Raw genomic sequence first — 57,671 nt, 5'->3', positions numbered from 1 at the left:
ATAATTCACAAACCAAAAAACTTTATACTGCATCGGTTGATAAACCTAAACCGACTGTCACAGTTCCTGATGGACAATCAGGAAGACTTTATACAGTTAGATCTGGAGATTCACTTTGGAGCATAAGCAAGAGTAATAATACCAGCATTGAAAAACTGAAGCAAGCCAATAAGCTCACTTCCAATACAATTAAACCTGGCCAGTCTTTAGTTATACCTAACTAGCAGAACCTAGATTTATATTAATTAATCTAAGTTTGAGTGACAGGAATAGTTTTTGCTGTGAATTGCTATTATAAACCGAAAGAAGTCAATGCATAAATATTTGTTTCTCTTAATTGCAATCATTTTTGGGTGCAGTGAAAGTGCCAAAGAAAACAGAAGAAAAGATTTATTGCCCACTGCTCGTGGTGAGGCAGATGAGATTATTCTTGTTGTAGATTCTACTCAGTGGGCAGACACTTTGGGTCTTGGTGCAGAGTTGAGAAAAACTTTCCTTGCCCCTATGCTGGGATTACCCCAGGATGAATCATTATTCAATGTTAGTAAAGTAAGTCCTCAAAGGTTGAATTCTGTTCTTAAGAAGGCCAAAAACCTGGTATTTGTAATGACCCTTGATAGTAAGACAACAGATAGTCGGGTGTTACAACAATACTTTACAGACCAATCATTAAATCAAATAAAACGTGACACCTCCATCTTCATGAGGCCTCAGCGAGATGTTTTTGCGAAAGGGCAAACAGTGATGTTTTTATTCTCCTCAACCGAGGAACGTCTTGCAAAAAAAATCAATTATAACCGATCTCAAATCCGGGAATTTTTTGAAACATCAGCAAGAGAAACCATAAAAAGTAAAATTTTCAATAGCCCCAAAAAGGAACTTGCAAAACGAATTAAAGAAAATCACAATGTAGAGCTGGTAATTCCTTATGGATGGGAGAAAGCCAGAGATTTAAAAAACTTTGTTTGGCTTAGGAAAATGGATGCCGCAACCGAGCAGAGTTTATTCATCTATTATGAGCCATACACAGACCAAGGGGTCTTTAATGAAATGGGTCGATTTAGAGATAAGATCACCAAAAGGAATCTTTATGATGGTGAAAATCCGGACGTACATATCAAACGTCAGGAAATAATTCCAGTTTTTACTGAAAGAGTAAATTTCAATAATCACTTTGCTGTTGAAGCTCGGGGGCTATGGAAGATTAGCGATAATTCCAGAGGAGGACCATTCATCGGTTATGCAATCGTAGATGAGGAAGAAGGCCTGATATACTACATTGAAGGTTACGTGGATTCACCAGGGACGAGGAAAAAAAATCTAGTACGTGAGCTTGAAGCGATACTCTCCACATTCAAAACCAAAGGAGATTTGACTACAGCAAATAAAGCTTCCTCTTAATCATTTTATTTATTGCTTATTCCTTTTTAGTTGGGCACCTTTGAAGATCAGATAAAAATCTGAGAAACTTTAACCAACGAAGGATGAGTACTACGAAGATTAGGCCTAAGGAGGCATTAGAATATCATTCAAATAAACCTGCTGGAAAAATTGAAGTGAACGCCACCAAATCGGTAAGTTCACAACACGATTTAGCACTTGCATATTCACCCGGCGTAGCAGAGCCTTGTAAGAAAATCGCTGATGATCCTGATGATGTATATAAGTATACCGCAAAAGGAAATTTGGTAGGTGTCATCTCTAATGGAACCGCTGTTCTTGGACTTGGAAACATTGGTCCTGAGGCTTCAAAGCCAGTAATGGAAGGAAAAGGTGTACTCTTCAAAAAATTTGCGGGTATCGATGTGTTTGACATAGAAATTAGTGAAGAAGATCCTGACAAATTCATTCAAATTGTAAAGTCTTTGGAGCCTACGTTCGGAGGCATCAATTTAGAAGATATTAAAGCACCGGAAAGCTTTAAGATCGAACAGACTTTACGTGAGCAGATGAACATCCCGATCATGCATGATGATCAACATGGGACTGCAATCATTTCCAGCGCCGCACTCCTGAATGCATTGGAAGTAGTTGATAAAAAAATTGGTGACATTAAGATCGTGGTTAGTGGAGCTGGGGCAGCAGCCATTGCATGTACGGATCTCTATGTAGCTCTTGGTGCGAATAAGGCAAACATCCTGATGGCAGATAGTAAAGGGATTCTTAATGAGAGCCGTAAAGGGCTTGATGAAATCAAATCAAAGTACGTCACTAAACAAAAGATTGATACGTTGGAGGATGCTTTGAAAGGGGCCGATATGTTTTTAGGCCTTTCCATCGCCGATGTGGTAACTGCTAAAATGCTAAAGTCAATGGCCAATGATCCCATTGTGTTTGCATTGGCAAATCCCGATCCTGAAATTGCCTATGATCTTGCCGTAAAGACACGTAATGATGTTGTTATGGCTACTGGCAGATCCGACCACCCTAATCAGGTAAACAATGTACTGGGATTTCCTTACATATTTAGAGGTGCATTAGATGTAAGATCTACTGCTATCAATGAAGAAATGAAGCTTGCTGCGGTCAAAGCGATTGCAGAGCTTGCTAAAGAACAAGTTCCTGATATTGTATTGAAAGCATATGGAAAATCAACCATAAAATTTGGAAGTGAATACCTCATTCCTAAGCCAATGGATCCTCGTTTGATTACCACCATTTCTCCGGCAGTTGCAAAAGCAGCAATGGATTCAGGTGTTGCAAGAATTCAAATAAAAGACTGGAAGAAATATGAAGATGAGCTTCTGGAACGTGTAGGAATAGATCAACGCTTGATTTCAAGGTTTGTTTATCGTGCCCGCCAGAATCCGAAGAAAGTTGTATTCGCTGAAGCAGATCACGTGAATATTCTCAAGGCTGCTCAGATGACGCTTGATACAGGCATTGGTATACCAATTTTGATGGGGAAACAAAAAATCATCAAGCAGCTAATTGAAGAACATGAATTAGAGGCAATCAAAGATTGTGATATCATCGATCCTAATGAGCAAATGGATCGGGTGGAAGAGTATGCAAAGGAGTATACTTTAATTCGCCAGCGTAAAGGAATGACCATGCACCTTGCCAGAAAAGCAATGACTAGTCGTACCTATTTTGGAATGATGATGGTTGAGAAAGGAGATGCTGATGTTTTGATTTCAGGCCTGTCCAATGATTATCCCAAAACTGTTCTTCCAGCGCTTCAAATTGTTGGAATGGAAGAAGGTGTTAGCCGAGTCGCCGGAATGTATATAATGAATACGCCAAAGGGTAATTTTTTCTTTGCAGATACCACAGTCAATATGAATCCAACGGAGGAAGAGCTGGTTGAAATCATTGGGTTGACGCATCGGGCAGTGAAATTTTTCGATTACGAACCTAAAATTGCAGGCCTTTCATTTTCCAACTTTGGATCGGCTAAAGGAGATGTACCTACCAAGATGGCTAAAGCAGTTAAAATGGCTAAAGAACGTTGGCCAAATATGATCATCGATGGCGAACTTCAGGCAAATGTGGCATTGAATAAGAATCTTCGAGATGATATGTATCCTTTCAGTTCATTAAGGGGCCATAATGTCAACACACTAGTCTTCCCAGATCTACAATCTGGAAATATTGCCTATAAAACACTCATGGAGATCGGTGGTGCAGAAGTAATTGGGCCGATCTTAATGGGAATGAAAAAATCTGTTCAGGTTCTTCAGCTTGGAAGCTCAGTAAAAGAAATTTATAATATGGTTGCCATCGCAGTTGTAGATGCAGGTGTCGATAATAGAGAAGGACTATGATTACCTATTTGAAAGGGCGGCTTGCCTTTAAAGATCCGACACATCTTGTTATTGATGTAGGCGGGGTTGGATATGAAGTAAAAATTAGTCTGATCACCTATTCACAGGTGAAAGACAAAGAAGATATCTTAATTCAAACCTATCTGCATGTTAAAGAAGATTCACATACATTATTTGGATTTTATGAACAATCGGAGAAAAAGAGGTTTTTAGACTTACTTTCAATAAATGGAGTTGGCCCAAGCACTGCTTTGATGATTTTATCATCGCTTGATGCAAAAGAACTACAAACAGCCATCGTTCAAGAGGATGTAAAAACCATTCAATCGGTAAAAGGGATTGGTGGTAAAACTGCCCAGCGAATTATCCTCGAATTGAAGGATAAAATGAAAAAAGAAGGATTACTGGATAAATCTGTGCAAATTCAGCCTCGTTTTGATAATACACTGCGATCTGAGGCGTTATCAGCCTTGACAACTTTAGGAATAAATAAGTCGATAGCTGAAAAAACTGTCGATAAGATTTTGAAAGAATACGGAGAGGAGATTAAACTTGAAGAATTGATCAAACACGCACTGAAGCGGTCATAAACCTAATCTAACTACTAAGGGCTCTTTTTTGAAAGAATTTCGGCATATACGATTCCTTCTAGCATTTCTAATTTTGAGCAGTTGGTCGCATGCAAATGCACTTTACTTTCAGGAGCAGGATACCGTCCAATCAGATACGGTTGGTCCTTATGAGCCAAGTAATAAACCTACGTTTCAACCAAGCTATCGCTTTGGTGACCCCTTCTCTTTTAGAAGTTCTCGATCACCTTTATTCCTAAGGGATCCTTCACAACTTGATATGCAGGTTCAATTTAACCCGGACACGACAGCAGATGATTCGGGTGTTACATATTCTGTTTATGAGAATATTGGAGCTCTTGATTTTAGGCCTGCTTCATTCATGACCTTTAGCGAATTCAATCAATACAATAATTCACAACTAAATCGAGAATATTTTAAAGAACGATCCGCTGGGCTTGATGGTGAAAGCGCAGTTAGTGGTAGAAGTCTAATTCCTCGTCTATATATAAGCCCTGTATTTGATCGGATCTTTGGCGGTAGTTATGTAGACATTCAACCAAATGGATTTGTAAATCTGGATTTCGGTGCTCGATTCCAGCGAATAGATAATCCAGCGATCCCTTTGCGTCAACAAAGGAATGGAGCTTTTAACTTCAACCAGCAGATAAGCATGAGTGTGGTCGGAAAAGTTGGAGAAAAACTTGCCATCACTGCCAATTTCGATAATAACAACACATTTGATTTTCAGAACAACCTGAAAGTAGAATATACTGGCTATGAAGAAGACATCATCAAGCGAATTGAGATTGGTAATGTAAGTATGCCAGTATCGAACTCGCTCATGAGTGGTGCTCAATCACTCTTCGGTATTAAAACAGAGCTGCAGTTTGGTAAACTTTATGTCACCACTGTTTTATCACAGCAACGAGGAAGAAATGAAACACTCACCATTGAAAGTGGATTTCAGGGGCGAGAATTTGAAGTTCAGGCTTCTGACTATCAGGAAAACAGACATTTCTTTTTAGGACATTTCTTCAGAGATAATTATGAAAGTTGGTTATCAAGTCTACCCCAGATTACCTCAGGCGTAAATGTCACACGAGCTGAAGTTTATGTGCTCAATAGAAATAATGACACAGAGACCACACGAAACATTGTTGGATTTATGGATCTTGGAGAGGGAACAGTAATCTATAGTGATGAAAGCAATGTAACCCCAGGTCGTGGTGGTCCCACTAGAAATAACGCCAATGGCTTATTCACAAATTTAAATGTTCAATCAGCCGATGGTGTAGATCAATACTTAAGTTCCACATTCCCATCATTTGAGAGCTCAGTAGATTATGTTAAGGTGACTACCGCCAGGAAACTGGATGAGTCAGAATACAAGATCAACCGCGAGTTGGGATATGTAACACTGACAAGAAGCTTACAGAGTGATGAAGTATTAGCGGTCGCTTATGAGTATACATTCAATGGTGCTGCTTATAAAGTGGGTGAACTAACCGAGGACTATCAAAGTAGGTCTGACGATAAGGTCATTTACCTAAAGCTTTTAAGGCCCAACAAAATCAACACGGATGTTCCTACTTGGGATCTAATGATGAAAAACATCTATACCCTCAATGCTGCTCAAGTAGGTAAAGAGGGTTTTCAGCTAAGAATCATATACCGGGATGATGCCACCGGACAGGATAACCCATCGTTGCATGAAGGAAGACTGTTAAAAGACATACCTCTAGTTGAGGTCTTCAGTCTGGACAGACTCAATCCCCAAGGTGATAGACAGCCAGACGGAAATTTTGACTTCATTGAAGGTGTAACCATAGATCCACAAAACGGCAACATCATATTTCCGGTATTACAACCTTTCGGTAATACGCTGGAACAACAATTTCAATCTGATGAAGGAAATCTGATTGAAAAATATGTCTATGATGAGCTATATACAGAGCCTAAGGCTACAGCAGAACTAAATGCCACACAAAATAAATTTGTAATATCTGGGCGATTGACAGCTGGTTCTTCCAGTGAGATCACACTACCAGGAATTAATATCGCTGAGGGATCCGTTATTGTCACTGCTGGTAATACACCATTGACCGAAGGTTTGGATTATACGGTTGATTATAATTTGGGTCGTGTAAGGATTCTAAACGAAGGAATCCTCAGTTCTGGTAAAACAATCCAGGTTTCATACGAAAAGGCAGATCTCTTCAATTTCCAGACACGAACATTAACTGGCGCCAGGTTTGATTATCGATTCAATGAAAATTTTAATATTGGAGCAACGGTCCTTCATTTGAACGAACGTCCTGGTGGTATATCCAGATATGCCGTTGGCAATGAGCCAACCAGAAATACTAAGTATGGTCTAGATATCAACTATCAAAATGAATCGCGGTTTTTAACCAAAATGGTGGACGCTCTGCCTTTGGTAAATACCAAGGCACCATCTTCAATTACCATCAATGCAGAATTTGCTCAGCTGATACCCGGTACGAGTAACATCGTTAATGGTGAAGGAACTTCGTATATCGATGATTTTGAAAATGCGATTACCCCAATAAATATAATGGGATGGCAGGCTTGGAAGCTATCATCTACTCCAAGGGTTTTTCCTGAAGCTCAAAGCGGAAACCAGGGGCTGAGTTATAATTATAGAAAGGCTAAGATAGCTTGGTACACTGTTGACAATAGTATCTTCTACAGATCCGGTGGAAATGCTCGACCTTCGAATATATCCGATGCGGACCTTAACAATCATTATGAGAGAGCAGTCTTACCACAAGAGATATTCAGACAAAGAGACCAAACAATTGTAAACTTCAATGAGCCAATTTTTGATGTAGCATTTTTCCCAAACGAAAGGGGGCAGTATAATTACAATCCAGCAACAAATCCAGATAACACTTTGCCAAATCCAGAACAGAATTGGGGAGGGATCACTAGAGCAATTACCAATGAGGTCAATTTCAATAAAACCAATATTGAGTATCTGGAATTCTGGCTAATGGATCCATTTATAGAAGGTGAAAATGGAACAGTTAAAGACGGGTTGATCAATGGAAATGCTCGTGAGGATTCAGATGGTGGAAAATTAATTTTCAACCTTGGAAGTGTCTCAGAGGATATAGCACCGGATGATAAACATGCATTTGAAAATGGACTTCCTGCTAATGGAGAAATTGGAACGGTTACAACCTGGGGTCAGATTACAGAAGATCAATATTTGACAAATTTCTTTGAGAATTCACCGGGTGCAAGAGATAACCAAGATGTAGGAATAGATGGTTTGACAGATGAAAATGAGGCGTTGATTCTTCAACAGAATAATGTGATTCTAAATCTGAATCCAGATGATACAGATATCTCTGCAGATAATTTTAAATACATATTGGACGCATCATATGATCAGGTCAATGCGACAATCGTTCAGAGATATAAAGATTGGAATGGGATGGAGAATAATTCTCCAATTGCGGCATCAGGAGGAAATTTTATACCAGCATCTACTACACTACCGGATAATGAAGATCTTAATCAAGACAACACAATTTCGGATTTGGAGGAATACTTTGAATACGAAATTAACCTGAGACCAAAAGCAGGTGGCTCTAATCCTGATAACCTTGAGCTTAATGATTATATCGTAGATCAAATTGAAAGCAGTAATGGAGAATCAACCTGGTATTTGTTCAGAATTCCTATCAAGAATGTAGGAATACCTAGAGGTTCCCCATCCTTCGAAAACATTAAATATGTAAGGATGTACTTGACTGGATGGAGTCAGCCCGTTGTGCTACGATTTGCTCAAATGAGGTTAGTAGGGAGTCAGTGGCGAAAATTTGAGCGAGCATTGAATGAACCTGGACTAGATGTCTTACCAAATATTGAAACTTCTGACTTTTCAATATCTGTGGTTAGCATCGAGGAAAATAGTACTTCTACCACAGGAGGAGTGCGCTATGTGCTTCCTCCAGGACTTGAAAGAGATATAGATAACACGACTCCTCAAAATCAACGCTTTAACGAGCAGTCATTACAAGTCTGCGTTGAAGATTTAGATGATAAGGACGCAAGGGCAGTATATAAGAATGTATCATATGATCTGATCAATTATGGCAGAATGAAGATGTTCTTCCATGCAGAAGCTTATAAAAATGATATGGTTTTGGATGATGAGGTTACTGCTTTTTTAAGGATTGGAACTGATTTTGATGAAAACTATTATGAGATTGAGGTCCCGCTTCAAGTTACCAGGCCTGAAGACCTTATGGGATCACAAGCTGACATAAGGAGAGCAGTATGGCCTCTCCAAAACGAATTGGATATATCAATCAAAGAACTTCTTGGAATAAAGTCAGAGCGAAACAGGGCAAACCTGGACGAGAATAGATTGTACTCAGTACCATCAAATGATGAGAAATATATTTTCACCATAAAAGGGCGTCCTGATATTAGTGCGATTAAAGTAATGATGATTGGTATCAAAAATCCAGGCGATGAATCAAATTCTCCAAAGTCGGTGTGTATATGGGCAAACGAACTAAGAGTAACGGATTTTGATAGCAATGCAGGATGGGCGGCAAATGCCAGAGTGAGTACGAAACTTGCAGATTTAGGAACTATTTCGGCATCTACCAGGTACACATCGATTGGTTTCGGAGGCATACAGCAACGTATTTCGGAAAGATCCCGAGCAGAAACTACGCAATATGATGTTTCCGCAAACTTGAATCTTGAGAAATTTTTGATCCCGGATAAGACCGGGTTGGTAGTGCCAATGTTTGTTAGCTATGAAAAGACCACAGTTACACCACAATTTGATCCGCTAGATCCCGATGTACCTCTTGAAGCTTCATTAGAGGCGTTTAACAATGTGTCTGAGCGAGAAAATTACAGAAGAATAGTTCAGGACAGGACAACTCGACGAAGTATCAACTTTACAAACGTCAGAAAAGAAAAGGTAAATCCAGATGCCAGGAGTCATGTTTACGACATTGAAAATTTTTCATTCAGTTATGCCTATAGTGACAGGATTTCCAGTAATGTGAATACAGCTTCTCTTATTAATAAGACCGTTAGCGGAGGGGTGAACTACAATTTTTCACCTGCATCATTGAGTGTAGAGCCCTTTAGCGGCTCTGAAAGATTATCATCTCCATATTTTGCTTTGATAAAAGACTTTAATTTTTCACCTGTCCCATCCAATTTTTCTTTTTCAACCAATCTAAGAAGAGACTTTAGATCAACAATATATTATGACAATGATTTGAATCCTTTAGATGATCTTAATGAGATCAATTTTGAGCGATCATTTAGTTTTTCGCGTAACTATGGGTTCAGGTGGGACTTCACAAGAAGTTTAGGGTTGACGTATAGTGCAACAGCTAATGCGGTCATAGACGAACCGAATGGCATTATAGAAGGTGATATAGATACCAGTTTTGAACGTGAATACATCTGGGATCAGATTTTCACACTTGGTCGAATGAAAAATTTCAACCAGAGTATTCAGCTAAACTATTCGCTTCCTTTTGATAAGCTACCATTTACAGATTGGTTTTCATCAGATGCACGATATTCTGTAGGATATGGATGGATTGCCGGTGCTATCAATCGTACGGCTAGCGATACAGTGAGTCTTGAAGATGATAATCTCTTTTTTGGAAATTTCATAAGCAATCAAAGAACCATTGGATTGACTGGTAGGGTAGATATGAATAAACTCTATGATAAGGTCACTTTCCTCAAAAATGCCAATACACCTCCCGGAAGAGGGGAATCTGTAAGTCCGGTAAATAGCGTTCTCAAGTTTTTTATGATGCTTAAATCAGTAAATGGGACCTATAGTATCAATGAAAGCACCTCGTTATCAGGATTTGCACCCACTCCATTCTTGTTGGGGCTTGATAGTGGTTTTAATGCACCAGGTTTTGAGTTTATTCTTGGAAGTCAGGATCCTGGAATTAAGGAAAAAGCCGCTCGAAAAGGATGGCTCGTTGAAAATGAGAACTTAAACTCCCCATTTCAGCAAACCTTCGGTACGGATATAGATGTAAAGGCTGATTTAGAACCCTTCAAGGACATGCGAATGCAATTAACATGGAATAGGGGATTAAACAATCAATACCAGGAAATATTCAGATTTGATGGAGAAGGAGGATTTGAAACGTTGACGCCATCAAGAAGTGGTAGCTACTCACTTTCATTTTTATCGATTAATACAGCATTTCAAAAGGACGGCCCCAATAACACTTCCGATGCATTCACTCAATTTGAACAAAATCTATTAGATATAAGAGAGCGTTTAAACAGGCTAAATCCGAATGGAGAATATGACACTTTATCTCAGGATGTATTAATCCCTTCGTTTATCGCTGCTTATTCCGGCAAAGATGTAAATAGTGTCGAGTTATCACCATTTCCTAAAACACCACTTCCCAACTGGAGGGTAGATTATACCGGATTGGCGAATATTCCGGCTATTTCTGAGTTGTTTTCATCATTTACGATTTCGCATGGGTATAACTCTTCTTACAGTGTTTCAAGCTTTACAAACTCTTTGAACTACGGGGAGGATATTATAGGACTTCAAAATGATATTCTTGATTATCCCCAAGCACAAGATGACAGCACAGGCAGATTGGTTCCGGTTTATATCATCAATCAGGTGATGATTTCTGAACAATTTGTTCCACTTATTGGCTTTAATATCAGAACGAAAAACAATATTTCAACCAGGCTGGAATTTAGGAAAAGCAGAAATCTTGCCCTTAATATGTCAAACGCTCAGATCACAGAGACCGTGAATAATGATGTCACATTGGATATAGGTTATTCGAAGGTTGGCTTTAAGCTTCCTTGGAAATTTCAAGGCAGAACAATAACACTTGAGAATGACCTGACCATGAGAATGGCTGCATCTATTAGGGACAGTAAAACGGTACAACGAAAGATTTTTGATAGCAGCACTGTCACTAATGGAAATCTTACCTGGCAGTTGAGACCTACCATCACCTATAAAATCAACAATCAATTGGATTTTACTTTCTACATGGAAAGGAATGTGACGGACCCTAAAGTCCTAAGCTCATATAAGCGTGCCACTACAGCTTTTGGTGTTCAACTAAGATTTGGTCTCGCACAGTAGCTCAGTTCAATTCAAAATGGTATTTTTGACGCCCGTTATTAAATCCATTATAAAAATGAATATTCCTTCAGATTTACATTATACCAAAGATCACGAGTGGGTAAAGATAGATGGAGATGTTGCTACAGTAGGAGTAACTGATTTTGCTCAAGGTGAATTAGGTGATATCGTTTATGTTGAAATTGAAACCGAGGGAGAATCTCTGAATACGGGAGATGTTTTCGGTACGGTCGAGGCAGTTAAAACAGTCTCAGATCTATTTATGCCGGTCTCGGGTGAAGTGATTGAGGTAAACGAAGCGCTTGAGTCTAATCCGGAAGTGGTAAATTCAGATCCATATGGAGATGGGTGGATGATAAAGATCAAAATTTCTGACAAAGGAGATCACCTGATTTCTGCCGAAGATTATAAGGCAGAAGTAGGAGGTTAGGAAATATTGGAATGTTTTTTGCTTGATTTGATGAAATACCATCGTCCTTTTGGTATATAAAAATTGAAGGGCATATATTTGATGTTCAACTTCACAAAAGAAGGAATATGGAACCGAAAAAAAATCCAAAAATTGACCTTTCCAGACAGTCAGGCTTGTTCCTGAATATTGGAATGGCAGCTAGTTTATTTTTAATAATTGTCGCTTTCGAGTGGAGGACATACGATGATACCGGTCTTATGGACTTAGGTAATGTTGACGATGATTTTGAAGACATTATCGATATTCCACCAACCGAGCAACCACCTCCCCCACCTCCAAAAGTTCAAGTACCAGAGATCATTGAGGTTCCTGATGAAGAGGAAATCGAGGAAGAGATCGAAGTTGAATTGGACGTTGAGGTAACTGAGGAGACGGTTGTAGAAGAAATTGTATTCGAAGAAGCTCCAGAGGATGAAAACGTAGATGAGATTTTCACAATTGTTGAAGAGTCTGCATCATTCCCTGGTGGTATTACCGCCTTCTACGAGTATCTACAGAAGGAGCTTAAGTATCCAAGACAAGCACAGCGAATGGGCATTGAAGGCCGAGTATTCGTTCAGTTTGTTGTGGAACGAGATGGAAGATTAACTGACATTCACGTGGTAAAAGGAATTGGAGCTGGATGCGATGAAGAAGCAGTGAGAGTACTTAAGAACTCTCCGAAATGGAAGCCAGGTAAACAACGAGGTAAGCCAGTTCGTCAAAAGATGATTCAGAATATTCTATTCAAGTTTGCAAACTAAGATAGAATTAGGATATAAAATGAAAGCCTCTTGTTAACAAGAGGCTTTTTTTATGGTCAAGACTTTTTTCATCAAAGTGAAAAGATTACCACGTTTCAGCTTCTATTTCTTTTTTCCTTAATTCATACTTCGCTTTGAAGGCTGCAAAATCTTCATCACCTAATAAATCGATAAGTTTTTCTAATGCCTGATCTGAATACTCAACTAAGTTCCAGTCCAAAGCTACCATTGCATATTTTTTTAATAATGCACTGCTGAAAGGATTGATTTCAGTAGCATCAACTAATAGTTCATAGCCACCAGAAGCTTCTCTCTTATCCAATTCATCAACTACGGCAATTACTTGATCTTCATGGAAAGCATTTTTTCTTCCCAGTTGCACCAGTTGCACCTCTGATAGAGTATCAAGAGTTGGAATGGCTGATTTCTCAAGCTCTGGAATCTTGTAATAATCTAATCGGTCCAGTAATGTATTTACTTCATTGGTGAGCTCAGGATTCTTTTTAAGTTGTGCTAACAGTAGGTTAGGTACTTCGCTTTCTCTTCCAAGTCTTCCAAGCGCTTCAATTTTCCCGTAAATGGCTTCTTTAAACTTTAATTCCAGTGCCCTGTCAAAATATTCAAGTGCTAGTTGATTGGCGTTTTGATGTAAGGCCAGTTTGCCCAAAGCGTCTAGGTATTCACCTTTATAAAACTGATGAGCGTTAGCTTGCAAATAATCAAGAACCAAAAAGGCATCATTCACATCGCCTTTGTTGTAATAATGAATTGCCAAGGCTTTCCTGAGTCTGGAGTTAGCCGTAGCATCGGTAGATTGTTCGATCTCTCTTTTTACAAATGACGCTAATGAATCATGGTCAAATAGGTAAAGTGAATTTAGGAGGTATGCTTGTCTGTGTAGCAGCCCTGCAGATGCAATTTGATCATACTGAAATGCTAATTCTTCGCTGGTATTTTGGATAGAAAGGATGTTACTCATCACACCAAGATTTCCTTTGGAATAATCATTTTGAATGCTTGTAGAATCAATGGCGTTTAGTTTATAAAGAACGTTCCATTTGTTGATCAATGGAGCATCATTCCAGTCATCAGCTTGAGTCGCATTGTCAAAATAGTTTAGTGCCTTTTCAATTTCATCTTTTTCAAGATGAATAACACCCAAATTATTCTCGATCTCACCACTTGAAATCTTTCTTAATGCTTCTTCATAGATCGCTTGTACTTTGTTTGGATTTATTTCAGAATCTAAGTTCCCATAGTTAATTAGTGCAAATGGCGATGGGAATCTCTGAGATGCATTGTAGAAATATGTTTTTGAAGGAAATTCAGCTCCTTTTTTCAATTCCTGCCAGCCAAGGGAGTAATTTGAATAATGTGTGTTATAACCTAAATAACTTGCCTGAAGCATGTATTCCTTTGACAGCAGAGAGTTTCCCTCCGTTTTTGCTTCTTGTGCGAGGTAAACATAATATCCGGATCTAAGCAAGTTGTATGGTTCCTGTCCAGCAAGAAAATAGAATGCTAAAACAGTAAAAATTCCTCCGAGTCGTGCGCTTGAGTATGGAAAATTCCTCTCCTTGTAAACAATTTTATGAATCTCGAATCCCTTAATCAGCGGGTCAATGAAATTGCCTACGATGTAGAAGAAGAACATTACCCCAAATCCGATGTGGAAGTACAGGATGAAATAATGAAAGGCCTGATAAACGGCATCATTGCCTCGAATCATTTGATGTGCGAGGAAAAGTAGGGTCACAATAGACAAACTGAATGTCAATAAAAAAAGGATGTCACCATTCAAGTGCTTGCTTATAAGACTTGACTTGTATTTAATGCTCCACAATGAAATCAGACATGAGATTGTAAGAAGAATAAATGGATCAAAGAAAAAGAAACTGTTATCATACAGTCCGGATTTGTTAAGATAGTAAAGGATCAAGTTGCCTAGATAAATGAGCGAAAGCATCAGGAAATGAATGTGGTTACTCCTACCACCTTTACCTGATGAGACCACATAGAGGATTGAAAAAATGATCTCTTCAGAGATGATAAATAGGAAGATTAATCCGCAAATGGTAAATCCAAATAGAGAATGAGCAATGACATGATCTGAGAAGAGGGCCATTTGCTCAACACCTAAAAGCATCAATCCACTTACAGCTGCAAATACAATGATCCTCCAAAAAAGAGGTACTGACTTTTTGTATTCGTGAAAGATGATCATAGGAGCCAGGAAAGCAACGAATGGAATAAGGACAACCATTTTGGACTGGATACCGAAAAGCCCAATTTCAAATAGGTTAAGTCTATTAAGAAATAAAGCAAACAATGCAGCAACTACAAAAAACGCATATCTTTTCAAGTATGTACTGGCTGCCAGAGTTATGCAAAGCCCTAACCACATCAGTCCTAAAAATGCCTGGTCAACGTTTAAATTTCTTTTGATCTCACTTCCGGAATAATTTTCACTTAACAGGTATTTCTCTCCGGATATTTCATGAGTGATTAGATCGGATTCAAATGACCAGGCAGGAAACTCAATCACCTCACCAGTGGTAGTTACTTCCCAGTTAATACTCGTGCTATAACCTGCTTGGTAAGACCATAGCATGGTTAGTAAACAGGAAATGAATAAACCTGTTAAGATTTTTCTCATCGAATTACTCAAGATTATTTAATCACTTTAGGAACTCTAAAATAGGTTGAATCGTGTTTTGGAGCATTTTTGAATACACGAGCATTTGAAAGATGCTCTTGTATTTTATCCTCCCGTAGTTGGTCCTTCTCAAAAGACATACCTGTAAGTGGCTCAACCCCCTCTGTATCTACTTCTTTTAATTTATCAACCCAGTCAACCATTTTCTGTAGGTCATTAACCATTTGATCTTGTTTACTTTCATCAACATTCAAACGTGCCAGATGAGCAGTCTTATATAAGATTTCTTTTGTGATCTTCATGTATGGGTAAAATTAGTGCATGGCTGATGACTTGTCTAGCTCTGATTGAATGACACGAAAAACTTCCTCTCGGAGTTGCTTTGCATGAGCATCCTCAGTGCCATTTGGCCAAATGGGTTTATGATATACAATCCGACACTTTCTTCGATGGATATTAAACATATCATCGTCGGGGAGAATCAGGTAATTATCAGGAAGTGTTACCGGAACAATGGGAATATTGTTTTCCACTGCCAGCTTAAATGCTCCATCTTTAAAGTCTACCATTTTTGGATATTCTTTAAGACGTATTCCTCCCTCTGGGAAAAAACCAAGATTGAATCCTTTATCAACAGCTTCACGAGCTTTAATTAAACTTTTTGCCCTGCTACGGTAACTTGATCTGTTGACAGTAATATGCAAGGTCCGATACATATATCCGAACATTGGTATTCTGGTCAAAGAACTTTTACCCACAAATTTGAATGGTAATGGAAAGAGGCCAAGTATTGGGATGTCCAAATATGAGAAATGATTAGCGCAAAGAATATATTGTTGAGACTTATCAATTTTAAATTGAAACTCCTGTTCCACAGGTATAAAAGCCATTTTCAGGAAACATCGTGCCCATATGTAATTGATCTTCAGTGCCACCTTGTGAAGAGAGCGAATCGGGACCATCAATAGTAATGGTATGATTAAAAGAGCAAAGAAGAAGACCATAGAAAAAATGGCCCATAATGAATACAAACGCCTTAGAAACATACTGCCGGTTAGGTGCACAAATGAGCCACTAAATTAGCCCCAAAATCCAGTCAGTAGAAAAAAAATGATGACTGTGTAATTTTTTGATACTTTCGTGCACTAATGATCATAAAACCGAAATCACTGTGAGTCTATTAAAAGTAGAAAACGTAAGTAAAACCTATAGCGCGCATCAGGCATTGTCCAACGTTAGCATGGAAATTCCAGAGAAAACAATTTTTGGGTTACTTGGACCCAATGGCGCTGGAAAAACCACACTAATACGAATTATCAATCAGATTATTGAAGCAGATCAAGGCTCCATTTTATTTGATGGCTCCCCTCTTAATCTTGAGCATATTCGAAACATCGGATATCTACCAGAGGAGCGAGGGCTATACAAAAAAATGAAGGTTGGCGAACAACTGGTTTATCTGGGTCAGTTAAGAGGGCTTTCAATGAAGGAATCTTCAAAACGAGCGAAAGCTTGGTGTCAAAAACTAAATATCATTGATTGGTGGGGTAAGAAAGTAGAAGATCTTTCTAAGGGAATGGCGCAGAAAATACAATTTGTTGCCACTGTCATGCATGAGCCTCAGTTAATCATTTTGGATGAGCCATTTTCTGGATTTGATCCTGTCAATGCAAACCTTATCAAGGATGAGATACTTGAGCTACGAGAAAAGGGGGCAACCATCATTTTCTCCACTCACAGAATGGAGTCAGTGGAGCAGCTTTGTGATCATGTTGCCATGATCAACAAGTCTGAAAAAATTCTAGATGGGCCTAAAATTGAAATTAAGGAGCAATTCAGAGATGGGACGTACTATGTTGAATACAAGGAAGGAATGTTGAAAAATGGGGATGGCTTTGAAGTTGTGGATACAGAAGATATTGGAAGAGGTTTGAAACGTTCTCTTATCCAGTTTAAAGCGGATGGCAATCCCAATGAGTTATTAAAGTCATTGATTGGTCAGGTGGAGATTCACTCTTTTGTTGAGCGCATTCCAAGTATGAATGACATTTTCATCTCTTTAGTTAAAGAGAACCCAGACCTAGTTGAAGCCTAATCACCTATAAAAAATCAAGTAATGAATAAGATATTTTTAGTAATACAGCGTGAATTCATGAGCAGAGTAAAGAAGAAATCCTTCTTGCTCGCTACAATTCTAGTTCCGATATTATTCCCTGCTATTATTGGTGGAATGGTGTATTTAGCCATCCAAAATGAGAAGAATAAGGAGCTCGAAGTAGTACATGTTCTGGATGAGAGTTCTATTTTGAGTTTCGAGGATACGGAAAGTTACGATTATCGACTGGTTGAAGGACCTCTTGATTCCGCTAAAGCAAGATTTAGTAAGTCAGAGGACTTTGCCTTAATCTATATCCCAAAGTTTGATATCGATAAGCCTGAAGGAATAAAATTTTATGCACACACCTCTCCAGGCGTCAATTTGGTTGATGGATTTGAGAATAAGATTGAAGCGCAAATAAGAGATGTAAAGTTGACTAGGTCCGGTCTTAATGAAGAGCAGTTGGAGGAACTTAAAACTTACGTTCAAATTGAGTCTTTTAATCTCAGCGAAACTGGAGATGAGAAAAAGAGTGATTCGGGTGTGACCTTTGGAATAGGGTATGTAATGGGGTTCCTCATCTATATCTTCTTGTTTGCGTATGGTGCTCAGGTCATGCAAGGAGTTATCGAAGAAAAGAATAGTAAAATTGTTGAAGTCATCGTGTCTACGGTACGGCCATTTCATATGATGATTGGTAAGGTGGTCGGTGTAGCTTCGGTTGGCGTTTTTCAGTTCCTTATCTGGATGGTTTTGATTAGCGTTATCTCATTTACAGCAATGGCTGCATTCGGGTTAAGCATGGATCCGGTAGAGACCGCTCAAATGATGCAAGGCGTAGACAATGCAGACGCTCTTCAAAGCAACCAAAAGGTACAGGAGATGATGACAATTGTCAATGACATTCCCATCACTAAAATTGTGCTATTATTTGTGTTCTACTTCCTGGGCGGATATCTCCTATACGGAGCTTTATTCGCAGCGGTGGGATCTGCAGTTGATACTCCAGCGGATGCACAGCAGTTCATGATGCCTATCATGATGCCTATCATTGTCGCTTTGTTGGGATTAATGATGTTCGTTTTTCCTGATCCTCACGGAACGGTTAGTTTCTGGCTATCGATCATTCCACTTACTTCACCTATTGTAATGATGGGAAGAATTGGATTTGGTGTGCCTGCATGGGAAATTGCATTAAGTATGGTTCTATTGGTTGGAGGCTTTATTTTCACGCTCTGGTTAGCCGGAAGAATCTATCGAATTGGCATCTTAATGCATGGAGCTAAGGTGAATTATAAGGTGCTTGCCAAGTGGCTCATGCAAAAGAATTAAAATAGATCTCAGATTCCTCGTTATTTTTAATACTGATGAAAGCATTAATTTGTCAGTACAGAATAAAGGATATCTGAATTGAAGCAAAAATTTAAAGAAGCGACAAGCAACACATTAGCCCCACTACGACCACACTTAAAGTGGCTTGTAGTGGGGTTTGCTATTGCTATCAGTTTTGGATCAATTCTTTACACAAACAGCCTTGTTGAACAGATCAGAGATCGAGAGCAACGGCAAATAGAGATTTATGCCAGTTCATTGGAATTTTTAGCGAACGAAAGTGAAAATGTCAACTTTTTCCTGATTCTTGATGAAATAGTTGCGGCGAATCATTCCATTCCTGTGATCCTAACAGACGAAAATGAAAACCCAGAAGATTATCGAAATTTAAGTAAAGCCGATAAAATCCCAGAAGATGATGACAGAATGGGGTTTTTAAAAAAAGAGGTGGAAGAAATGAAAGCAGCGCATCCACCGATTGAGGTTACTTTGAAAGATGATCAGGATCGCATTTATGGATACAAATACATCTTTTATAAAAACTCATTCCTTCTAAATCAACTACGATACTACCCTTACATACAGCTTTCTATTATTGGATTGTTTGGGATAGTAATCTTCATGATCTTGAATTACATCAAAAGAGTAGAACAGGATCGTGTGTGGGTTGGTTTGGCAAAAGAGACTGCACATCAATTAGGAACACCTCTTTCTTCTATGATGGCTTGGTCAGAATATTTCAAAGACCTGTATCCGGATCAAATTGATGCACTTTTGGAATTTGATAAAGATGTAGATCGGCTAAAGGTTATAACCGATCGTTTTTCAAGTATTGGTAGTGAACCTCAGCTTTCAATGCTAAACCTGGCCGATATTATCGATGAGATTGTCATCTACTTACAGAAGAGACTTTCTACCAAAATTATGATTACTGTCAGCGCCTTTCCAAGTCGGGACATTGAGGCGAAGCTTAATCAATCGTTGTTTGCTTGGGTGATAGAAAATCTGTGTAAGAATGCCGCTGATGCAATGGAAGGAAAAGGGGCTATTCATATCAGCATTTTGAGAGCAAATGAGGGACGGGTGGCCGTAGATGTTCAGGATACAGGTAAAGGAATTCCTAAAACAAAAATCAAGAATGTTTTTCGACCAGGGTTTACCACTAAAAAGCGTGGCTGGGGGCTTGGATTAACGCTTGCACAGCGAATAATTGAGCATTATCATAAGGGAAAAATTTTTGTAAAACACTCAGAGATCAATAAAGGCACAACTTTTAGAATTTACCTGAATGGATGAAGGTAGAAATCCCTTTTTCCTTATTGTTTTTTCCCTTAATTTCGCACCAAATTTCAAACAACCCCATTAATATAACCACAAGAAATAATGGCAAATACAGGTAAAGTAACCCAGGTTATTGGTCCGGTAGTAGACGTAAGCTTTAGCGCTGAGGGATCAAAACTTCCAAGAATTATGGACGCACTAAAAGTGACTCGTCCGGACGGAACAGAGGTGATTTTGGAAGTGCAGCAGCACTTGGGTGAGGAAGCAGTGAGAACCATTGCGATGGAAGGAACTGACGGTCTTCAACGAGGAACTGAGGTAATCGACCTTGGTGCACCAATCAAAATGCCTACAGGAGAAGCGATCAGAGGTCGACTATTCAATGTAGTAGGTGAGGCAATTGATGGAATGGAGCAAGTGGACAACAGCAATGGTCTACCGATTCACAGACATGCACCTGCTTTCGAAGATCTTTCTACCTCCACAGAAGTACTTTTTACAGGTATTAAAGTAATTGACTTGATTGAGCCTTATGCAAAAGGAGGTAAAATTGGTCTATTCGGTGGTGCGGGTGTTGGTAAAACCGTATTGATCCAGGAGTTGATTAACAACATTGCAAAAGGACACGGTGGTTTGTCTGTTTTTGCAGGAGTAGGAGAAAGAACAAGGGAAGGAAATGACCTTCTTCGAGAGATGATCGAAGCTGGAATCGTTGATTACGGCGAAGAATTCAAAAAATCAATGGAAGCAGGAGGATGGGACCTGTCTAAAGTAGATAAAGAAAAACTTAAAGGCTCTAAGGCAACATTTGTATTCGGTCAGATGAACGAACCTCCTGGTGCAAGAGCGAGAGTAGCACTTTCAGGATTGACAGTTGCTGAGCACTACAGAGATGGTGATGGTGAAGGAAAAGGTAAAGACATTCTTTTCTTCGTAGATAACATTTTCCGATTTACTCAGGCTGGATCAGAGGTATCTGCACTTCTAGGTCGTATGCCTTCTGCAGTAGGTTACCAGCCAACGCTAGCTACGGAGATGGGTCTGATGCAGGAAAGAATTACATCAACAAAGAGAGGTTCAATTACTTCCGTACAGGCGGTTTACGTACCTGCGGATGACTTGACTGACCCTGCTCCAGCGACAACCTTCTCTCACTTGGATGCAACAACTGTACTTTCAAGAAAAATTGCTGAGTTAGGTATTTATCCAGCGGTGGATCCATTGGATTCAACTTCAAGAATCTTGAGTGCAGATATCCTTGGCGATGAGCACTATGATTGTGCACAGCGAGTAAAAGAGATTCTTCAGAGATACAAAGAACTTCAGGATATCATTGCCATTCTTGGAATGGATGAACTTTCTGATGAAGATAAGGAAGTGGTACACAGAGCAAGAAGGGTACAGAGATTCTTATCTCAGCCTTTCCACGTAGCAGAGCAGTTTACCGGACTTCAAGGAGTACTTGTAGATATCAAGGATACCATCAAAGGGTTTAATATGATTATGGATGGTGAGCTTGATCACCTACCAGAAGCAGCATTTAACCTTGTGGGTACGATTGATCAAGCCATTGAGAAAGGTGAAAAACTAATGGCTGAAGCAAGCGCCTAGCCACTACGTGGCAGGAAATAATTGAGACGAATTGATTTCCACCAACAGTTCATCTCATGTATAAATTTTTATCCCCCTTAGGAGGGGGTTAGGGGGAGGAAATAAATAAAATTATGTTTCTAGAAATAGTAACACCAGACGAAAAAGTATTTGAAGGCGAAGTGGTAAGTGCTTCCTTTCCAGGCAGTGATGGGTCTTTTCAGATTTTGAATAACCATGCCGCAATGGTTTCAACACTAGGAAAAGGGGATATTCGCTATAAGCCTGAGAAGAAAGAAGAGATTCATTTGTTGGTAGAAGGTGGAGTTGTAGAAGTTATGAATAACAAAGTGAATGTATTGGTAGAAAAAATATTTAGCGAGTAAGCTGAAATAACTAAATCTTATTAAAAGCCATTCTGACGATTTTGTCAGGATGGCTTTTTTGTTTAACAACCTTTAAACCTTCGAAAAAGAATAATCTACTTGGATGATCTAGATTGATCTTAAGATATCAGTAGTTTTTTAACTTCAGACAACCATTCTATCAAAAACCGCATTCTACAAACAAATGCTTCTTTTGAATACCAAAGACCTAATAGATAAATGTAAATCTGGAGACCGTAAGGCACAACAGATTCTTTATCAGCGATTAAATACTCCTATGATGGGGGTGTGTATTCGGTATATGAAAAGTATTGAAGATGCAGAAGATGTGCTATTGGAGGCCTTTTACAAAGTATTTAAAAATCTAAAAGGATTTAAGTATGAAAATGAACATGCATTTTATGGTTGGGTAAAGCGGATTATGATCAATGAAGCATTAATGAAGCTTCGTAAGGACAAGGATATCCAATTACTTGCCATTAACGAAGACCTGGATAAGGAGATTGACGTATCACCCCTTGGCTCATTAGAAGCATCGGATTTGCTGAAAGTGATTAGAAGCATACCGGTGGGTTATCGAACAGTTTTTAATCTGTACGAAGTAGAAGGCTTCAATCACCAGGAGATTGGAGACAAATTGGGAATCTCAGTTGGCACTTCGAAATCTCAGCTATTTAAGGCAAAGAAACTCTTGCGAGAAATGTTGGACAATAAAGATCAAGGATATGGCTCTTAATCAAATTACTGAGAAACTAGACATGCTTACTAAGCAAGAACTTGGGTTTGACTTTGATGAGGATAAAATCTGGTCTCAATTAAGTGTACGGTTAGAGCAAAAGAATAGACCAGCATATTGGTGGCTAGTTGCAGCCTCTCTACTTCTTTTGACTTTGTTGCCAGTGAAAATATTAAACGAAACCAGTCAAGCATACATAGGGAATACTGAGGAAGGAGTTGCAGTATTAGGGTCTACCGTTGAAACAGAACATCAGGATTATGTCGAACAAGTGATTGATGGTAGTGATCATATTGTTCCAATTATCACTCCTCAACTAAGAAAACATACCAATCTGCAGATAGCAGAAATTAAAATTCCTGATCTCATTGAAAAGCCCATGAAATTCAAAGAGGAACGAAAAGATCTAGTAGTATTTAACCAAAAAGATATTTCAATCATACAGGCGAGTCTGGAATCGCCAACAATTGAAAATGGAAGAAAAGTGACCATTAGAGCTCAATGGAAAAACTCTCCAAATGATGTACCAGTCAATTATCAAGCACTAAAAATTAAGCTCTATGAAAAGAATGAATAACCTAAAGTTTATCATAGCAATCTTGATACTACTTCCTGTATCTATCGTTTTTGCCCAGAAAAATGATGGAATAAAGTATCCTGACACATTGAAAATTGTGACGGATGAGAAAAGAGAGATGTTATTTGCTTTCGATAAAATGAGCAATGACGAGCAGTACTTAACCAATGAGTTGTGGCTTTCTATTTTAAATGTAATGGAATCTTCAGTGAAGGAATCACAGCACGATGAAGGGGTGGAGGTTAGATATATTCAGTATAAGGATGAAGAAATTGAGGAGGCAAGAATAACGGTGACGCCCCTTCTTTCGAAAGCTGATCTTTTCGTGATAGGAAAAGAAGGTATTCGACAACAATTATCGGACAGATTTGAATTTCAGATCATTTTACCCAAAGTTTCCATATCATTTTTTGTTGATGATCTTTCACAACTTGAGCACTTTAAGAATCAAAATCTGGAATCCCTTTGGAAGGAAATAGAATCGAACAAAGAAGAATTCATTTATAAAAGGTCCCTTTATCAAGCAGAAGGTCAGTCTAAATATGGAAACTTTAACATTGATAAAATTACTACTGATAATCCCGTTGATTTTATTGAACTGAGTGTCGGCGTTGGTCTGGGCTATTATGCCGATCGCTTTGTTCCGGATATCAGTTACGATGTTTCCTTTCGATTTACGAATCGTTTAGGAAAGCCGTCAACCAAATTCGGGTTACTTTATACACAGCATTATTTTGTTTCGAGAAATGAGGAAAAGGAGTTTGATGTTGATTTGAATGGGTTTCTATCAGGATATTTTGCAATCAATACGTCTACAGAAAAAGAATACGGAATTGGTTTTGGGTATCTGATCAACCAGAATGGAGATTTCTATAAAGGAGACACTTTTAAAATGACCATATACAATCGGAAATCTTCTAAAACGAATTTATCTCCTGAAATAATTTTCACCGATGGCTTCAAAAAAGCGTTTCCTGCACTCAGATTTGGGTTGACATTCTAATGAAATACCCCAATCTGGGGATTTCATGCATGAATTGAATCAACTATTTTTAGTGGATGAAACGATTCATCACAGACACCATCTTATGCTCCCTTTTCATTTTCGGAATAATGGGAGCATTTGCTTCGCTTACTTTTTTAAAAATCTTTGATGCATTCGACCCAATAGGTGAGATGTTTTCAGACTTTGAGCTGACAGACATAGTTTTTTCGCAATTACAAGATGACCCAATAGCAGATGAGCGAATTGTGATGGTCAATATCGGAACGCTGAACCGTGAAGGGATAGCCAGACAAATTGAAATTATAAATAAATACAACCCGGCAATCATCGGCCTTGATGTCATGCTAGATGCACCTAAAGAATGGCCAGAAGATAGTGCATTAACACGCGTACTTTCTGAGACTCCTAATATAGTCATTGGTGAAAAGTTGGTTGGGTTGGAAGAGGAGACTGGTCAATTTGCTATGACGATAAAGCCTGAGGATCACATTGTACAAGAAGCTAAGCTTGGCTATGTCAACCTCATAACGGATGCCAGAACACAGGAAGACTTAAAAATGTGCCGGGAGTTTACTCCAGACGAAGTAGTTGGAAATGACACCAGGTATGCATTCCCTGTGCGTCTTGCTTACGCGTATGATTCAGTGGCAACAGAAGAATTTCTTAAAAGAGATAATGATATCGAAGTAATTAACTACAAAGGAAATATAATGAGCTTCTCATCAGCTCAATACGGCATGAAATACTTTGCTTTGGATGTCTACGACATATTTGATGAGAATTTCGCACCTGATTTGTTTGAGGACAAAATTGTGATCATGTGCTTTATGGGACAATACCTTGGAGATACTGAAACAACTGAGGATTTCTATTTCACCCCGATGAATGAAAACTATGTAGGAAAGGCAAAAAACGACATGTTTGGAGGCGTGATTCACGCAAACATAATTTCTCAAATACTGGATGATGATCCAATCGATCAAATGTCTGATCGAACAGAAATTGTTTTAGGCATTCTATTTTGCCTATTCAATGTATTCCTTTTCAAGATTGTTTACGGAGCTATGCCCAGGTGGTATGATGGAATAACCAAGCTCTTTCAACTTTTTGAGGTGATGGTATTGGCTACTTTGATGATCTATTTGTTATTAGTCTTTAATTATAAGGCAGATTTCACGTTAGCAATGATCGTAATAGCTCTTTCTGGAGATTCACTGGAGGTCTATCATGGTGTCGTTAAAAATCTTTTCTCAAAAGAAAGAAGAAAGGAAGTGTTCAGAGTTAATCGTCGCTTCTGGGAGTATCAATAGCAGATATTGGCAGTTCGATTTCTCCAAGATCCATCATTGCGTTGATCAAACTTACTTTTTGATAATGTTTAATGTCCTCAACGCTAATTTTTGTTTCGATGATTTTTTTGTCACTTAGCAGTTGCTGTCTTCTGACGCCATTTAGCAAGTATGTGGACGGGGTATACCAGTTCGTTCCATCCCAAAACGCCACATTGAAGTAAGATCCATCCGTGATTTGATTGTAAATTGCAATCAAAATATCATCGGCACCACTTTGTGACACTAGTCTATTGATGTGATTACGGTCTTCATATTTAAAAGCATAATCAAAAGGATTTGAAGGCATCACTTCCAATTTTTCGATTTTTCTTGGGTGATAGACAGCATATTCAATGTCATACTCAGCATCTTCTGAATCAAGATCGTAAACCATTCGAACCTTGTAGATTCCCTCTAATTGAATATTAGGAAGTACATTTTTCAAATTGTGAGCTAAATCCATAGAAGCATGCACCTTGAAAACTTCATCAATTCTTTGCTGATGAAGATCAAGGTTGATGTACTGGCCATCTTTTAAAAGAATACTTTCTATGAATCTCATTTTTTCTCTCCTGGCAAAATTCTAACTTTATATTAAAATATTCCTAACACTAATGAGAAGATTCCTATTACTTATTTGCTTAGTATGCTTTAGCTGGATTACCTACTCTCAAAACTTTTTCAAAAAACTCAAGGAAGCAGTTGAAGATCAAGTGGAAGATTTGGATACAGAGTCATTAATCAATAAAGATGATCGAATGGCTGATTTTAGGAATCAGCAGCTGGTTAAGGATACATCCAATTACAACTACATTTTTTCCCAGGGAAGTCGTGCCTCTTTTTTTGCCAACCGTGATAGCAAAGAGAGTCTCCTTTTAACCATAGCAAAAAATTATGAAGATGAAGAGGAAGGGATTGAAGCGGTTGATTTAGAAATTTATGAGCAAGCTTTTGATTTGAATAGAAGCGGTGAGATGTCTATTTATATCAATCCATGGGCTGCTAATCTCAATTTTATTGAATCTCTGGGCCTATTGACGAACGAACTGTCTTACTCTGAAGCGCTTTTAGATTCAGCCTTTGAAATTGCAGACTTGGTTGATATTGATACGCTAAATGTTCCAGAGAAATATGCTTTAGGAAAGACAATTGCAAACATTTCAATTGTCATTCATGCTGAGGGCAAGTACAATCTATCAGAGGATTTCATCACTCAAACGACCAAATATTTCAAGGAACATATCGGAGAAAACAGTATTGCTTTAGCATCTCTAAATAATAACCATGCAGTGATCGCTCAGTCCCAAGGGAGGTTTACTGAAGCAGAGAATTATTTCAATGAGGCAGAAGAGATTATCCGCAGTAATGACCGTGTGGGCTCTCTTTCACATGCGATTATTTCTAGTAACAAAGCTTTGTTATATAATGAGATAGGTCAATATGATGAAGCAAAATCAGCCATTCAGAGCGCTATTGATATGGCCTCTGGTGAATTGAGGGAAAAAGGCAGAGATAATGTTAGTTTTCAAATCAATCAAGGGTTAATCTTTTATAGTGCTGGGGATTACGAGAAGGCAGAGCAGATTTTCAGGGATATCATAATCCTAAAAGAAAAACGATTTGCGAAAAATCAGACGGATGTTGGGAATGTGAAAAATGCTTTAGCAGCCACATTGATGGAATCCGGGAAGCCGGCAGAGGTTCAAGAACTATTGAATGATGCGTTAAATATCTTCGAACGTAAGTACTCGACAAGTCATCCTGCTTATATCAAAACAAAGCACAATTTGGGCAGATACCACCTCGCATCTGGCAATTTTGTGAATGCATCTACGACATTAACCGAGGTGAATGAAACGTATCGTTCATTTTTCGGTGAGCAGCACCCTGACTTTCTTAGTTCTTTAGAAGATTTGGCGGTAGTTGCATGGAAGCTTAATGATTATCCACTAGCAAAATCGCGTTTTCAGCAAGTGATCGATACAAACCTAGAGCTTGTTGAAAAGTATTTTGGAGCAATGAGTGAATATGAGAAGGGACAGTATTGGGCGAAAGTCAGACCTTCTATCTTGAAATTTTATGCTTATGCAGTTGATCAGGGTTCATCCGATCCCTCGTTGCTAACTGATATGTATAATCTTCATTTGAAGACTAAAGGCATATTATTAAGCGCTTCCTCCAAGGTTAGGGAACAGATCCTTACAAGTGATAATGATGAGCTTAAGAAAATATATCAGGAATGGGTAGAAGCTAAGGAAAATTTACTGCTTTACTATTCATTTTCTAAGTCGCAGCTACAAGAGCAGAAAATTGACCTTGCAAGTATTGAGAGCAAAGCAAATCAGTTGGAGAAGGAGTTGAATAAGCTATCCAGTGCTTTTGCAAATTCTAACAAATTACCGTCAACAACTCTTGCTGACGTTAAAAGCAAATTAGGTCCAAAGGATGCAGCTGTTGAAATTATTGGGTATCCTGTTTTCGAAAACACATTTACGGATCAGAAGAAATATGCTTTCCTTATTGCCGATTTGAATGCTAATCATCCGAAGTTGGTAGTCATTGACAATGCTCAGGAATTAGATACCAAGTATGCTAAGGCCTATCTCAATATGATCAAGGTAAAAGCAAAGGATCGTATTACTTATGATAAGTTTTGGCAACCGGTAGATGAGTTGTTAACTGGCAAAGAGAATGTTCATTTGTCACTTGATGGTATCTATTTTCAGGTAAATATTGGAGCGCTGCAGCGGCCAGATGGATCTTATGTGTCTGATGCTTTCGACCTTCATCTGTATACGAGTACTCGAGATTTAGTCAAGTCTAAAACAGAAGGTTTTGCTTCCAAAAAAGCCAACTTTTTTGGCTACCCAGATTTTGGAGCAAAAGGTTTATTAGCGGCACTTCCTGGCACCAAAGCTGAGATTGAAGCTGCAAGTCAAATCACCCGAAGTAAAGGATTTGCTACCGATATTTATATGCAGAATCAGGCGACTGAAGAAAAGTTTAAAGAGATCAAATCACCATCACTATTACATGTTGCCACTCATGGTTTTTTCCTTCCTGAAAGTCAGGCTTCTGGAGAAAAAGTATTTGGAGTAGAGGTAAGTGAAGCGAAGGACAATCCGTTGCTTCGCTCCGGCTTGATGCTTGCAAACGCAGAGCAAACCATGAATGAAGCAACCCAGGGAAATGAAGTAAATACTACCAATAATGGAGTACTAACTGCCTATGAGGTGATTACGCTAGATCTCAAAAACACAGATTTAGTGGTACTTAGTGCGTGCGAAACAGGATTGGGTGAGATCAAATCAGGTGAAGGAGTCTATGGATTGCAAAGAGCCTTTCAGGTAGCTGGTGCTGAGTCTGTGATCATGAGTTTGTGGAAAGTTAGCGATGAGGCTACTATGCAACTAATGACCAACTTCTACAAGGAATGGATGGGAGGTAAGCCCAAAGAAGAGGCTTTCTTTTCTGCACAAAAGACGCTTAGAGAGTCATTCCCAGAACCATATTATTGGGGTGCGTTTGTGATGTTGAATTAGCATCACAGGTAATCTTAAAATGTTTTTGAATTCAGTGTACTGACACCCCTATGATCCCCTCAAGGGGATATTAAGCCACTTGTACTTCCAAATCTTTTGCACTCCCCATCTCTTTCAGATGTCTTAAGTGACTGGTAATTGCCGCACCAAAAGATGGAAATGCATAATATGGAAGCCCAAACTCTTTGACCGTTTGCTGCACTAATTTAGAAACAGCAGGATAGTGCACGTGGCAGATATCAGGGAATAGGTGATGCTCTATTTGAAAATTTAAACCTCCCAAAAACCAGGATAGCACTTTATCATCCATACCATAATTGCAGGTGGTTTTTAGCTGATGTACTACCCAGCTATGTTTTACATGTTCTGTTTCTTCAAGGAAGAATTCAGCCGGCTCAACTACATGAGCTGTTTGAAAGATAAAAGCCAGCATAATACCTGAAATACAATGAGAGGCGAAGATCATCAAAATCGTGATCCATGCAGGAATCGGAATTAAGATAACAGGAAGCACAAGGAAAACTACCCAGTAGAAGACTTTCCTTAAGATCACTTTGGTAAGCTCCATTGGAAAATCTTTTTTCTTGATTAATCCCATATTCCGATAATCGAAAACTTTAATGAAGTCTTTTGTTGTGATCCACTCTAAAAGAGGCACACAGTAAAAAAAGGGTGCATAGATGTGTTGGTATCTATGAAACCACTTATGTGGTTGATTGGTAGAATATCTAAAGACAAATCGCGGAAGAATATCCTCATCCGTTTCTTCAATATTAGTATAGGTATGATGTAGTACGTTATGCTGAATGTGCCAGATTAATTTATCCGCACCTACAATTGTGGCTGAAAATGTCATCAAATTATTCAATGACTTATTCTTAAAGTATGAGCCATGAATGGAATCGTGCATGATAGTGGTGCCGATAAAAGCTTTCCCAATTCCCAGTAACATCCACAGACCCATTAGAATCCAAAGATTAGTGATCCCTGATAAAATCAAAATGAAATAAGGGACGAGATACATGGATAACACAGTGATGGTCTTTATGATCATCTTGTTATTTGCATCCCTTTGGATTTTATTATCCTGAAAATATGCGTTTACCCTCGTGCGAAGTGCCGCAGCAAATTCTCTGTCTAGCTTATTCTCAAATTTGTACCTAATCATGATTTACTTTGATTCAATTTCAGTTAAACACCCCTAAATAGGGAATGGTTTATTTGAAACCGCAAATTTACCCAAGAATTCCCTGAGTCCCAATCCGATACATCGTTTAAGCGACTAATTCCAACGAGAACTTGATAGTTAAACCCTCAATTACCGCTCTCATAAATTTCACACCGTAAATAGAGATGACTTGAAATCTTGATTTTATTTCTACTTAACTTAGAAGAAACCTAAACCTTAAAATCATGAAGCGTTTATCCTCACTGTTGCTTCTGTCATTAATGATAGGAGTTGTTTTTTCAATTGATGCTCAAAGAAGATCAAGTAACACAAGCACCAAACCACTCGATTCTGAGTTGTTTAACAATTTAAAATTTAGAAACATTGGCCCTGCTTTTATGTCAGGAAGGATTGCAGATATAGCCATCGATCCGACCAATGAAAATGTATGGTATGTAGCTGTAGGCTCTGGAGGAGTTTGGAAGACCATTAATGCAGGTACCACTTTCACTCCAATTTTTGATGATCAACCTGTTTATTCCATTGGATGTGTAACTATCGATCCTAGCAACCCTTATACGGTCTGGGTCGGCACAGGAGAGAATGTTGGAGGCAGACACGCAGGATTTGGTGACGGTATTTACCGAAGCACTGACGGTGGAGCCTCATGGTCGAATATGGGGCTCAATAACTCCGAGCATATTTCTAAAATCATTGTTCATCCTGACAATTCAAATGTCATTTATGTGGCCTCACAAGGTCCACTTTGGAGTCCAGGTGGTGATCGTGGATTCTTTAAATCAATGGATGGAGGAAAAACATGGAAGAAAACCCTGGGCGATGATCAGTACACCGGAGTTACAGATATGGTGATTGATCCCCGGGATCCTAATCGTATTTATGCAGTAACATGGGAGCACCACAGAACAATAGCTGCCTGGATGGGTGGTGGAGAAAAATCACGGCTTTATCTCAGTGAAGATGGAGGAGAAAGCTGGACTCAGCTAAAAACCGGATTACCAGGTGGAAAATGGGGAAAAACGGGCTTGGCTATCTCTCCAATCAATCCTGATGTATTATATGCGGCCATTGAGCTTAACCGGACTACCGGAGGTGTTTGGCGATCTGATAACAGAGGTGGTAGCTGGACGAAGATGTCTGATGCTGTTGCTGGTGCAACAGGTCCTCATTATTATCAGGAAATATATGCCTCTCCTCACAAGTTTGATCGCCTGTATATGATGAATAACAGGCTAATGAAATCAGAAGATGGAGGGAAGACTTTTGAAAACATGGACGAAACTGCAAAGCATGGTGATAATCATGCGGTAGCCTTCAAAATGTCAGATCCAAATTATGTGATGGTTGGGACTGATGGGGGAGTCTATGAAAGTTTTGATTTAGGAGCCACCTGGAGATACATGGAAAATCTTCCAATTACTCAGTTTTATAAAGTAGCTGTTGATGACGCTGAGCCATTTTATAATGTTTACGGTGGTACGCAAGACAATAGTACGCAAGGTGGACCTTCACGAACAGACAACCTTCATGGCATCCGAAATGCTGATTGGCAAGTGGTACTGAACTGGGACGGTCATCAGCCGGCGACTGAACCAGGAAACCCGGACATCATGTATGGCCAACGTCAGCAAGGAACGCTCTCAAGAATTGACCTCAAGACGGGTGAGGTTACAGATGTCATGCCACAGCCAGGTGAAGATGAAGATTTCGAAAGATACAATTGGGATGCACCAATTTTAGTATCTCCACATGATCCTGCTACTATTTATCATGGGTCACAGCGATTATGGAAATCCACGAACAGAGGAGATAGCTGGACTGCTCTTTCCAGTGATTTAACCAGAGATCAGGAACGTTTAGCCTTACCGATTATGGGAAGAACTCAAAGTTGGGATTCTCCATGGGATGTAGGTGCTATGTCAAATTTCAATACGATCACATCTATTGCAGTCTCACCACAAAATGAGCAAGTCATTTTCATTGGTACAGATGATGGACTGATACAAGTCACTGAAGATGAAGGACAGAGCTGGAGAAAGGTGGAGGTGAGTGCCATGGGAGTTCCTTCAAGATGCTATGTGAATGACGTGAAAGCTGATCTATTTGATGAAAACACGCTTTATGTCGCACTTGATAATCATAAAGAAGGCGATTACAAACCATATTTGGTAAAAAGTACAGATAAGGGAAGGACCTGGACACGAATTGAGAATGGGTTTGGAAGCAAAAATCTGATCTGGAGAATAGTCCAAGATCATGTAAATAAAGACTTGATGTTTGTAGCAGCTGAATTTGGCGTTTATTTCACCATAGATGGAGGTCAAAGCTGGACCAAGTTGAGTGGAGGTATTCCAACTATTTCATTCAGAGATTTAGCTATTCAGAGAAGAGAAAATGATTTAGTAGCTGCATCTTTCGGACGAGGGTTTTACATTCTGGATGACTATTCTGCTTTAAGAAATGTCAATGCAAATCAAATCACTGAGAATGCTTCATTATTTGAACCACGAAAAGCTTGGTGGTATGTGGAACGTCCGGTTTTAAGTTTTGATGACAAGAGAGGGTCTCAGGGATCACAATTATATGTAGCTCCAAATCCTGATTATGGAGCCGTTTTCACCTATTATCTAAAAAACGGCTATAAAAGCTTGGAAGAGCAAAGGCAAGCTTCTGAGAAAGGTAATTCTGGAAATATTCTGTTTCCTGGCTGGGATGCGCTTGAGGATGAGACACGCGAAATGGATCCATTTGTTTTCATAGAGATTAAGGATCAGGCGGGTAACGTTATTAATCGTGAAAAAGGAACCAATATAAAAGGATTCAATCGTGTAGCATGGAATCTAAGAGTTGGAGCGACAAGATCAATGACTTTGGATGGTGGCGTTGGTGATATGGATGGACTAATGTGTGCTCCCGGAACCTACACTGCTACTTTGCATAAATATGAGAGAGGCTCAATTGAACAGATCGCCGGTCCGGTAAATGTGGAAGTTGCACCATTGTATGATGGCACGCTGGATGGCAATCCAATGAGTGAAGTGGTTGCGTTTTGGAGAGCATATGAAGATCTCAGCAGAGATGTAAGCCAACTTGGTATTCAGCTGTCTAACACAATCAAAATGGCAGATAAACTATTCTATGCAGCTGCTCATGCGGATATGGGAAGTGATATTCTGGAAGAAATTGCTGCATTGCAAGCTGAATTAGGTCAACTAGACTCAGATTTTAACGGTAATCCGGCTAAAAATCAGGTAGGAGAAAAAAATAGGCCAACCATCGGAGCACGTTTATTTGCTCTGAATAGAGGAATTACCACTTCTACCTATGGGCCAACAGAAACGCATCAAGAAACCATGCGAATCATTAAAAAACAGTGGGCTGATATGAATACTAGATTAGAAGCCCAGACAGTAAAAGCAAAAAGTATTGCTGACAGAGTGGTTTCGGCGGGTGGTTCCTGGGTAGAAGGAAGGTAGATTTAGTAATACCTACAAGACTAGAGCGAAGCAATCTTAACAATTGATTGCTTCGTTTTTTTGTTTAAAAGTTAGATGAAAAGAGCTGATAGATCGTTTAATGCGATGTGTCTATGTACTTCTAAATGATATATTTACTGCTAACTCAATTGTATATGAAATCACTGCTCCTACTACCATTCGTATTGTCTGTTACTTCTTTGTTTGGCCAATCATCTGAATGTGAATTTCCGGAGACATTTGTGGTTGATAAATCTAGCATTGTCGCAAGACAATGGATTGAAGTTGATGGTAAAACGATATCAGATACCGTTGATTATTCAGATGTTAGAGAAAAAATAGAAATTCCCGATTCTGTGGTTTTGGAAGATTCTGAAATGATATACTTCTATTCAGAAGACAATCGAGTGACTACAAAAACTGGATCTTATAAAATTTCGGACAAAAGACTTACCTGGAAATTAAATGATGGCCAAATTAAGGTTAAATCAAAGTGGAAAAAAGATGATCTAATTTGCTTCATTCTTAGCGAAGGAATAAGCGGAACAGCATCTTCAAAGAATAAGGAGGATAGAATTTTTGGTGATTTTCTTTTGATGCCAAAAGGGGCCTCTAAATAGTCAAGTAAACCTTATCCACCATTTCCTGATATTCTTTCTCTGCTTCGCTGAAGGAAGTGATCCCACCACCACTGCAGAAAACCAGTTCATCATTTACTTTTTTAAGAAAGCGAATCATCACTCCTGTATCCAATGTCTGTCCGTCAAAGTGGCCGCAAATACCAGTGTAAAAGCTGCGATTATAGGATTCAGCCTGTTCAATGATTTTAATTGTTTCTTGCTTAGGTGCACCAGATATGGAACCTGCTGGCAGAAGTTTCGAGAGAATATTGCCGAGGTTCTTTTTCCATTCATTTCCCAAATGGCCTCTGATTTCTGAACTCACCTGAAGAAGCTTCTTGTCATTCGTTTTTAATTGATCGATGAATCTAAATTTTGTCACCTGAACATCTTGAGCGACCTGACTTAAATCATTTCTAATGAGGTCTACGATGGTCACATGTTCAGCAGTTTCTTTTACATCAATGAGTATTGCTTCTTCCGCATTTGGAATGGAAGCATCTATGGTTCCTTTCATGGGGTAGGAATAGATGTGATCATTATGAATTTTCACGAACGTCTCAGGTGAGAAAACCACAAACTGATCAGGAACTATGAGCTTATATTTCGCCTTCGAATATTGAAAGATTTCCTCCAGGCTTAGGTTTGTATCAATAGGTGTTTCAAAGGTGAGATTGGTGAGGAATGAATTTCCAATGTTGATTTGATGGATGACTTGGTCGAACGATTGTTTGAATCGCTCTAGGCTTATTGGTTTTTTCTTAAAAGTCAACAGCTTTCCGTTGACGGTCGACTGTTGACCTTTAGAAAAATCCGAATCAATCGCTAGTTTGAAATCCCGTTCTCCAGAAGGTTCTACACACCATTTCTCCCCCAAAAAATCACAATAAAATGAAAACGGCTGACTGGCCGCTCCAAGATCATTTAGCTTCGCTATTGCTTCATTCTTTGTCAGCATTCACCTTAATACCGAACCTTTTCAGCATTTTTTGTTCATACTTCCAGAAGAAGTCAAACTGTCGAAAAAGGAAACCATAAAAAAGAAGGATGACATTGTAAATGGGAAGAATCATGACCCAATAGGTGATCTGAAACCATAGAGGACGTGCGCCATCCTCAAACAACAAATTGATCAACGGTTTCTTAATCAACACTACCGTGGTACCAGTACAAGCAAATACAATCATTATGATCACAAATTGCCAGTTACTTTCCAGGCCCCACTTATTCTTTAATTTTTCAACCCAACTCATTAATAAACGCCTGAAAATCCGGCCATTTTGGTTTAGAAATAACTTTTATTGGTTCTTTTTTGATAGGGTGTTCAAATTCCAGCTTGTAAGCATACAAATCAATGCTTTTGTCCTGATTAGATTTTGAAAAACCATATTTCACATCCCCTCTAATCGATGTGTTATTTTCCCGCATTTGAATACGAATTTGATGCGGTCGACCGGTCTCGGGCTTTATTTCCAGTAAAGAGATTTTACTATGAGTTGCTATCATTCGATAAAATAGAATGGCCTCCTTGGCATTTCCTTTTGGCTTGGTGTAAGCATGAGCTTTATTTTTCTGAAAATCTTTATCCAGCCAGTGTCGCAATTCCTGCTCTGGATTTTTCGGAACTCCATCTACTATTGCCAAGTACGTTTTAGAAATCGTTCGGTCACGAAAAAGTTTATTCATACGCTCGAGCCCTTTGGATGTTCGTGCAAAAACAACTAAACCACCGACGGGACGATCAAGTCTATGACATGGTTGGCAAAAGACATTTCCCGGCTTGTTGTATTTCTTTCGGATATATTCAGTTGCCCAATCGGTCAATGTACCATCACCTGTCTCATCTCCCTGAACAAGCCATCCTATGGGCTTCTCTACGATGAGATAGTGGTTGTCTTCGTATTTGATTTGTGGCTTCTGCATTAAAATTCACTTATGAAATGAAACTCTATATCAGGAAAATTATCCTGAACCATCTGCAACCACGCTTTGGATTCTGCCATGAAAACCAACTTACCTTCTTTGTCCTTAGCGATATGCCTTTGTTTGTCTTTAATGAAAGCATCTAATTTTGTAGGATCTTCGGAACTAATCCAACAAGCTTTGTAGATATTCACCGGCTCGAACTTAGCGTTAGCTGAATATTCATTTAAAAGCCTGTGCTGCAATACTTCAAACTGAAGTGCTCCCACTGTACCAACTACCTTTCTGGAACCAAGTTCAAAGGTGAAGAGCTGTGCAAGCCCTTCATCCATCAATTGATTCAAACCCTTATCCAATTGTTTGGACTTCATCGCATCCATATTGATGACTTCACGAAACATTTCCGGTGAGAATGATGGTATGCCTTTGTACAATCCTTTTTCTCCTTCACTTAGCGTATCTCCAATTTTAAGATTGCCTGTATCGTAGAGACCTACAATATCACCTGGGAATGCTTCTTCCACCGTTTCTTTTTGCTGGGCCATAAAGGCAGTAGCGTTGGAGAAGCGAATCTGTTTATCCTGACGAACGTGGTAGTAATTGCTCCCTCTTTGAAATTTTCCGGAACAAACACGAACGAATGCAATCCTGTTTCTATGTTTTGGATCCATATTGGCGTGGATCTTGAAAATGAACCCGGAAAATTTCTTTTCTGCCGGTGTGATCTCCCGTTCTTCTGTTTCTCTTGGTTTTGGTGGAGGTGCAATTTGTGTAAAACAATCGAGCAATTCTCTAACTCCAAAATTATTTACCGCACTCCCGAAAAAGACTGGAGCTACTTCTCCTTTTAGATAGGTTTCAGCGTTGAATTCATCATACACTCCATTTACCAGTTCTATCTCCTCTCGGAGTTCCTTTACCAAACTTTCAGGCAATCTTTTATCCAGCTCGGGATCATCTACGCCTTTTATCTCCACAACATCATCGACTCGCTTCTGCTTGTTTGGTTCATACAAGTTGAGGTTGTTTTCATAGATGTTATAAACTCCCCTCAATGATTTACCCATACCAATCGGCCAGCTCATAGGACGAACTTTAATATTTAGTTTTTCCTCTATTTCGTCCAGAAGAGTAAAAGCATCCTGACCTTCACGATCTAATTTATTGATGAAGCAAATAACCGGAGTTTTTCTCATGCGGCACACTTCCATCAATCTTTCAGTTTGCTCCTCCACTCCTTTCACACAGTCAATAACCATAATAACACTATCAACAGCAGTAAGTGTACGATAGGTGTCTTCTGCAAAGTCTTTGTGACCAGGAGTATCCAGAATATTGATCTTAAGATCTTTATACTCAAAACCCATTACAGAAGTAGCTACTGATATACCTCTTTGCTTCTCAATATCCATCCAGTCGGAGCGAGTGCCCATATCAATTTTGTTTGACTTCACAGCACCAGCAGTTTGGATCGCCCCACCAAAAAGAAGGAGTTTCTCTGTTAGAGTGGTCTTACCTGCATCAGGGTGGGCAATGATCCCGAAAGTTCTACGTCTACCTATTTCTTGCTCCAGCGTCATAACGATCAAATTGAGGCGCAAAATTAGGCAATAGGGAGGAGCATCTCATGAATAGGAAAAAGAATGATAGGTATGAGTAATAATTCAAATAAATTTCAGGCACCAAATACACTATGGATTCAATTAAGAAACGAAACGCAATATTCAGAAGTGAACTTTTCAGACACCTTGATGGCATTGCCATCGCTCCGGTTGCTTATGAATTATACCTGAAAGGTGTTTTTAATCCCATCCTCAAGGCTGGAGCTATAGATCTTAAGGAGCTTTGCACCCTATTTAATGCGAATGATGGATATCTAAATGTGGCCCTTCGTCTACTGGCTTGTCAGGGATGGCTGGAATATAAAGTTGATAATGTGACCCATCAGGTCACAATTTCAACAAATGATAAAAGTGAAAAAGCATTTACTAATCTGTCTCATTATAAGGAGGTCGTTGAGTTGATGAAATTTTCTGCTCAGTTTCACCCTCGTAAATTTGAAAAAGAGCCTTTTGAAGTCTGGAATCGTATAGCAAAGAAATTTATAAACGGCTATTTCCCATATTCTGAAGATGAGGTTGAAAGACAGATTCAGGAGCAAATACTGAAGCACATTGAAGGAGTGCTTGTAGGACCTAGTGCGGTTCAATTGGGAATGGGAGGCATGTTTCACAAATATTTCATGGAGATGTCTTTTAGTCCTGCTGAATACCATCAAGATCCTGAAAGTTTTGAACAGATCCTGGATTTTTTTACCTATTTGGGGTGGTTTGAAAAGAAAAGTAAAACGTACAAATTCACGGATAAGGGACTGTTTTTCGCAAAACGATCAGCTGCTTATGGTGTGACAGTGTCCTATATTCCTACCTTTAGAAATTTAGATGAATTGATTTTTGGTAATCCGGAAATGCTAAAAGTTGAAGCTGGTGAAAAAGAAAAAGGAGTTGATCGTGAAATGAATGTTTGGGGGAGTGGGGGAGCGCATATCGCTTATTTCGAAAAGGTTGATGACATCATCATTGAGCTCTTCAACAAACCCATTGCTGAGCAGCCGAAGGGCATTTTGGATATGGGTTGTGGAAATGGTGCATTCCTGATCCACATTTTTGATGTGGTCTTTCACCAAACAAAACGAGGAAAGATGTTGGAAGAGTATCCACTCTTTTTGGTTGGCGCAGATTACAACGAAGCTGCATTGAATGTAACAAGAAGTAACCTAATCAATGCGGATGTTTGGGCGAAAGTAATTTGGGGAGATATTGGAAATCCTGATAAGCTGGCTTCAGACCTTAAGGAAAATTATGAGATGAATCTTTCCGATCTGCTGAATGTCAGAACATTTCTAGATCACAATAGAATGTGGGAAGATGTTGATGATCATGTGCATGAGCCAAGTATTTCTACAGGTGCATTTGCTTCCAAAGGCCGCCTTTTGGCTAACAATGAAGTAGAAGCAAACCTGAAAGTGCATTTTGAAAAATGGAAACCATATATCAAAAGATTTGGGTTGATTGTTATAGAGCTTCATGGATTAGGACCAACGCTTACGTCATCTAACCTTGGAAAAACAGCAAGCACAGCCTATGAAGCCACACATGGTTTTTCTGATCAATACATTTTGGAAATCGATAGCTTTGATAAAGTAGTATTAGAAGCAGGATTGGAGATAGATCCCACTCATAGAACAAAATTTCCGAATTCTGAATTAGCTACAGTGAGTATTAATTACCTTAAATAATGAGAAAACCCTTTCGATATTTTCTTTACATAATGGTCGGTTTCTTAATCTATCAGGTCATTGATTCTGGGGAAACTGGCTTCACTCACAAGGAAGTAAAGAATACGTTGATCATTGCTATGATAGCAGTTTTCATCCTACTTCTGATTGTGCGGGTGATTAAGAGTAAATATGATAATAAGGACGACTCTAAAGGCCAATAGAGTAACCCACTTCAAATCGAGTGGTTTTATGAGAGGATTCGAATGGACTTCCACCTCCAAGCCCAACAGGTTCCCATTCCTGAAAATTTCTCATAACCAGTAAGTAAATTGCACGTTGATTACCCACTGTAAATACCATTCTAGCTCCAAACTCATAAAAAGCACTTTTATCAAGCTCATGATACTCCTCACTGAATCTTCTGGGATAATATTTAGGGCTGAAGTAATAAGCATACCCGTAAGTGGCCAATGGTTGAGCTTCGATAGTTTTAGTTAAGATAGCTCTAAGACCTAAGGATCCACCTAATTGCATTTTATTAAGGGGGTGTTTATCCTTATTTACATTGGTGGTAATCTTACCATTTACAATTTCATAAGTCGCATAGAAGTTACTATTCTCAATGGAAGACCGTACTCCCACAACCACAGGCCCGATGTAGTAGGTTGCAGCGAATCTTATGCTTTTATTTGTGAAGTTGGCTAGATAGCTGTAATTATCATGCGAATAAGTGAGCTCTCCGCTACCAACTCCTAAGCCCATATCCAATACAGGTTGGTTCTTGAAACGCTTTAGAATAAATTTTGTCCTGCTTTTTTGAACCGAGATTCGAAGAAGGTCTTTTTCACCATTAATAAGTACAGGAATGTCTTTAGTGGTAGTTATGTTTCTAACCGTTATTGGATCTCCATCATTCTTGAAATTACCATCTTGATTGTAGTCCGTGAAAAACCTCTTCTTGCCCTCTTGATCTTCGGTTCTAAGCCAAACTATTGTTTCAATTAGAGAATCAGAATCATATATAAAACCAACCAAAGTAGAAATTTTGGTATAATTTTTTAAATCGGGAGGAGAGATCGTAAACCTTAATTTTTTTGCTTGAGGTATTGAAGATTTTAAAAAACGAATATCTACTAGACTGTCATTATAAATGACCTCATAGAATTGGACTTTTCTGTTGATGGATTCAGTGGCCATTTTATTCTTCATGTCATTAGGTATCATGGCATTGAAGGATGAGTTTAGTATAAACTGATCCTGACCGCCCTGCCCATCCTGAGCAACTCCGGAGAATAATAGAGACACTAGAAGTACGTAATGAATTATTCTATACATAGTAAAATCTGAGCCATTAAAATTACGTCAACTTTACCTAAAGTGAAGTCCATTGACAGGACTGAGTTGTTAACATTTAGAAAGATATGACAATGTGTCACAATTTTTCCTTTGGCACATCCATTGATACTTCAAAGTTCGAACACTTGAATAAAACGAAATAATAGATAAATAATCGACATGGGAAAAATTATAGGTATCGACTTAGGAACTACCAACTCTTGCGTCTCAGTAATGGAGGGGAATGAGCCGGTAGTTATCCAGAATAGTGAAGGAAGAAGAACAACGCCATCAATTGTGGCATTCCTCGAGGATGGCAAAGGGGAAAGAAAAGTAGGTGATGCAGCGAAAAGACAGGCGATCACAAACCCACAGAATACTGTAAGTTCAGTAAAGAGATTTATGGGTAAAAAATATTCTGAGGTAAAAGAAGAAATGAAGAGTGTGTCTTACGGTCTGGAATCAGGAAGTAATGACACTGTAAGAATAAAAATTGGTGACAGAAAGTATACTCCACAGGAGATTTCTGCAATGATCTTACAAAAGATGAAATCAACTGCTGAAGATTTCCTGGGACAGGAAGTAAAAGAAGCGGTTGTAACTGTACCAGCTTACTTTAATGATGCGGAGCGTCAGGCGACTAAAGAAGCAGGTCAAATTGCCGGACTTGATGTAAAGAGAATCATCAATGAGCCTACTGCAGCAGCGTTGGCTTACGGTCTTGATAAGAAAGACAGAGACATGAAAATCGCCGTGTATGACCTTGGTGGTGGTACATTCGATATTTCAATTCTTGAGTTGGGAGAAGGAGTATTTGAAGTAAAATCTACCAATGGTGATGTACACCTTGGTGGTGATGATTTTGATGCCGTGATTATCAACTGGTTGGCAGATGAGTTTAAAAATGATGAAGGCATTGATCTTAGAAAAGATCCAATGGCACTTCAGCGATTGAAAGAAGCTTCTGAGAAAGCTAAAATTGAACTTTCAGGATCAACGGAAACTGAAATTAACCTTCCTTACATCATGCCAGTTGATGGTGTGCCTAAGCACTTAGTAAGAAAATTATCTCGTGCTAAGTTTGAACAACTTGCTGACAACCTTGTACAACGGTCAATGAAGCCAGTTGAGGCAGCATTGAAAGACGCTGGTCTTTCTACCTCTGACATTGATGAGGTAATCTTAGTAGGTGGTTCAACTCGAATTCCTAAAATTCAGGAAGAAGTAGAAAAGTTTTTCGGTAAGAAACCTTCAAAAGGAGTAAACCCTGATGAGGTGGTTGCAGTTGGTGCAGCAATCCAAGGCGGTGTACTTACTGGTGAAGTAAAAGATGTACTTCTTCTAGATGTGACTCCACTATCTCTAGGTATTGAGACCATGGGTGGTGTGTTTACAAAGTTGATTGAGTCGAATACAACAATCCCAACGAAGAAGTCTGAGACTTTCTCAACAGCTGCTGACAATCAGCCATCTGTAGAAATTCACGTTCTTCAGGGTGAGCGACCAATGGCTAAAGACAATAAGTCGATTGGTAAATTCCACTTAGATGGCATTCCACCAGCACCAAGGGGTGTACCTCAAATCGAAGTGACTTTTGATATCGATGCGAATGGTATCCTGAATGTTAGTGCAAAAGATAAAGGAACTGGTAAAGAGCAGAACATCAGAATCGAAGCATCTTCTGGATTGACAGATGAGGAAATCGAAAAGATGAAGCAAGAAGCTGAAGCAAATGCTGAAGCGGATAAGCAAGCAAAAGAGAAAGTTGAAAAACTTAACCAGGCAGATTCTTTAATCTTCCAGACTGAGAAACAGCTGAAAGAATTTGGTGAAAAACTTTCTGAAGGTAATAAAACGGCTATCGAAGGAGCATTAACCAAATTGAAAGAAGCACATGGTAAGCAAGATCTTGCAGGAATTGATTCTACGATGGAAGAATTAAACACTGCATGGACAAATGCATCCCAGGAGATGTATGCCGCTCAGCAAGAAGCTGGAGGTGGTGCTGATGCTGGTGCAGATCCAAACGCCGGAGCTTCAGATAATGGTTCTGCAGACGATGTGTCTGATGTAGAATTCGAAGAGGTAGAAGAGGAGAAGAAGTAGCTGTTGGCTATTAGCCTTTAGCAGTTAGCTTTTGGCTCTGATTTTACCCTGGATATAGATTATGCCCTTCTCGTCCCGATAACTATCGGGATCGAGAGGGTTTTTTTATTTGAGGCTTGGTTAATTGGTAGATTAGTTGATTAGTGAATTAGGAATCCAGGACTTATCACTTGAAGCTAGAAACTTGCGAGTACAAGGGTTAGGTAAAAAATATGCTCACCGTTTAAATAGTGTAATCACTTAAATGACAACACTATGAAAATCTATCTGTGGTACGACGAAATGAAAAGAAAATATGTAACCGGAAGGCCTTAGAGTTTGCACACAACGTAATCGAGGTGTCATTTCGAGCACAGCGAGAAATCTTTACAGATTCCTCACTTCCGTCCGGAATGGCCTGTAGGAGTTCAAAGGGGGCCGGGTACAAAAGCGAATTAATAAGTAGCATCAAGAAATTGCTTATCTCTTCAATTGACCACTGATCGCATCGAAAAGGTCATGAGGGTTGAATGGCTTGGTGACCACTCCGTTTAAGCCAGTCTTGCTCATCTTGGTCGATTTTTCAAACATAGCAGAAGCTGTAAGTGCCAGAATAGGAGACTGGAAGCCCTTTTTTCGAAGGTGTTTGGTCGCTTCATATCCGTCCATTACAGGCATTTGCAAGTCCATTAGAACGATATCAAAGGCTTGTCCTTCAACGATTTGTAATGCCTCCTGACCATTTTTTGCTACGGTCACCTCCATCTCCCACTTTTCTAACAAACGTTTGGCTATCAATACGTTCATTTCATTATCCTCAACCAGCAAAGCCCGATATCCCTTCAAATTTAGAATTTCATCTTCTCGTGTTTTCTCTGCTTTTTTCTTCACTTCGAGATCCAGAGAGAAGTAGAAAACCGATCCTTTACCCGGCTCACTACTTAGGTGTATTTGGGATCCCATTTGCTCTACAAGTTGTTTGGTAATGGATAGCCCGAGACCTGTACCTCCATATTTACGGTTGGTGGAAGTGCTTCCTTGCTGAAACGACTGGAAAATACGATCCATCAGGTCATTGCTGATACCAATGCCAGTATCTTCTATTTTGAAGATCACTTCCACCTTTGAATCTTCGGTTAAGCCTTTTGAGACATGGAAATTAACACTTCCCTTCTCTGTAAATTTTATTGCATTCCCGATCAGGTTGGTCAGTATCTGATTTACACGGGTTTTGTCCAGTTGCACAACACCTGGCAATGAATCATCATAATGAAATTCGAAATCAATCTTTTTTTCTTCTGCAATTGGCTTGAATACGTTAAAAACATTCAGGCAATAGGCCTTTAAATCCACATTGGAGAGCTCCAGTTCCAATTTTCCGGCATCTATTTTACTGTAGTCCAACACATTGTTGATGAGAGTCAAGAGATATTCAGATGAGTTTTTAAGGTTGTTCAGTTCCTCCAGCTGGTCTTTTCGAGGCTTCTCACTAATCAGGTGATAGGTTGTTCCAATAACGGAGTTTAGAGGTGTCCGTATTTCATGACTCATGATGGACAGGAAGTCGGACTTAATCTTGGCAGCATTTTCAGCCTCTTTTTTTGATTGCCTCCATGATTCGGTAAAATGCTGTGAAAGTATAAGTGCCTGAAACAAGAAAAAGATCAACTGTCCCAGCATAGAAACCCACAGAATCTCCTCGATTACATTCAGATAAGCCAGGGTTTTCATACAGAATACCACAATGATTCCCATTGTACTGTATAGAGAAAAAACGGCCCCCCGTCTCCTTCTTAATATGGCACGGATAAAAACATAAAAGGCAAATCCCATCCCAAGAAGAAGGAGCAGTAGAAACGAATCATTTAGCTGTGTAAATATGCGAACCGGGAGCAATGTCATCAGTGCCCAAGCCAGAGAAATTATGATGAAAAAGTTGGCGACTTTTATCGGTGTATCTTTTGGGAAGAGGCGTTTAAGATAAAGACAGAAAAAGAATGCGGTAAGGTAAAACGTACTGTACTCAATCGTCATGCCCAATCGATAGGGCATGTCAATCAGATCGTAAAGGACATAATTACCCCAGCCGATGATTCTGTACGCATAAACCAGACAAAAAAGGGAAAAGTAGAGCACCATCTTCTCATGCTGGCCATAGAGGAATAGTCCAAAAAAGAAAAATGCACCCATGATCAGGCAGCCGGCCATAAAAACATCATACACATCGTTGATGAATTTTTTATCCATCAACCGCTCCAGTGTGCCAAATGTAATCGATGAACCAAGTCCGCCCTTGCTGTGAACAAAGTTGGAAATGTGAATTACTATTTGAAGTGTATCACTCTGTATGTGAGCAAGTGATACGAAGTTGTGGAGTCTGTCCGGCTTTTCTTCCTTTGCACTCTTTCCAGGAGTCCCCATTTTGGCAAGCAATTCGCCATTCACGTACAGATGATAGGCACTAAAAAGATCAGGCACTTTTAGTGCCATGGGGATATCTGTGTTTTTGTAAATGGTGAGTGTATATGTACCAAAACCCATCGCTGATAATCCACTTTGATCCCATCGCTTGGGTACATTGAGAATTATTGGGTCTATGCCTTGAGGATTAGCAGGGGCTAAAAATTGATCCGGGTAGTAGAACCATTCACCATTTAATGAAAAGGATGGATCACCAGAAAAATCATGATCGGAAAGATCCAGTTGGCCGTAAACAGGACTTTGGCCCAAGGCAAATCCATAGGAAAGTAGGATCAAAAACCAAACAATTGATCTCCATAGCATACTTAAATTAAGCGAATATGGAAGAATATGCCATTTATTAATACAAGATTCTTTGGCTTAGGGTACTATAGAATAAAATGAATCACCCATAAATTATCGGACAGGATTGAAAGACCTATTTTTGCATCCGTATGAAACTAACCATCAAAACACTTTTTGGATTTGAAGATATCCTCGCTGAGGAAGTAAGAGTACTCGGAGGTGAGAAGATCGAAAAAATAACGAGAGGAGTGAAGTGTGAGGGTAATCCCGCTTTCTTATATCGAGCCAATCTTTCTTTAAGAACTGCTCTTAAAATATTAGTCCCGATTTACGATTTTAAAGCAAAAAACGAGAAAGAACTATATGATAAAATGATGGCTTTTGACTGGTCAATTTTTTTGGATGTGGATCAGACATTTGCCATTGATACGGTGGTTTTTTCTGAAGTATTTACTCACTCTAAATATGTCGGATACAAGTCCAAAGATGCTATTGTAGATCAGTACAGAAATAAATATCGCAGGAGACCATCCATTGATACGGATAATCCAGATGTACTTTTTAATATCCATTGTGCGAACGATTTTTTCACCGTATCAATGGATAGTTCCGGCGAATCGCTAAATAAACGTGGCTATAGAGAAGAAGGCCATAGAGCACCAATGAATGAGGTGCTGGCAGCTGGTATGATTATGCTATCCGGCTGGGACAAGAAGTCTCCTTTAGTAGACCCAATGTGTGGAAGTGGTACTATTCTTATTGAAGCAGCCATGATGGCAATGAATATGGGCCCCAACTTGAAACGTAAAGAATTTGGTTTTCGAACCTGGCCCGAGTACAGTCCAATTCTCTTCAATAATGTGAAAACAGAAGAGCTTAACAAAATGCGAAAACCTAGTATCGATATGGTTGGTATTGACATTGATGAAAGTGCCATAACGCTTGCCAGAAAAGCTTTAGGGAAAATTGGATTAAGGAGAGAAGTGAAAATCAAAACAATGGACTTCCGTGATTTCAAACCCATCAATGATTCAGGGGTGATCATAACGAACCCGCCATATGGAGAGCGAATTGGAGATAATATTCTTGAATTCTACAAAACCATGGGAGATGCTTTTAAACAGAACTTTGTAGGGTATGATGCATGGGTTATAAGCTCAAATAAACAAGCACTAAAACAAATAGGATTGAAAGATTCTGAGCGAATCAAGCTGTATAACGGAAAGCTCGAGTGTGATTTTTGTAAGTACGAGTTGTATTGAGTTTTAACCATAGATCACCAAGAAGTTTGTCTAATTTCTCTGTGAAACTCTCCGGTATGATTAAAACTTCAATCGTACCAATTTACCCTTGCCTACTTCTGATGAGACAATAATTATAAAATTAGAATAATCACTTTCGTCAAACTGCTGAAATTTCTCGTTACCTAACAAGGCGTTAGCTAGTGCTGGAATGGTGTTAGAGTGGCCGGATATTACTACTGTGCCACCGGCATGCTTTTCTATGGCGGTTGAGAGTAATTTGGGGCCATTGTACGGATCATAGTTTTGCACTTCTATTCCCTTAATTCGAGCTAAAGGGATCAGCGTTGCTTCTGTTCTAATGAAAGGGGTACTATAAAGGGCATCTATCTCTTGCTCTGCTAACAATGCCGCCAGATTATTAGCTCTAACGTATCCCGCCTCGCTTAGTGGTGGATTACTTGTGCCGTCAATAGCCTTCTCTGCATGTCTCACCAGGATGAATGTTGTTTGATCTTGAGAATATGCAATTAGACTAATTGTTAATAGGAGGGTAGCGAGATATATATTTTTCATAAGTTGAAGTTAATTAAAACATCATCGCGAGAGAAACAATGCGATCTTAATAACAGGACTGCTTCGCTTCGCTCGCAATGACGGTATATTGTAGTGCTACTTCGGATTCAAAATTGCATCTATTCGTTTTTGAATATCCTGTAAGTGAAACCTTGAACTGGCATCATTCTGTCTTGTCAGTCCACTTCTAACATCTCTTTCGAGCCTTGAAAGTGTAGCCATGGCTACAGAAGGAATATCAGAATTTGCAAATTCATCTTCTTCTAAATTCATCAATTCACCAAGTCTTGCTACATGCTCTTTCTGTAGATTTCTTCGATACGTGTCGATCTTATTTCCATTATACAGCTCACCCCAAATTCCTTGTCGCATATCACTGAAAAGATTCGTAAGTGTATATGCATCATTACCATTCAGAGCCTCATTCTCGATCATCCTCATCAACATGTCTTCATTGGTTAAACGGTTGAGAATACGCACCTGAATTCCTCTCATTCGATCTACAAGACCATCTTGTTGGATTCTGCCTAATATTTCAGCATCTACCAGCCAGTTTGGTGTCGCAAATAATTGATCATTTAAGAACTTGACAGCTCGCTGCTGTTTGTCTTTTTCAACGTGAGTGTAAACCGCTCCATCCTGGTCTGCAGTTTTGAAGTATTGATACACACCGCCTACATTGGTAACAACGTGCCCATTATATCTATTGAATTGATTAATGACATTTCTATATAGCTCTTCTAGATTATCGTAGTTCTCACCCTCTTCAGTGGTCCACTCCATCAATTTATCAGTGATTCGTTTCAGGTTTCTGATTCCTAATTCACTTGCAATCATAGCATCATCACCAATATCTTCCGTTTGTGATGTGGGATCTACTCTATTAGCCTGTCCGTATCGATAAATGAGGCTATCCGACTTTTCTACGATCCAGCTATTTAATATATCTTCTTCATCGTCAGGAGAAGCCACATTTGGAATTGGCTTATAGCCGTATTGAGTCACCCAAAGGTCATACTCTCCAATTCTAGGGAAGAAATTTGTGATTCCATCTTCTGGTTGTGCTACGTAATTGAATCGTGCATAGTCCATGATGGAAGGAGCTACGCCATGGGTATCAGTAAATTCTTTACTTCGCAATTGTTCTACTGTGTACGCAGGGGAGGAACCCATATTGTGTGGATATCCAAGTGTATGTCCCACTTCGTGTGCAGAAACAAAACGAATCAGTTCACCCATCAACTCATCATCGAACTTGACTTTTTGGGCTTCAGGATTGACAGCCGCTGTTTGAATGAAGAACCAGTTTCTAAGGAGGTTCATTACGTTGTGATACCAAAGGATGTCACTTTCAAGAATCTCACCAGTTCGTGGGTCATGAACATGCGGTCCTTGTGCATTTTGGATGTCAGTGGCTATGTATCTGATAACAGAATATCTCACATCTTCAGGACTCCATTCAGGATCTTCTTCTTTGCTTGGCGGATCCTTGGCTAGAATAGCATTTTTGAACCCAGCAGCTTCAAATGCTACTTGCCAGTCTTCTACCCCCTGCTTGATGTATTCCCTCCATTTTTCGGGAGTTGCCGGATCGATGTAATAAACGATTGGCTTTACTGGATCTACTAATTCGCCATTATTAAATGCATCCCAATCACTTGGCTCGAGTCTCCATTTGGTGATAAACCTTCTTTGAGCTGCTTTTTGCTCATCAGAACTGTAGTCAATCTGTCTTAAAGAGAAAAAGCCTACTCGTTCATCGTGATATCTTGGTACCATCGGGTCATCAGGTAAGAGGATCATAGACTGATTCATTTCAATGGAAAGTGTTTCAGTTAGGCCATTCGCTGGCAATTCATCACCTCGGTAGGTTAGAATGTGGCGAACTTCAACGTTTTCAGGAAATGACTTGACGGATGTGATCAGTGAGCGTGATTTGTCTATTCCTTTGATCTTAAATCTTTTTCTTTCAGAATCCCTTAGTCCCCCAATCATTGGAATGTCACTGGAGAAGAAATCTGTTACTTTGATGACATAAGCCGAAGAGTCTTCTTTCATTGTTTCAAGTGAGAAAGACTCGATTATTGGCTCGAAATTGTTGTTTTTAACTGAGGTATAAATAGGTTCATCCTCGTCAGCTACATTGTTATAAGAGACGGATCTCATCAATACTTTACCTCCTAGCTTTTGAAATCGTATGACCTGCTGCGGTCGTGATTTCATACCAGCACCACCAAAGTTCAAGCCTTTCACGTGACCGGCGATTCTTGATACAATCAAGATTTCTTTTTCTAAAAGATCTGCAGGGATTTCAAAGTAGAAATCATCGCCTATTTGATGCGTGGTTATGAGTCCATCATCAGAAATAGCATCTTCAGTAATAATTTCTGAATAGTCTTTTAGTCCATTTTTTTTCTTTTTAGGTGCTTCTTGTCCAGAGTCATCACCTTTATTCTTTTTCTTCTTTTGCGCTTTTAAATCTGTTGAAAAACCGATAAATGATAGCGCCATCAGGAGTACAATAAACTTTCTCATCCTTCTCTCGGGTTTAGTTTCGAATAGCAACTTAACCATGAAGTGAAGCACTTGGATAAATTTTTATGTAAACGGTATGTTGACACATAAAAAAGGCCGACAAAAGTCGGCCTGAATGAATTTTCGTTTCATCGATTAATTAAATCCTCTTCGCTTAAGAAGTCCTTCATACGATGGCTCACGTCCCCTGAAATTGACGTACATCTCCATGGCATCCATTGTTCCACCTTTAGATAGAATGTGTTCCCTAAATGCGTCAGCGGTCTCTTTATCGAAAAGTCCATTTTCCTTAAATGCATCAAAGGCGTCTGCATCCATTATTTCAGAATTCAGGTAGCTATAGTACCCTGCCGAGTATCCTCCGGTAATATGCCTGAAATACCCGCTTCGATATCTTGGAACGATCGCATCAATCAATCCTATTTCGTCCATAGCACCTTTTTCAAATTCGTTTATGTCACTCGTAAGTGGCTCAGTGATGGTATGATAAGCCATATCAAGGTATGAGGCAGCCATGTATTCAACCGTGCCAAATCCCTGATTGAATGTTCCTGCTTTTTTGATCTTTTGAACCAATTCTTCGGGCATAACTTCTCCAGTTTCATAATGAAATGCATAGAGTTCAAGCATCTCCGGCTGGAATACCCAGTTTTCCATTACCTGCGAAGGGAATTCCACAAAATCTCTTGGTGTCGCAGTTCCTGAAATGGATGGATAGGTACATTCAGAAAGTAAGCCATGAAGTGCATGACCAAATTCATGGAAAAGGGTGCTAGCTTCACCCTGAGATAACAAAGAAGGCTTATCCTCTGTAGGTTTAGTAAAATTTCCGACATTATAAATAATAGGAATTATGCGCTCTTCCATATTTGATTGCTCCCTGATATTACTCATCCATGCACCTCCTCGTTTACTGGAACGATAAAACCAGTCAGACATGTAAATGCCGATCAGTTCACCAGCTTCATTTTTAACTGTGTAGGTCCTTACATCTTCATGGTATTTAGGAATATTGGTTTGTTCTTCAAAGCTCAACCCGAACAGTTTGTTTGCCAAAATAAAGGAGCCATTGATTACATTATCAACCATTAAGTACGGACGAATTTCATCTTCATCCAGGCTGTAATCTCTGACTTTAATCTTTTCAGCATAGTACCACCAATCCCATGGCATGATTTCTATATCGTTTCCTTCTTGCAATGCCATTTGCTTCATGAGATCTCGTTCTTTTTTTGCAGCATCAATGGCAGCTGGCCATACTTTATTTAGAAGGTCGTAAACTTTATCTGGCGCATTAAGCATACGATCCTGTAAGGCGTAATCTGCATGTGTTTCAAAGCCGAGCATATTGGCCTTTTCTAATCGCAGGTTTACAATTTCTCTTAAGATTTCTTTATTATCGAGCTCTCCACTATTATCACCACGCATGATGTAGCCCATTTTTAGTTGCTTTCTTAACTCCCGATTTTCAGAATAGGTAATGAAAGGATAAAGGCTTGGCCGATGGGTGGTATACACGTATTTACCTTCTTCATATCCTTTTTCTTTGGCTGCCTCAGCACCTGCTGTACGAACACTCTCAGGAAGACCGCCTAGCTGATCTTCCTCAAGAACCAATTCAAACTTATTCTCTTCTTTAAGAACATTTTCTCCGAATTGAACCTGAAGAATAGATATTCGCTCATTGATTTCACGCATGCGATTCTTTTGCTCTTCATTGAGTGACGCACCTGAACGAATAAATCGATTATAATAGTTTTCCAGAAGTTTGTTTTGTTCTACAGTTAATGAAAGGTTTTCCCGAGCATTATACAGCGTTTCAACACGTTTGAAAAAATCAGCATTTAGGTAGATATTGTCATTGTGGGCTGAAAGTTTTGGACTGACTTCTTTTTGAATTCCCTGAATCGAGTCGTTTGTATGAGCACCTGCCAGTGTGAAGAATACTCCTGAAACTTTGCTTAGCAAGTCACCTGATTTTTCGTATGCCTCAATGGTATTTTCAAAGGTTGGAGCTTCTTCATTGGTAGCGATCGCTTCCACTTCCTCGATTTGTTGTTTCATTCCATCCTCAAAAGCCGACAAGTAATGCTTGTTTAGAATCTGGTCAAAGGGAGGTACACCATATGGGGTATCCCATTCTTGGTAGAATGGATTATCTGTTTGCATATCTGTATTTTCAGATTGAGTTTGGCAGCTGATTAAGATTAAAACAGCCATACCATAAAGCAATTTTTTCATTGTTTAGTTTTTGCGTTGAAACGTAAATTTAGCGAATGGGTAGTCTCTCAGGAAATATCAGGAAGTTTCCATTTGAACTTAACAGCCATGATTCGAAAGGAAGCAATAAATAGAACTGTTGTCAAAATATTCCACCCTTGCTCTAACCCAAGTTTTTGTAGGATTACATATAAAATGCCACCGCATAGGCAGGTTAAAGCATAGATTTCTTTTCTGAAAATCAATGGGATTTCGTTACACACAATATCTCGAATCACACCGCCAAAAACAGCAGATACCATGCCCATCATTATGGCAATGATGGGATGAACACCTAATGTCAGTGCTTTCTGTAAGCCTAATACGGTAAATACAGCGATCCCCACGGTATCGAACATGAAGAATGTTCGCCTTAGTTTTAACACGACCTTACCAAAAAGTAAGGAGATTAAAATACCGGAACCAATCATGGTTAGGTACATCAAATCATCCATCCATCCAACTGGGGTACTTCCAAGTAGTACATCTCTTACAGTGCCACCCCCAATGGCAGTAATGAGACCAACAGCAGCTATTCCAAAAAAATCGAGCTTTTTGTCCCTACCGGCAAGTGCACCGGAGATGGCAAATACCATGGTGCCAACAATGTCTATAAAGTATAAAATAGTCACGGGACGAAAGTACAAAAAAAGCGATCCAATTATGGATCGCTTTTAATACAAGAGGATTGATTTACTAGTCTATTGTGGTGTTAGATCCACTGTGAAAGATCCCGAAATATTTTTATCGGCTGCAACTCCATCTTCATCTTCCATTACAGCATCAATCGTAAAAGTGTAAGTACTTCCTGTCACTGAGACTGTCACAGTTCCTGATTTTTCAACATAGAACTCGTCTCCATCAAGATCGTCATCGTCATCTACAAGATCTCTCCACATATAAATCCAAGGAATATTGTCAGAGTCACCAATTGTATAAGTGCCTGGAGACCATGCGCTTGTGCCTAAAGTATAAAGATCAATTTCGAGAACGTAATCAAATCCTGTTAGACTTCCATCACTGGCAAAGTCACCATCGGTAAAAATGAAGAAGTAGTTGTAGTGAGTGTTTGAATTTGTTTCATTTGGATCGGAAGCCCCTTCATCATATAAACGAGCATTCTCAATGACGAAAGAATTACCTCCGAAAGTGAAATCACCTGATGTTCCTCCACCTTCATCAACATCATTTATGTTAACCGTTATAATCGCCTGATTACCGTCTTCACCATCTGAAACTCCAACGACTATCTCGATCACTTGAATCGTTTCATAATCGAGAGCTGCAGAATTATTTACTGTAAGCTGTCCAGTTGACTCATTAATTGCAAACGCGTCATCCGTATTCCCACCCTCGATAAAGTAACTAATCGGATCACCATCTTCATCAGAAGCAGCCACGGTACCGACCAATGTTTCATTTACTGTATTTTCATCTACTGAGAAGCTTTGATCAGATATTGATGGCGGATTATTTTCGTTTCCAGTAACTGGAGTGAGATCCACGCTAAATGTTCCTGAAATATTTTTATCCTCTAACACACCATCTTCATCCTCCATCACAGCATCAATTGTAAATGTGTAAGTGTTTCCTGTTACTGAGACTGTCACGGATCCTGATTTTTCAACATAGAACTCGTCTCCATCAAGGTCATCATCATCATCAACTAGATCTCTCCACATGTAAATCCAAGGTATGTTATCGGAATTACCGACTGTGTAAGTTCCAGGTGACCATGAACTTGTTCCAAGAGTATATAGATCTAACTCTAAAACCCAATCAAAGCCTTGAACACCTCCGTCACTCGTAAATTCACCATCTGTAAAAATGAAAAAGTAATTGTAATGCGTGTTCTCATTTATTTCATTGGGGTCTGATGGCCCTTCATCGATCAAGCGAGCATTTTCTATAACGTACCCTTCCTCATCAAACACAAAAGAACTAGCCGTCGGAGGAGGATCTGAACCTTCTGTTACATTAATAGTGACATCACCAGATGCTGAATCATCTCCATCGCTTACTTCAACACTTAAGGTATACTCTGATTGTGCATCAAAATCTAATGCGGCAGCTATGGTTATTTCTCCATCCGCTGATATTGAGAATGCATTGCCATCATTCCCACTTGTAATGGTAAACGATAGATCATCACCGTCTGAATCGTTGGCGACTACTGTGCCTACCACATCATCAATTTCGGCTTCTTCACTTACGGAAAATGATTGGTTGTTTATAGTGGGAGCGGTGTTCTCCGGTTCCGGATCTGTTCCAAAATCACAGGCACCCAAAATAAGAATGGACACTGAGACAAATATTAGATTTTTCAATACATAATTTTTCATGATACTAGTTTTAGTGGATATTTGGATTTATAAATGAAGACAGATAAACATCCTTAATCAATACCTATCAGGAGGTAATTTGATGTCGTCTCATCTATTTTCATTTGGTTTTTTTCTTATTTAGTTCTTCTATTTTCATGAATACTCGCCCCCACTCTACCTGTGTCTTAATTCGCAATTTTTGACGGATACTTTTGCGGTAGCCATCATAAGTTGCCAGACTGATACCCATTTGAGTGCTTACTTCACTTCTGCTTTTTCCTTTCGCTAATTCGGAAAGTACTTCCAGTTCTCGTTTAGAAAGCGCTTCTATTGGGTAATGAGGGATGGCATTCATGTACCCTAAGTAGGGGAATCGAATTGGGGGAATCAAATATGTGACGTGAATGACTGGTTTGTGGTCATGAAATTATTGATGGCTAATTGGAGCCATTGAGAAATTCGGCAACAGCATTTTTGTAGCTCCTTGAAATCGGAACCTCTCGACCGGAATTCATTATTAGCTTGTCAGCATATTTGATCTTAATGTGATGGGCATTTACAATGAATGAGCGATGAGTTTGTAGAAAAACATCCGATGGCAATAATTCATTAAGTGCATGGATTGAAATTCTTATGAATTTGTTAGATGCTTGATCAAATGCATGAAGATGACAATGATGATCCTGAGCTTTTATGAATTCAATTTCCTTCGGAATAAAGGGCCTAATTAGAGCATCAAGATGACTGGATTGAAACTCACCTGAGAATGATTTCGAAGTTTTCTTGATTTGGACAGAAGCAATGAGGGCAATACCAAATCCCAAAAGTTCTGCACCTAGACCTACTGATAGTGGATCTATTGAAGTTGGGTTTACAAAACCATAACTCATGAATAGGAAAACAATCGCACCGACAAATGCGAAAAATGAAGAGATAAAAAATGTTAGTACTCTGAACCGATCAGCTTTATAGCTTTTGACTGCAGCCCAAATAATTAGACTAATCGAACTAATCATACATAGAATGAGAATGTTAAGTATGAGTATGCCATGATTCCTTGTCCATGAAACATCATAATAAACCACACAAATCATCATTATCAATCCAATGGCAATTGCTTTTAGTATAAATGATATTTTGGGAAATCGTTCATTAATTCTTAGGAATGATCTAAAGAAAAATATGCCTACAATAGAGTTGCACCATGCAACAGTGGGTCGGAAAAAATCATTGGCTTGAGGTAAATCAGTGAGCAAATGTTGAGCAGCATATCCGTAGTTGCCAAATATGAACAAGCCACTGAAAAAAGCATAAAGTGCAAAAAGCGCAAAAGAGATGTCTTTCAATATCAAATAAATGACAACTGAAGAAATAATGAATGCAATGATGAGCCCAAAGAAAATCCATTGTAGAGTTATTCTTTTTTGATCATGCTGTTTGAAAATATTTTTTTCCCAAAGCAGTAGGGGCATATTCAATGAGCTGCCTGTTTTGTTAACTCTGAGTAAATAAGTGTTTGCTGATAGACTTAGATCTAGTGGGAAGGCAAAATTTCTCGTTTTAATGGGTCTTGAATTAAATGGATAATGATCCCCAATTTCAAATAGTTTATTGATGATGCCATTTCGCCAGTTAAATACTTCGATCGAGTCAATATGTGCATTGGCAATCTCAAGTAGAACTTCATTCTTAGTTTTAGTCTCTAGATTTATTAAGATCCAGTAATTGTTATATGAGTACCCCGGGGTGATCGAATTAAAGTCATTGTATTCATCGTGTTGTGTAAGCAATTTAAAAGCTCTTTCAGCTGTAATTGTTGAATCAACAGCTATCATCCTTGCTTCATCGTTAAGGATTTTTTTTTGATTGATATAATTTTCTAAAGCTATTTTCTGCCCTTTGGTGCATGTGAGTATGCAAATGCAAAATCCGATGAATAGAAAAAATCTATGCATCCGCATAGCTTTGAGAAACTGTGAATGTTTGTCCGTTTTCCAGTCTTAATTCTTCGTCGTTTATGGTTTCAATGAAATTCCGATTGACCAAAGTAGAGCGACTTATTTGCCAAAAATCTTCCTCAGGCAGTTTATTACTTAGCTGTTTGAGACTGATACGATCTACCTCTGGAGTGGTCTTGCCATGAACATAGAATTCACAATACTTTCCGTTTACTTGAATCCATTGAATTTTATTAAGTGGAAGAACTGCTTTGCTTATAAGTACTATAAAATTTTCCTTCGAATCAGTGGTGTTTTTTTCTGCTTCTAAATAATGAGCGGTCATGGATAGAATACTCTTTACTTGTATATAAAGCAATGTTATAAGTATGAATAAACCATGTATTTTGTATTCATTTAGCTTCCATTGGGTCCAATAAAAATAAATGACAGTAACTGCAACCACCGAGATACATGCATGAATCAAATGGATTTTTTTGGTTGTAATTGCCCAGGCTAAAGTGGCAATGAGTAGAGCGAAAAGCCCAAACCCAAGCAATAAATAAGCAATGATATTCACTTTTTAACAGGAAGTGATTTTGGTGAAACTTTCAGAAGTTAAATAAAATTTTGATAAGACTGAAGATGTGGAGGCCGATAGGATCTGAAGTTTTATCTTTGATTTGCCCTTGAAATGAACTTTATGTTTCGCTTCAATCCTTCAAACTTCGTCCGCTTAATCGCTGATTTCTTAAATACTTCTTTGGTTAGCTTCTGCCAATTTTGCGTTGACCATTCTTTCCACCTTGCAGATTGAAAGCTGATTCATCATACAGTTTTTGTGAAACTATTTCTTGTAGAGATCAGAAAAAACATCCTC

The 57,671-nt window shown here is 39.0% G+C and carries 42 protein-coding genes (1 of these 42 only partly in view); 23 read left to right on the top strand and 19 right to left on the bottom strand.

Annotated elements, in window-relative coordinates; translation table 11 throughout:
- The 7 genes from ACOMC3_RS14900 to ACOMC3_RS14870 all read left to right on the top strand — a co-directional run.
- On the top strand, window positions 1-224 hold the end of the coding sequence (locus tag ACOMC3_RS14900; RefSeq protein ID WP_420316679.1) for a LysM peptidoglycan-binding domain-containing protein. The gene continues 1,132 nt to the left of window position 1, outside the view; only the last 224 of its 1,356 coding nucleotides appear in the window; the start codon falls outside the window, past its left edge; its stop codon occupies window positions 222-224.
- A gap of 88 nt (window positions 225-312) precedes the next feature.
- Window positions 313-1,401: a DUF4837 family protein gene (locus ACOMC3_RS14895; protein WP_420316678.1), complete on the top strand. Its 1,089-nt coding sequence runs from the start codon at window positions 313-315 to the stop codon at window positions 1,399-1,401.
- A gap of 83 nt (window positions 1,402-1,484) precedes the next feature.
- The gene (locus tag ACOMC3_RS14890; protein WP_420316677.1) at window positions 1,485-3,767 is read left to right on the top strand and encodes an NADP-dependent malic enzyme; all 2,283 of its coding nucleotides are present in this window, start codon (window positions 1,485-1,487) and stop codon (window positions 3,765-3,767) included.
- Window positions 3,764-4,357 (top strand): Holliday junction branch migration protein RuvA, encoded by a 594-nt coding sequence (ruvA, locus tag ACOMC3_RS14885; RefSeq protein WP_420316676.1) that lies wholly within the window; start codon window positions 3,764-3,766, stop codon window positions 4,355-4,357. Before ACOMC3_RS14890 ends, ruvA begins: the two co-directional genes overlap by 4 nt.
- 73 nt (window positions 4,358-4,430) lie before the next feature.
- On the top strand, window positions 4,431-11,495 hold the full coding sequence (gene sprA, locus ACOMC3_RS14880) for a cell surface protein SprA (protein ID WP_420316675.1): 7,065 nt from the start codon (window positions 4,431-4,433) through the stop codon (window positions 11,493-11,495).
- Between the two features lie 55 nt (window positions 11,496-11,550).
- The gene (gene gcvH, locus ACOMC3_RS14875; protein ID WP_420316674.1) at window positions 11,551-11,925 is read left to right on the top strand and encodes a glycine cleavage system protein GcvH; all 375 of its coding nucleotides are present in this window, start codon (window positions 11,551-11,553) and stop codon (window positions 11,923-11,925) included.
- Between the two features lie 107 nt (window positions 11,926-12,032).
- Window positions 12,033-12,710 carry an energy transducer TonB gene (locus ACOMC3_RS14870; protein WP_420316673.1) on the top strand — a complete coding sequence of 226 codons (678 nt, stop codon included), beginning with the start codon at window positions 12,033-12,035 and terminating at the stop codon, window positions 12,708-12,710.
- A gap of 85 nt (window positions 12,711-12,795) precedes the next feature.
- On the opposite strand, the gene ACOMC3_RS14865 is transcribed toward ACOMC3_RS14870, so the two are convergent.
- The 3 genes from ACOMC3_RS14865 to ACOMC3_RS14855 are packed head-to-tail and all read right to left on the bottom strand — an operon-like array spanning window position 12,796 to window position 16,256.
- Window positions 12,796-15,366: a hypothetical protein gene (locus ACOMC3_RS14865; RefSeq protein ID WP_420316672.1), complete on the bottom strand. Its 2,571-nt coding sequence runs from the start codon at window positions 15,364-15,366 to the stop codon at window positions 12,796-12,798.
- A 14-nt stretch (window positions 15,367-15,380) separates the two neighbouring features.
- The gene (gatC, locus tag ACOMC3_RS14860; RefSeq protein WP_420316671.1) at window positions 15,381-15,668 is read right to left on the bottom strand and encodes an Asp-tRNA(Asn)/Glu-tRNA(Gln) amidotransferase subunit GatC; all 288 of its coding nucleotides are present in this window, start codon (window positions 15,666-15,668) and stop codon (window positions 15,381-15,383) included.
- A 12-nt stretch (window positions 15,669-15,680) separates the two neighbouring features.
- Window positions 15,681-16,256, bottom strand: coding sequence for a lysophospholipid acyltransferase family protein (locus ACOMC3_RS14855; protein ID WP_420316670.1), 576 nt, complete (start codon window positions 16,254-16,256; stop codon window positions 15,681-15,683).
- A 281-nt stretch (window positions 16,257-16,537) separates the two neighbouring features.
- On the opposite strand from ACOMC3_RS14855, the gene ACOMC3_RS14850 reads away from it, so the two are divergent.
- The 9 genes from ACOMC3_RS14850 to ACOMC3_RS14810 all read left to right on the top strand — a co-directional run bounded on the left by ACOMC3_RS14850 (window position 16,538) and on the right by ACOMC3_RS14810 (window position 25,682).
- Window positions 16,538-17,461: an ABC transporter ATP-binding protein gene (locus tag ACOMC3_RS14850; protein ID WP_420316669.1), complete on the top strand. Its 924-nt coding sequence runs from the start codon at window positions 16,538-16,540 to the stop codon at window positions 17,459-17,461.
- A gap of 21 nt (window positions 17,462-17,482) precedes the next feature.
- Window positions 17,483-18,796, top strand: coding sequence for an ABC transporter permease (locus ACOMC3_RS14845; RefSeq protein WP_420316668.1), 1,314 nt, complete (start codon window positions 17,483-17,485; stop codon window positions 18,794-18,796).
- A 78-nt stretch (window positions 18,797-18,874) separates the two neighbouring features.
- Window positions 18,875-20,092, top strand: a complete 1,218-nt coding sequence (locus tag ACOMC3_RS14840) for a sensor histidine kinase (RefSeq protein ID WP_420316667.1) — start codon at window positions 18,875-18,877, stop codon at window positions 20,090-20,092.
- A gap of 87 nt (window positions 20,093-20,179) precedes the next feature.
- Complete coding sequence (atpD, locus tag ACOMC3_RS14835; RefSeq protein ID WP_420316666.1) at window positions 20,180-21,688, top strand: F0F1 ATP synthase subunit beta; 1,509 nt, start codon at window positions 20,180-20,182, stop codon at window positions 21,686-21,688.
- Window positions 21,689-21,801: 113 nt separating this feature from the next.
- The gene (gene atpC / locus ACOMC3_RS14830) at window positions 21,802-22,053 is read left to right on the top strand and encodes an ATP synthase F1 subunit epsilon (RefSeq protein WP_420316665.1); all 252 of its coding nucleotides are present in this window, start codon (window positions 21,802-21,804) and stop codon (window positions 22,051-22,053) included.
- Window positions 22,054-22,246: 193 nt separating this feature from the next.
- Window positions 22,247-22,789 (top strand): RNA polymerase sigma factor, encoded by a 543-nt coding sequence (locus ACOMC3_RS14825; RefSeq protein WP_420316664.1) that lies wholly within the window; start codon window positions 22,247-22,249, stop codon window positions 22,787-22,789.
- Window positions 22,779-23,366, top strand: a complete 588-nt coding sequence (locus tag ACOMC3_RS14820) for a hypothetical protein (protein ID WP_420316663.1) — start codon at window positions 22,779-22,781, stop codon at window positions 23,364-23,366. The genes ACOMC3_RS14825 and ACOMC3_RS14820 overlap by 11 nt, the downstream gene beginning before the upstream one ends.
- A complete protein-coding gene (locus tag ACOMC3_RS14815) occupies window positions 23,350-24,369 on the top strand; it encodes a hypothetical protein (protein WP_420316662.1) in 1,020 nt (339 codons plus the stop codon). Before ACOMC3_RS14820 ends, ACOMC3_RS14815 begins: the two co-directional genes overlap by 17 nt.
- Before the next feature lie 56 nt (window positions 24,370-24,425).
- On the top strand, window positions 24,426-25,682 hold the full coding sequence (locus tag ACOMC3_RS14810) for a CHASE2 domain-containing protein (RefSeq protein WP_420316661.1): 1,257 nt from the start codon (window positions 24,426-24,428) through the stop codon (window positions 25,680-25,682).
- Here the strand turns inward: ACOMC3_RS14810 and ACOMC3_RS14805 are convergent.
- On the bottom strand, window positions 25,654-26,265 hold the full coding sequence (locus ACOMC3_RS14805) for an aminotransferase class IV (protein ID WP_420316660.1): 612 nt from the start codon (window positions 26,263-26,265) through the stop codon (window positions 25,654-25,656). The genes ACOMC3_RS14810 and ACOMC3_RS14805 overlap by 29 nt on opposite strands.
- Before the next feature lie 52 nt (window positions 26,266-26,317).
- Between ACOMC3_RS14805 and ACOMC3_RS14800 the strand changes: the two genes are divergently transcribed.
- The gene (locus tag ACOMC3_RS14800) at window positions 26,318-29,245 is read left to right on the top strand and encodes a CHAT domain-containing protein (protein ID WP_420316659.1); all 2,928 of its coding nucleotides are present in this window, start codon (window positions 26,318-26,320) and stop codon (window positions 29,243-29,245) included.
- A 70-nt stretch (window positions 29,246-29,315) separates the two neighbouring features.
- Here the strand turns inward: ACOMC3_RS14800 and ACOMC3_RS14795 are convergent, their stop codons facing one another.
- Window positions 29,316-30,413, bottom strand: a complete 1,098-nt coding sequence (locus ACOMC3_RS14795) for a fatty acid desaturase family protein (protein ID WP_420316658.1) — start codon at window positions 30,411-30,413, stop codon at window positions 29,316-29,318.
- 245 nt (window positions 30,414-30,658) lie between these two features.
- Between ACOMC3_RS14795 and ACOMC3_RS14790 the strand changes: the two genes are divergently transcribed.
- The gene (locus tag ACOMC3_RS14790; RefSeq protein WP_420316657.1) at window positions 30,659-33,910 is read left to right on the top strand and encodes a VPS10 domain-containing protein; all 3,252 of its coding nucleotides are present in this window, start codon (window positions 30,659-30,661) and stop codon (window positions 33,908-33,910) included.
- Window positions 33,911-34,065: 155 nt separating this feature from the next.
- Window positions 34,066-34,530 carry a hypothetical protein gene (locus tag ACOMC3_RS14785; RefSeq protein WP_420316656.1) on the top strand — a complete coding sequence of 155 codons (465 nt, stop codon included), beginning with the start codon at window positions 34,066-34,068 and terminating at the stop codon, window positions 34,528-34,530.
- On the opposite strand, the gene ACOMC3_RS14780 is transcribed toward ACOMC3_RS14785, so the two are convergent.
- Genes ACOMC3_RS14780 through ACOMC3_RS14765 form a run of 4 tightly spaced genes read right to left on the bottom strand, consistent with a single transcriptional unit; the run spans window position 34,523 to window position 38,033 of the window.
- Window positions 34,523-35,488 carry an aminodeoxychorismate synthase component I gene (locus ACOMC3_RS14780; protein ID WP_420316655.1) on the bottom strand — a complete coding sequence of 322 codons (966 nt, stop codon included), beginning with the start codon at window positions 35,486-35,488 and terminating at the stop codon, window positions 34,523-34,525. The genes ACOMC3_RS14785 and ACOMC3_RS14780 overlap by 8 nt on opposite strands.
- Window positions 35,472-35,783, bottom strand: a complete 312-nt coding sequence (locus ACOMC3_RS14775; RefSeq protein WP_420316654.1) for a DUF6787 family protein — start codon at window positions 35,781-35,783, stop codon at window positions 35,472-35,474. The genes ACOMC3_RS14780 and ACOMC3_RS14775 overlap by 17 nt, the downstream gene beginning before the upstream one ends.
- Window positions 35,770-36,453, bottom strand: a complete 684-nt coding sequence (locus tag ACOMC3_RS14770; RefSeq protein WP_420316653.1) for an RluA family pseudouridine synthase — start codon at window positions 36,451-36,453, stop codon at window positions 35,770-35,772. The genes ACOMC3_RS14775 and ACOMC3_RS14770 overlap by 14 nt, the downstream gene beginning before the upstream one ends.
- Entirely contained in the window at window positions 36,453-38,033 is a 1,581-nt protein-coding gene (locus tag ACOMC3_RS14765; RefSeq protein WP_420316652.1) for a peptide chain release factor 3, read from the bottom strand. Before ACOMC3_RS14765 ends, ACOMC3_RS14770 begins: the two co-directional genes overlap by 1 nt.
- 113 nt (window positions 38,034-38,146) lie before the next feature.
- Between ACOMC3_RS14765 and ACOMC3_RS14760 the strand changes: the two genes are divergently transcribed.
- Window positions 38,147-39,751, top strand: a complete 1,605-nt coding sequence (locus ACOMC3_RS14760; protein ID WP_420316651.1) for a class I SAM-dependent methyltransferase — start codon at window positions 38,147-38,149, stop codon at window positions 39,749-39,751.
- Window positions 39,751-39,954, top strand: coding sequence for a hypothetical protein (locus ACOMC3_RS14755; RefSeq protein WP_420316650.1), 204 nt, complete (start codon window positions 39,751-39,753; stop codon window positions 39,952-39,954). Before ACOMC3_RS14760 ends, ACOMC3_RS14755 begins: the two co-directional genes overlap by 1 nt.
- Here the strand turns inward: ACOMC3_RS14755 and ACOMC3_RS14750 are convergent.
- Window positions 39,941-41,068 carry a hypothetical protein gene (locus tag ACOMC3_RS14750; RefSeq protein WP_420316649.1) on the bottom strand — a complete coding sequence of 376 codons (1,128 nt, stop codon included), beginning with the start codon at window positions 41,066-41,068 and terminating at the stop codon, window positions 39,941-39,943. The genes ACOMC3_RS14755 and ACOMC3_RS14750 overlap by 14 nt on opposite strands.
- A 180-nt stretch (window positions 41,069-41,248) precedes the next feature.
- Between ACOMC3_RS14750 and dnaK the strand changes: the two genes are divergently transcribed.
- The gene (dnaK, locus tag ACOMC3_RS14745) at window positions 41,249-43,174 is read left to right on the top strand and encodes a molecular chaperone DnaK (protein WP_420316648.1); all 1,926 of its coding nucleotides are present in this window, start codon (window positions 41,249-41,251) and stop codon (window positions 43,172-43,174) included.
- 459 nt (window positions 43,175-43,633) lie between these two features.
- On the opposite strand, the gene ACOMC3_RS14740 is transcribed toward dnaK, so the two are convergent.
- On the bottom strand, window positions 43,634-45,937 hold the full coding sequence (locus ACOMC3_RS14740) for an ATP-binding protein (RefSeq protein ID WP_420316647.1): 2,304 nt from the start codon (window positions 45,935-45,937) through the stop codon (window positions 43,634-43,636).
- A 131-nt stretch (window positions 45,938-46,068) separates the two neighbouring features.
- On the opposite strand from ACOMC3_RS14740, the gene ACOMC3_RS14735 reads away from it, so the two are divergent.
- Window positions 46,069-47,181 (top strand): THUMP domain-containing class I SAM-dependent RNA methyltransferase, encoded by a 1,113-nt coding sequence (locus ACOMC3_RS14735; RefSeq protein ID WP_420316646.1) that lies wholly within the window; start codon window positions 46,069-46,071, stop codon window positions 47,179-47,181.
- A 60-nt stretch (window positions 47,182-47,241) separates the two neighbouring features.
- Here the strand turns inward: ACOMC3_RS14735 and ACOMC3_RS14730 are convergent, their stop codons facing one another.
- The 8 genes from ACOMC3_RS14730 to ACOMC3_RS14695 all read right to left on the bottom strand — a co-directional run bounded on the left by ACOMC3_RS14730 (window position 47,242) and on the right by ACOMC3_RS14695 (window position 57,371).
- Window positions 47,242-47,736 (bottom strand): SixA phosphatase family protein, encoded by a 495-nt coding sequence (locus ACOMC3_RS14730; RefSeq protein ID WP_420316645.1) that lies wholly within the window; start codon window positions 47,734-47,736, stop codon window positions 47,242-47,244.
- Between the two features lie 96 nt (window positions 47,737-47,832).
- Complete coding sequence (locus ACOMC3_RS14725; RefSeq protein ID WP_420316644.1) at window positions 47,833-50,271, bottom strand: zinc-dependent metalloprotease; 2,439 nt, start codon at window positions 50,269-50,271, stop codon at window positions 47,833-47,835.
- A gap of 135 nt (window positions 50,272-50,406) precedes the next feature.
- Window positions 50,407-52,512 (bottom strand): M3 family metallopeptidase, encoded by a 2,106-nt coding sequence (locus ACOMC3_RS14720; RefSeq protein ID WP_420316643.1) that lies wholly within the window; start codon window positions 52,510-52,512, stop codon window positions 50,407-50,409.
- A gap of 47 nt (window positions 52,513-52,559) precedes the next feature.
- Window positions 52,560-53,162, bottom strand: coding sequence for a trimeric intracellular cation channel family protein (locus tag ACOMC3_RS14715; protein WP_420316642.1), 603 nt, complete (start codon window positions 53,160-53,162; stop codon window positions 52,560-52,562).
- 69 nt (window positions 53,163-53,231) lie between these two features.
- Window positions 53,232-54,872: a cadherin repeat domain-containing protein gene (locus ACOMC3_RS14710; protein WP_420316641.1), complete on the bottom strand. Its 1,641-nt coding sequence runs from the start codon at window positions 54,870-54,872 to the stop codon at window positions 53,232-53,234.
- A 100-nt stretch (window positions 54,873-54,972) separates the two neighbouring features.
- The gene (locus ACOMC3_RS14705) at window positions 54,973-55,209 is read right to left on the bottom strand and encodes a response regulator transcription factor (RefSeq protein WP_420316640.1); all 237 of its coding nucleotides are present in this window, start codon (window positions 55,207-55,209) and stop codon (window positions 54,973-54,975) included.
- An 82-nt stretch (window positions 55,210-55,291) separates the two neighbouring features.
- Entirely contained in the window at window positions 55,292-56,809 is a 1,518-nt protein-coding gene (locus ACOMC3_RS14700) for a 7TM-DISM domain-containing protein (RefSeq protein WP_420316639.1), read from the bottom strand.
- Window positions 56,802-57,371: a LytR/AlgR family response regulator transcription factor gene (locus ACOMC3_RS14695; RefSeq protein ID WP_420316638.1), complete on the bottom strand. Its 570-nt coding sequence runs from the start codon at window positions 57,369-57,371 to the stop codon at window positions 56,802-56,804. Before ACOMC3_RS14695 ends, ACOMC3_RS14700 begins: the two co-directional genes overlap by 8 nt.
- Between the last annotated feature and the right edge of the window lie 300 nt (window positions 57,372-57,671).

The sequence above is a fragment of the Ekhidna sp. genome, assembly GCF_965212185.1.
GTDB lineage: Bacteria > Bacteroidota > Bacteroidia > Cytophagales > Cyclobacteriaceae > Ekhidna.
This window is presented reverse-complemented; position numbering and strand designations above follow the sequence as displayed.

What these genes read in the sequence shown, in the direction of transcription:
- ACOMC3_RS14895 (WP_420316678.1), top strand. Translation starts at nt 313, where the DNA reads ATGCATAAATATTTGTTTCTCTTAATTGCAATCATTTTTGGGTGCAGT.
- ACOMC3_RS14890 (WP_420316677.1), top strand. Translation starts at nt 1,485, where the DNA reads ATGAGTACTACGAAGATTAGGCCTAAGGAGGCATTAGAATATCATTCA.
- ruvA (WP_420316676.1), top strand. Translation starts at nt 3,764, where the DNA reads ATGATTACCTATTTGAAAGGGCGGCTTGCCTTTAAAGATCCGACACAT.
- gcvH (WP_420316674.1), top strand. Translation starts at nt 11,551, where the DNA reads ATGAATATTCCTTCAGATTTACATTATACCAAAGATCACGAGTGGGTA.
- ACOMC3_RS14870 (WP_420316673.1), top strand. Translation starts at nt 12,033, where the DNA reads ATGGAACCGAAAAAAAATCCAAAAATTGACCTTTCCAGACAGTCAGGC.
- ACOMC3_RS14865 (WP_420316672.1), bottom strand. Translation starts at nt 15,366, where the DNA reads ATGAGAAAAATCTTAACAGGTTTATTCATTTCCTGTTTACTAACCATG.
- gatC (WP_420316671.1), bottom strand. Translation starts at nt 15,668, where the DNA reads ATGAAGATCACAAAAGAAATCTTATATAAGACTGCTCATCTGGCACGT.
- ACOMC3_RS14855 (WP_420316670.1), bottom strand. Translation starts at nt 16,256, where the DNA reads ATGGCTTTTATACCTGTGGAACAGGAGTTTCAATTTAAAATTGATAAG.
- ACOMC3_RS14845 (WP_420316668.1), top strand. Translation starts at nt 17,483, where the DNA reads ATGAATAAGATATTTTTAGTAATACAGCGTGAATTCATGAGCAGAGTA.
- atpD (WP_420316666.1), top strand. Translation starts at nt 20,180, where the DNA reads ATGGCAAATACAGGTAAAGTAACCCAGGTTATTGGTCCGGTAGTAGAC.
- atpC (WP_420316665.1), top strand. Translation starts at nt 21,802, where the DNA reads ATGTTTCTAGAAATAGTAACACCAGACGAAAAAGTATTTGAAGGCGAA.
- ACOMC3_RS14820 (WP_420316663.1), top strand. Translation starts at nt 22,779, where the DNA reads ATGGCTCTTAATCAAATTACTGAGAAACTAGACATGCTTACTAAGCAA.
- ACOMC3_RS14815 (WP_420316662.1), top strand. Translation starts at nt 23,350, where the DNA reads ATGAAAAGAATGAATAACCTAAAGTTTATCATAGCAATCTTGATACTA.
- ACOMC3_RS14810 (WP_420316661.1), top strand. Translation starts at nt 24,426, where the DNA reads ATGAAACGATTCATCACAGACACCATCTTATGCTCCCTTTTCATTTTC.
- ACOMC3_RS14805 (WP_420316660.1), bottom strand. Translation starts at nt 26,265, where the DNA reads ATGAGATTCATAGAAAGTATTCTTTTAAAAGATGGCCAGTACATCAAC.
- ACOMC3_RS14800 (WP_420316659.1), top strand. Translation starts at nt 26,318, where the DNA reads ATGAGAAGATTCCTATTACTTATTTGCTTAGTATGCTTTAGCTGGATT.
- ACOMC3_RS14795 (WP_420316658.1), bottom strand. Translation starts at nt 30,413, where the DNA reads ATGATTAGGTACAAATTTGAGAATAAGCTAGACAGAGAATTTGCTGCG.
- ACOMC3_RS14790 (WP_420316657.1), top strand. Translation starts at nt 30,659, where the DNA reads ATGAAGCGTTTATCCTCACTGTTGCTTCTGTCATTAATGATAGGAGTT.
- ACOMC3_RS14785 (WP_420316656.1), top strand. Translation starts at nt 34,066, where the DNA reads ATGAAATCACTGCTCCTACTACCATTCGTATTGTCTGTTACTTCTTTG.
- ACOMC3_RS14780 (WP_420316655.1), bottom strand. Translation starts at nt 35,488, where the DNA reads ATGCTGACAAAGAATGAAGCAATAGCGAAGCTAAATGATCTTGGAGCG.
- ACOMC3_RS14775 (WP_420316654.1), bottom strand. Translation starts at nt 35,783, where the DNA reads ATGAGTTGGGTTGAAAAATTAAAGAATAAGTGGGGCCTGGAAAGTAAC.
- ACOMC3_RS14770 (WP_420316653.1), bottom strand. Translation starts at nt 36,453, where the DNA reads ATGCAGAAGCCACAAATCAAATACGAAGACAACCACTATCTCATCGTA.
- ACOMC3_RS14765 (WP_420316652.1), bottom strand. Translation starts at nt 38,033, where the DNA reads ATGACGCTGGAGCAAGAAATAGGTAGACGTAGAACTTTCGGGATCATT.
- ACOMC3_RS14760 (WP_420316651.1), top strand. Translation starts at nt 38,147, where the DNA reads ATGGATTCAATTAAGAAACGAAACGCAATATTCAGAAGTGAACTTTTC.
- ACOMC3_RS14755 (WP_420316650.1), top strand. Translation starts at nt 39,751, where the DNA reads ATGAGAAAACCCTTTCGATATTTTCTTTACATAATGGTCGGTTTCTTA.
- ACOMC3_RS14750 (WP_420316649.1), bottom strand. Translation starts at nt 41,068, where the DNA reads ATGTATAGAATAATTCATTACGTACTTCTAGTGTCTCTATTATTCTCC.
- dnaK (WP_420316648.1), top strand. Translation starts at nt 41,249, where the DNA reads ATGGGAAAAATTATAGGTATCGACTTAGGAACTACCAACTCTTGCGTC.
- ACOMC3_RS14740 (WP_420316647.1), bottom strand. Translation starts at nt 45,937, where the DNA reads ATGCTATGGAGATCAATTGTTTGGTTTTTGATCCTACTTTCCTATGGA.
- ACOMC3_RS14735 (WP_420316646.1), top strand. Translation starts at nt 46,069, where the DNA reads ATGAAACTAACCATCAAAACACTTTTTGGATTTGAAGATATCCTCGCT.
- ACOMC3_RS14730 (WP_420316645.1), bottom strand. Translation starts at nt 47,736, where the DNA reads ATGAAAAATATATATCTCGCTACCCTCCTATTAACAATTAGTCTAATT.
- ACOMC3_RS14725 (WP_420316644.1), bottom strand. Translation starts at nt 50,271, where the DNA reads ATGAGAAAGTTTATTGTACTCCTGATGGCGCTATCATTTATCGGTTTT.
- ACOMC3_RS14720 (WP_420316643.1), bottom strand. Translation starts at nt 52,512, where the DNA reads ATGAAAAAATTGCTTTATGGTATGGCTGTTTTAATCTTAATCAGCTGC.
- ACOMC3_RS14710 (WP_420316641.1), bottom strand. Translation starts at nt 54,872, where the DNA reads ATGAAAAATTATGTATTGAAAAATCTAATATTTGTCTCAGTGTCCATT.
- ACOMC3_RS14705 (WP_420316640.1), bottom strand. Translation starts at nt 55,209, where the DNA reads ATGAATGCCATCCCTCATTACCCAATAGAAGCGCTTTCTAAACGAGAA.
- ACOMC3_RS14700 (WP_420316639.1), bottom strand. Translation starts at nt 56,809, where the DNA reads ATGCATAGATTTTTTCTATTCATCGGATTTTGCATTTGCATACTCACA.